Below are 56,585 nucleotides of genomic sequence, written 5' to 3'. Positions count from 1 at the left end.
ACGACCTGATCAAGGCCCGACAGGGCATCGCGCCCGGCACCCCGGACGAGGAGATCACCTCGGACGTCTGGGGCCTGCCCGAGCATGAACGCCCTTCTCCCATCGTGCTGTTCGTCGACGAGGTGGCGGAACTCTTCCTCATCGCCACCCGCAAGGACGAGGAACGGCGGGATGAGATGGTCACCCACCTCATCCGCCTCGCCCAGCTCGGCCGCGCGGCCGGCATCTACCTCGAAGTGTGCGGGCAGCGCTTCGGCGCCGAACTGGGCAAGGGCGCGACCATGCTCCGGGCCCAGCTCACTGGGCGGGTCTGTCACCGCGTGAACGATGAAGCCTCCGCCAAGATGGCGCTCGGTGACATCGCGCCCGAAGCGGTCGACGCGGCCTGCTCCATCGCCCCCGAACTGCCCGGCCTCGCCGTCGTCGGTGACACTTCCGGCGGCTGGTCCCGCATCCGCACCCCGTACCTGTCCCTCGCCGACGCTGCGGCCACCTGCCGGGAATCGGCGCACCTCGCCCCGGACGTACCGGCGCTCACGCCCTTCCGGCCGTACGTCCCGCCAGTGCCCTCAGAGGCGTCCGGGACGGTGACCGTACCCCGCCCGTGACCGAGTAGCCGTACGCGACCCATCGGCCGGCGCGGCCGTACCGCGCCAAGTCCCTACCCCGCCAAGTCCGCCGGGGAGACTGGCGGGACCCCGAAGCGGGCGCGGTGGGCTTCCGGGCCTACGCGGACAAGTGGGTGGAGGAACGCGAACTGGCTCCGCTCACGCGCGACCTGTACCGGTACCTCCTCGACAAGCACCTGACCGCCTTCGCGGACCTGGACCTGGACGAGATCACCGCCCCGCGCGTCCGCGAGTGGCGTGCCGAACGGCTGCGGGCCACGGGCGCCAAGACGATCACCGCCAAGGCGTACCAGCTCCTCAAGGCCGTCATGGAGACGGCCGTGGACGACGAGCTGATCCAGCGCAACCCGTGCCGGATCAAGGGCGCAGGCAAGGAGAAGGCGGCTGAGCGGCGCATCGCCACCGTCGCCCAGGTCGACGCGCTCGCCGAAGCGGTGGGAATGCGGTGGCGGCTGATGGTCTACCTCGGCGCCTACGGTCCGATGCGGCCGGAGGAACTGGCCGGCCTCCGCCGCCGGGACGTCGACCTCGACAACCTCCGCGTCCGCGTCCGCCTCGCCGAGCCGGAACGGATGAACGGGCGACGCGTCCAGGGCGACACCAAGTCGGAAGCCGGGACCCGGACTGTGATCCTTCTTGCATTCCTTCACCGGGAGCTCCGCTGGCACCTCGAGTCGTTCGCCGAGCCGGGGCCCGACGGGCTTCTGTTCGTGGGGGAGAAGGGTGCGCCCTTCCGGCGTAGCACCTTCGGGCGAAGGTGGCGGAAGGCTCGGGAAGTCGTCGGCATGCCCGAGGGCTTCCGCTTCTACGACCTCCGCCACACGGGGCACACGCTGTCCACCCGGTCCGGTGCCACGCTCAAGGACACGATGGTCCGCGCCGGGCAGTCCTCCGAGAAGGCCGCGCTGATCTACCAGCACTCCGACGACGACCGACAGAAGGAAGTCGCAGCCGGCCTCGACGCCACCGTACGGAAGGCGCGGACCGCCGCAGCCAAGGAAGCACGGGGCGAGCCTTCTGGCACGAATCTGGCACGCGGCGAATGAGCACCGAGGAAAGCAAAAAGGCCCGGGTCATTGACCTGGGCCTTCTTCGTGGAGCGGGTGACGAGAATCGAACTCGCGCTCTCAGCTTGGGAAGCTGATGTTCTACCATTAAACTACACCCGCGTAAGACGCCGGTCAGGACCGGTATCTGATCGCGCGGTTACTCTACCTCATCCCTGGCCCCCGGCGCTGAAGCCCTGGGGGCCGAGCGCGTTTCGGGGGAGGGGATCCGGGTGCCTGGGGCTGGAGTTGGGGCGTACGGTGGAGGGGTGGGAGAGGGTCCTGGTGTGGACGGAGTGCCGCCTGGAGGGTCGTCTTGTTCGTCCCGTAATGTGGCTTTCGTCGTCCGGCGAGCAGCAGTCGGACGCGGCTCTTGGGGAAGGGACTCTAGGACTTGATGGAGCGCACCGTCGTCCGTTGTGCCGATGGGCACGTGTTCAGCACCACTTCGTTCCCGATGCAGAAGGCCGAGCGGCTCGGTCCCGGACGGCTCGTCCGGTGTCCTCGGTGTGCCCGGCTCCGCAGTGCGGTGCCGGTGGCCTTCGTGAAGCGGTAGCGAGCAGCGAGCAGCGAGCAGCGAGCAGCGAGCGGCACCGAAAGCAACAACAGCAACAGCAGCAGTCTGGCGCGCGGAACCGTCCTGATGGTGGCGGGTCCGCGCGCCTTGCGTATCCTCGGGGCGTGCTTCTCTCAGACAAGGACATCCGGGCCGAGATCGACTCCGGGCGGGTACGGATCGATCCCTACGACGAATCCATGGTGCAGCCGTCCAGCGTCGACGTGCGCCTCGACCGCTACTTCCGGGTGTTCGAGAACCACCGGTACCCCCACATCGACCCCTCGGTCGAGCAGGCGGACCTCACGCGGCTCGTGGAACCGGAGGGTGACGAGCCGTTCATCCTGCACCCCGGGGAGTTCGTCCTCGCCTCCACCTACGAGGTCATCAGCCTCCCCGATGATCTCGCTTCGCGGCTCGAGGGGAAGAGTTCCCTCGGCCGGCTCGGGCTGGTCACGCACTCCACCGCCGGTTTCATCGACCCCGGCTTCTCCGGACACGTCACGCTCGAACTGTCCAACCTCGCCACCCTGCCCATCAAGCTCTGGCCGGGAATGAAGATCGGGCAGTTGTGCCTGTTCCGGCTCAGCTCCCCCGCCGAGCACCCCTACGGCAGCGAGCGGTACGGGTCCCGGTACCAGGGGCAGCGGGGGCCGACCGCCTCGCGTTCCTTCCTCAACTTCCACCGGACCCAGGTGTGAGCGGCGTATGAGCGACGTACGGGAGAACCTCACCTACGAACGGTTCGGTGTCGCCGTCCGTGAACTCGCCCAGACCATCGCCGACGACGGCTACGAGCCCGACATCGTGCTCAGCATCGCGCGCGGCGGGGTCTTCGTCGCCGGCGGGCTCGCGTACGCCCTGGACTGCAAGAACCTCCACCTCGTGAACGTCGAGTTCTACACGGGCGTGGGCACCACCCTCGAGATGCCCGTCATGCTCGCGCCCGTCCCCAACGCGATCGACTTCTCCGACAAGAAGGTCCTGATCACCGACGACGTCGCCGACACCGGCAAGACGCTCAAGCTGGTGCGGGACTTCTGCCTCGACGCCGTCGCCGAGGTCCGCAGCGCCGTGATCTACGAGAAGTCCCACTCCCTCGTGAAGTGCGAATACGTCTGGAAGCGCACCGACGACTGGATCAACTTCCCGTGGAGTGTCCTGCCCGTAGTACGTAAGTCGGGGGAGCCGGTCACGCCGTCCAAGGAAGCGCTCTGACCTGCGGGATGCCCGCGCACGCTGGATCACGGGGAGGGGCAGGGCCTCTCGGCTGCTCGCCGAGGGCCCTTGATGCCATGACGAGCGACGCGTCAGCTACTCGGGTGCGCTAACCGGCACCGGGGCCCCGAAGTTCTTGAACGTCACGACGTTGCGCGCCGACTTGCCGGACATCTCCAGCCACTGCTCGAAGCGCACGACTCGGCCGGATTCGTTGACCCACACGTCGCAGGCGAAAGTCTTGGTGCCCGTGGCACGCATCCTGTCGTACAGGCGACGGTCCACCGTCCGGAGCTGGTCCTGGGTGACGTTCCCGGAAAGCCGGTACGCCGGGGCGCCGCCCACCTCCTCCGTACCCTTCCGAGCCTCCGGGCCGAGGTCCAGGAGTAGTTGCGCGTAGGCACCGTAGTCGGCCAGGCCCGCGGCTGAGGAGTCGCGTCCCATGCGCTGCCACTGCCCAGCTGCTCCGTCGTCATCGAGGGTCCGCGTGTAGGTGGCGTCCTCCAGCAGGATCGTCTCCGCGTTGAATGCCTGGTCCTCAGGGACACTGTCGGAGGTTTTCAAGGTGAGTTTGCCCGTAAGGGCGGGTCCGTTGAAATTCATCCGGCCGGACATGACGACGCCCGGAACGGGGCCCGTATAGGTCTTTGTCGTGATCTCGGCCGAGTAGGGTGCTGGATCGGCGTTCTTGAGCGCCGCCTCGACTTCGAACACACTCTCGGACCTCGGGGTGGCCGAAGCTTCGTTCTTCGCCGTCGGTGCGGGTGCTTTGCCGGTCTCCCCCGCGCTACAGCCACTGAGCAGGGCGGCGGCCGCGATACCGGCCGCCATGGTGGCCAGGCGGCGCATGGCAGGGGCCCTTCTCAAGTGTGGCTTCGAGTGTGGCTGACAGGCCGCCGAGTGTGTCATGGGCACAGCCAATTGATCCACTCGTTTCACGAGCCAACCGCCATCGGCCTCTCGGCCTCTGAGTGTGTAGGAGTGAGGGCGGGTGCGTGCGGCTGGGGACTTAACCCATTCGTACCGCGCAGCTAACATGTTCGAACTCGCGATGAACGCCCCTATCGACCCTCCTGTGTCAGAAAACCACGCCATTTGGCGTGATAAGTGACTTACTTCTCAAAACTACTAAATCGGTCATCTAATTGATATCTATAGCGTCGCGGGTGTTTTCGCGAATAAAAGGCAGAAACGAGTACTCCTCGTGGCGTCAGCCCCGAGCGATCGTGTGGGCCGTGGGAATGGTCGTGGCCCTCGGATTCCTCATCACGCTGGAACTCGTGGCGCGTCATCTCGGCCTGCCGGGGCCGATGACCACGCAGGCACGGGAAGTGATCTTCCCGCCCAAGTCGGGTGGCCTGCTGTACGCCTCCATGGCGTTGATGATGGTGGTGCTCACCTGGCGACAACGGTTGATCGCCGTCGGCGCCGCGATCGGTATCGACATCGGCTTCCTTGCGGTCCGATGGGTGGCCGGTGTCGAGGTGACCGAAGGCCATCCCTTCGGCAACGGCGCCCTGTGGGTGGTCCTCGGCTGCGCGGTCATCGCCGTCACGCGCCGCACCGGCCGGGAACGCCTGCTGTTGCTGAAGGGGGCAGGGCTGGCCCTGCTGCTGATGGCCGGCCGCAAGACCGGTGACACCTGGCTGCTCATCACCTCGGAGACCCGCCCCCTCGTGCTCGACCAGTACGTGGCGACCGCCGACCACGCGCTGGGCAATCCCTCGTGGCTGGTCGGCCGGGTCGTGACGGCCAGCGGCCCGATCGGCTTCAACTTCCTCGACTTCGTCTACGGCCAGCTCCCGGTTGCCGCGGTCATCGCCGCGCTGTACCAACTGCGCCACGTGGCGGTCGAGCGCCGCTTCCCGCGCCACCACCTGGTACGCACCTTTCTGGTGATCGGCCTCATCGGTCCGGCCTTCTACATGATCTACCCGGTGGTCGGACCGATCTTCGCCTACGGCACGGGCGCCGAGCACTGGGCGGCGGTCAGCCTGTGGGCGCCGGACATGCCGCCCAGCACGCCCTGGGCCGTGGCCGACCTGTGGCCGCAGACACCGCCGCCGCTCCAGACCCCGCACCACATGTCCTTCGACGAGATCACCCCGCGCAACTGCATGCCCAGCCTGCACACGGCGTGGGCCACCGCGATCTTCATCCATACCCGGAAGGGCCCGCGCGTGCTGCGGTTCGCGGGCGCTTTCTGGCTGATCGCCACGCTCTGCGCGACGCTGGGATTCGGGTACCACTACGGCGTGGACCTCATCGCCGGAGTCGTCTTCACGCTCACCATCGAGGCGGCTCTGCGCACCTACGACCACGGCTGGGACCGGTCGGGGCTCCGGTTGACCGCTTACGGCGCGACGGCCTTCACCGCGCTCCTGGTGTCGTATCGCTATCTGCCGTCGGAGATGGCCGAGCACCCGTGGCTGTTCGGGCCCCTTCTCCTGCTGGCGATGGGCTCGGTGGTCTACGGCTATGTACGGACGACCGCACGGTGGGAAGCGAGTCCCGCACCGGTGCGGAAACCGGTACCCGCGCCCGCGCCGGCGCTGGCACCCGCGCCGGCACCTGCACCGGAACCGGCACCGGAACGGGCACCGGCACCGGAATCCGAACTGATCTGAACCGGGGTGCCCCCCCGGACGAGGAAGGCCCCCGGCATTCGCGCCGGGGGCCTTCCTCCTGTCGGTGCCGAGTGTCAGAACGTGCCCAGCTTCACGATCGACAGGATGGCGATCAGCTGGATCGCCGACGCGCCCAGGGCCTTCGGCCAGGGCAGGTCGTGGGAGCGGCTGACCATGAGGGTGAGGAGGGCGCCGGCGGCGACCCAGGTCGCCCAGCCCAGCAGTTGCACGAACGACGCGTCGCCGCCCACGAACATCGCGACGACCAGGCGCGGGGTGTCCGTGAGGGACATGATCAGCATCGAGAGGCCGACCGTGGGCTGCCAGGCGCCGTCGCCGCCGAGCTGACGGGCCAGGCTGTGGGTGACGACGCCCAGGACGAAGGTGCTGAGCACCATCGCCACGGCTGTCGTCAGAACGATCGGGATCGCGTTGGACAGCGTCGCGTTGATCGTGTCCTGGCGCGTGTCGTCGAAGCCGAACACCGCGAGCAGGCCGTAGAGGAAGGTGACGACGAGGGCGGGGCCCCACATCGTGTAGTCCCGCATCCGGAGGAACGTCTGGTTGGGGGACAGTACGACGCCCCGCAGCAGCTCCTTCCAGTGCAGGCGCGGGCCGGTCGGGCTCGCCGGGGCCGCGGCGCCCGCGTGGTACGTCTCACCCTGGTTGTACTGCTGGTGGTCGTCGATCGAGAACGCCTGGGTGTGACCCGGGCTGTTCGCGGCGTACGGGTCGTGCGGGGGCGGCGCGCCGTAGGGGTCGTCGCCGCCGAAGTACTCCGGCTCGCCGCCGCCCTGGCCACCGCCGTTCGTCGGGGGCCACTGCTGGCCTCCGACGCCGCCCCCGCCGTACTGCGGCCGCTGCTGCGGCGGGTACGGCTGCTGCGCCGGCGGGTAGCCGTGCGGCGGCGGCCCCTGGGGCGTCTGCTGCCCGTGGGGAGGGTTATGGGGTCGCGCTTGCGGGGCGCGGCCGTCCCGGCCGCCACGTCCGATCCTGAATCCAGCCACGTCATCGAACGTACCTGGTCCCGGAGAGTGACGTGCGCGGCCCGGCCCTCCGGAAGCGGCTTTGCGGCCGACCTGTGACATCCCCTAAGGGGAGACCCGTACGACCGTCCGGGGGACCCGCGGGGGTGCGGGCCCCGGCACGACGACGCCCCCCGTCCACGCAGGACAGGGGGCGTCGCAACGTACCGTCGTCGGCGGTCACTTCACCGGCTGGGGCTCCGGCTCGTTCTCCGACTCGGCCGCGCCCGCGGGGGGTTCGTCGTCGACCGGGGTCTTGACGGAGTCGAGGAGGAGCTGGGCGACATCCACGACCTGGACGGACTCCTTGGCCTGGCCGTCGTTCTTCTTGCCGTTCACGGAGTCCGTGAGCATGACGAGGCAGAACGGGCAGGCGGTGGAGACGATGTCGGGGTTCAGGGAAAGGGCCTCGTCGACGCGCTCGTTGTTGATGCGCTTGCCGATCCGCTCCTCCATCCACATCCGCGCGCCGCCGGCGCCGCAGCAGAAGCCGCGCTCCTTGTGGCGGTGCATCTCCTGCTGGCGCAGGCCGGGCACCGCGGACATGATCTCTCGCGGCGGCGAGTAGATCTTGTTGTGGCGGCCCAGGTAGCAGGGGTCGTGGTAGGTGATGAGGCCGTCGACCGGGGTCACCGGGATCAGCTTGCCCTCGTCGATGAGGTGCTGGAGCAGCTGGGTGTGGTGGATGACCTCGTAGTCGCCGCCGAGCTGGGGATACTCGTTGCCGATGGTGTTGAGGCAGTGCGGGCAGGTGGCGACGATCTTCTTCGCCGAGCGCGGCTTGCGGGACTCGTCGGTGACCTTGCCGTCGTCGTCGGTCTCCTCGCCGAACGCCATGTTCAGCGCCATGACGTTCTCCATGCCGAGTTCCTGGAACAGGGGCTCGTTGCCGAGGCGGCGGGCGGAGTCACCGGTGCACTTCTCGTCGCCGCCCATGATGGCGAACGTGACGCCCGCGATGTGGAGGAGTTCGGCGAAGGCCTTGGTGGTCTTCTTGGCGCGGTCCTCGAGGGCGCCGGCGCAGCCGACCCAGTACAGGTACTCGACCTCGGAGAGGTCCTCGATGTCCTTGCCGACGACCGGCACCTCGAAGTCGACTTCCTTCGTCCACTCCAGGCGCTGCTTCTTGGCCAGGCCCCAGGGGTTACCCTTCTTCTCCAGGTTCTTGAGCATCGTGCCCGCCTCGGACGGGAACGACGACTCGATCATCACCTGGTAGCGGCGCATGTCGACGATGTGGTCGACGTGCTCGATGTCGACCGGGCACTGCTCGACGCAGGCGCCACAGGTGGTGCAGGACCACAGGACGTCCGGGTCGATGACGCCGTTCTCCTCGGCCGTCCCGATCAGCGGGCGTTCGGCCTCCGCCAGAGCCGCCGCCGGCACTCCGGCGAGCTGCTCCTCGGACGCCTTCTCCTCGCCCTCCATGGTCTTGCCGCCGCCGGCCAGCAGGTACGGGGCCTTGGCGTGCGCGTGGTCGCGCAGGGACATGATCAGGAGCTTGGGGGAGAGCGGCTTCCCGGTGTTCCAGGCGGGGCACTGGGACTGGCAGCGCCCGCACTCGGTGCAGGTGGAGAAGTCCAGCAGGCCCTTCCAGGAGAACTGCTCGACCTGGGAGACGCCGAAGACGTCGTCGTCGCCGGGGTCGGTGAAGTCGATCGGCTTGCCGCCGGACGTCATCGGCTGGAGGGCACCGAGGGCCGTACCGCCGCCGGCCTCGCGCTTGAACCAGATGTTCGGGAAGGCGAGGAAGCGGTGCCAGGCGACACCCATGTTGGTGTTCAGCGAGACGACGATCATCCAGACGAAGGACGTCCCGATCTTGATCATCGCGGTGAGGTAGACGAGGTTCTGCAGCACGCCGACCGACAGGCCCTTGAAGGCGAGGACCAGGGGGTACGAGGCGAAGTAGCCGGCCTCGTAGTGCTCGACGTGGTGGAGCGCGCCCTCCAGGCCGCGCAGCACGTAGATGGCGAGGCCGATGGTGAGGATGACGTACTCGACGAAGTACGCCTGACCGGCCTTCGAGCCCGCGAAGCGGGACTTGCGGCCGGGCCGCGAGGGCAGGCTCAGCAGGCGGATCACGATGAGGACGGCGATGCCGAGGATCGTCATCACGCCGATGAACTCGATGTACAGCTCGAACGGCAGGAACTCACCGATGACCGGCAGCGTCCAGTCGGCCTGGAAGAGCTGGCCGAACGCCTGCGCCAGGGTGGGCGGCAGCGTCAGGAAGCCGACGGCCACGAACCAGTGGGCGAAGCCGACGATGCCCCAGCGGTTCATGCGCGTGTGGCCGAGGAACTCGCGTACGAGTGTCACGCTGCGCTGATAGGGGTTGTCGGTCCGGGTGCCGGCCGGGACCGGCTGGCCCAGCTTGAAATACCGGACGAACTGGCCGATGGCGCGGGCGAGCAGGGCGACGCCGACCACGGTCAGGGCCAGCGACACGATGATCGCGGCGAGTTGCATGGGGGCTCCTCGGGCCTGCGAGGTTTGCGGGGTTCCGTCGGCGGTGCCGACATTACTAAGCGGTAACTTATGCAGTCCGTCTGAGACTACCCCTATCTTCTGCCGCACTGTAGCCGGGTGCGGAGTGATCTGGATCGCTGAGGGTCACCTCAGGAACGGTGCCGGAACGAGGGAAAATCCGACCGTGTTATTCGTACCAAATGGATACATTTATGACTAATTTATATCCGTGCTCTACGGGATCGTCGCCGCCACCACCGCCCTGCTCCTCGCCGCCGTTCTCGCCGCGCTGCTGCGCGCCCCCGCCCTGCGCCTCGGACTGCTCGACCGGCGGCAGCGGCAGCGACGCGTGCCGCTGTCCGGCGGAGTCGCCGTCGTGCTCGCCACCTGCCTCGTGGTCGTCGCCGGCGACCGGACCGGCTTGGCGCCGCTCGGCGAGGGGATGGGCACGCTGCTCGCCGCCGGCGCAACCGTCGCCGCCCTCGGCCTGGTCGCGGACGCCTGGCGGCTGAAGACCCGGTTCCTCCTGGTCGGTACGGCCGTGGCGGCGGCCTTCGTCGTCCCGTACGGCGACACCGGTGTGCCCGCCGGAGTCGCCGCCGTCGGCTGGATCGCCTGCGTCGCCCTCGCCTTCCGGGCGCTCGACCACGCCGACGGGGTGGCCGGCACCGTCGGGGTCGTCACCGCGTTCGGGGTGGCCGCCTGCGCCGCGGCCGAGGTGATGGACGGTCTCGCGGTGCTGCTGAGCGTGCTCGCAGCCGCGCTGACCGGCTTCCTCATGCACAACTGGCCCCCCGCGCGCGTGGCGCTCGGCGGCTGCGGCGCGATGTTCACCGGCTTCCTGCTCGCCGTGGCGGCCGTCACCACGCGGGCGGGGCAGGACGCGGCGACCGGGGCGGGGGTGCTGTTCGCGCTCACCGCGGTCGCCGTCGCCGACGCCGCACTCGTCGTGCTGGCCCGGCGCACGGCCGGGCGCCCGCTGCTGCGCCGCGGGCCCGACCATCTCGCCCACCGGCTGCGACGGCTCGGCCTCACGCCCGCGGGGGTGACGGTGACCCTCGGTGTGGCCTCCTTCGCGGGGGTCCTCGTGGGGGCGCTGGTGCACACCGGAGTGCTGGGCGCGCGGGCCGTGCTGTGGGTGGCGGGGGGTGTGGTGGTCGTCGTCCTCGTGTTGTGGCGCGTACGCGCGCGCGTACCCGGGCAGGGGCGTGGGGGTCCGGGCGCGCGCGTGGGCCAAGTCGCCCGGGTGGGCCGTGAGGTCTCCCCGCGCCACGGAGTCCGGCCGCGGCGTCAACCCGCGGCCCTCCTGCAGCCCCCTCGGGAGTCGGCGGAGTCCACGGAGCCGGTGGAATCACCCTTGCGGGCATCCCGGCGTATGGCATCCTCGCAGGTCAGCGGGTCCTTGCGTGTAAGGAACGGATAAGAGTTGAGTCCGCCCGACTCAGGTCTGTTGACCCAGGGGTGAGTCTCGTGCACACTTGAGTCTGTTCCACTCAAGTCAGCTGGAGGAAGATCACCATGGCACGTGCGGTCGGCATCGACCTGGGCACAACCAACTCCGTCGTCAGCGTTCTGGAGGGCGGCGAGCCCACCGTCATCACCAACGCCGAGGGTGCCAGGACCACGCCGTCCGTCGTCGCCTTCGCGAAGAACGGCGAGGTGCTGGTCGGCGAGGTGGCGAAGCGTCAGGCGGTCACGAACGTGGACCGGACCATCCGTTCGGTGAAGCGGCACATGGGCACCGACTGGAAGATCCAGCTCGACGGCAAGGACTTCAACCCGCAGCAGATCTCCGCGTTCATCCTGCAGAAGCTGAAGCGGGACGCCGAGGCCTACCTGGGCGAGAAGGTGACCGACGCGGTCATCACCGTCCCGGCGTACTTCAACGACTCCGAGCGCCAGGCGACGAAGGAAGCCGGCGAGATCGCCGGTCTCAACGTCCTTCGCATCGTCAACGAGCCCACAGCGGCCGCGCTCGCGTACGGCCTCGACAAGGACGACCAGACGATCCTCGTCTTCGACCTCGGTGGCGGCACCTTCGACGTGTCCCTCCTGGAGATCGGTGACGGCGTCGTCGAGGTGAAGGCGACCAACGGCGACAACCACCTCGGTGGTGACGACTGGGACCAGCGTGTCGTCGACTACCTGGTGCAGCAGTTCAAGTCCGGTCATGGCGTGGACCTCGCCAAGGACAAGATGGCCCTCCAGCGCCTCCGCGAGGCCGCCGAGAAGGCCAAGATCGAGCTGTCCTCGTCCACCGAGACCTCGATCAACCTGCCGTACATCACGGCGTCCGCCGAGGGCCCGCTGCACCTGGACGAGAAGCTCACGCGCGCTCAGTTCCAGCAGCTGACCGCGGACCTGCTGGAGCGCTGCAAGACGCCGTTCCACAACGTCATCAAGGACGCCGGCATCAACCTCTCCGAGATCGATCACGTCGTTCTCGTCGGTGGCTCCACCCGTATGCCCGCCGTCGCCGAGCTCGTCAAGGAGCTGACCGGCGGCAACGAGGCCAACAAGGGTGTCAACCCGGACGAGGTCGTCGCCATCGGCGCCGTGCTCCAGGCCGGTGTCCTCAAGGGTGAGGTCAAGGACGTCCTGCTCCTCGACGTCACCCCGCTGTCCCTCGGTATCGAGACCAAGGGCGGCATCATGACCAAGCTCATCGAGCGGAACACGACGATCCCGACCAAGCGGTCCGAGATCTTCACCACCGCCGAGGACAACCAGCCTTCGGTCCAGATCCAGGTCTACCAGGGCGAGCGCGAGATCGCGGCGTACAACAAGAAGCTCGGGATGTTCGAGCTGACCGGTCTGCCGCCGGCCCCGCGCGGCGTCCCGCAGATCGAGGTCGCCTTCGACATCGACGCCAACGGCATCATGCACGTCACGGCCAAGGACCTCGGCACCGGCAAGGAGCAGAAGATGACCGTCACCGGCGGCTCCTCGCTGCCGAAGGACGAGGTCGACCGCATGCGCCAGGAGGCCGAGAAGTACGCGGAGGAGGACCACGCCCGCCGCGAGGCCGCCGAGGCCCGCAACCAGGGCGAGCAACTCGTCTACCAGACCGAGAAATTCCTCAAGGACAACGAGGACAAGGTCCCGGGTGAGATCAAGACCGAGGTCGAGTCCGCGATCGGCGAGCTGAAGGAAGCCCTCAAGGGCGAGGACACCGCCGAGATCCGCACCGCCACCGAGAAGGTCGCGGCCGTCTCCCAGAAGCTGGGCCAGGCCATGTACGCCGACGCCCAGGCCGGTCAGGCCGCCGGTGGCGAGGCTCCGGGCGCCGGTGGCAAGGCCGCCGACGACGACGTGGTGGACGCCGAGATCGTGGACGACGAGCGCAAGGACGGTGCCGCGTGACGGAGGAGACCCCGGGCTTCGAGGAGAAGCCCGACGTCCCCTCCGGCGCCACCCCTGAAGACGCCGAGCCGAAGGCCGACTCCTCCGCCGCGGCGGAGGAGTCGGCCCCGGCCGGGGACGCGAACCAGACAGCGGCACTGGTGGCCCAGCTGGACCAGGCCCGCAAGGCGCTCGACGAGCGCACGGCGGACCTCCAGCGGCTCCAGGCCGAGTTCCAGAACTACCGCCGCCGGGTCGAGCGGGACCGGGTCGCGGTCAAGGAGATCGCCGTCGCGAACCTCCTGACCGAACTCCTGCCCGTGCTCGACGACATCGGCCGCGCGCGGGAACACGGCGAACTCGTCGGCGGGTTCAAGTCCGTCGCCGAGTCGCTGGAGACCGTCGCGGCGAAGATGGGCCTCCAGCAGTTCGGCAAGGAGGGCGAGCCCTTCGACCCGACGATCCACGAGGCGCTGATGCACAGCTACGCCCCGGACGTCACCGAGACGACGTGCGTGGCGATCCTCCAGCCCGGGTACCGGATCGGCGAGCGCACCATTCGCCCCGCGCGCGTGGCCGTCGCCGAGCCCCAGCCCGGCGCGCAGGCCGTCAAGGCCGACGAGGCGGAGGCCGGCGACGACAAGGAGAGCGGTGGCCCGGACGAGGGCTGAGCTTGAACGGATGAGTCCGATGGGGAAGGAGGGACGTCGAGGATGAGCACCAAGGACTTCATCGAGAAGGACTACTACAAGGTCCTCGGCGTCCCCAAGGACGCCACCGAGGCCGAGATCAAGAAGGCGTACCGGAAGCTCGCCCGCGAGTTCCACCCGGACGCCAACACCGGCAACGCCAAGGCCGAGGAGCGCTTCAAGGAGATCTCCGAGGCGAACGACATCCTCGGCGACCCCAAGAAGCGCAAGGAGTACGACGAGGCACGCGCCCTCTTCGGCAACGGCGGCTTCCGCCCGGGGCCCGGCGCGGGCGGCGGCTCCTTCAACTTCGACCTGGGCGACCTCTTCGGGGGTGCCCAGGGCGGCGGTGGCGGACAGGCCGGCGGCTTCGGCGGCGGACTCGGCGACGTCTTCGGCGGGCTGTTCAACCGCGGCGGCACGGGCACGGGCACCCGTACCCAGCCCCGGCGCGGCCAGGACATCGACACCGAGGTCACCCTGACCTTCACGGAAGCCATCGAGGGCGCCACGGTTCCGCTGCGCATGTCCTCGCAGTCCCCGTGCAAGGCCTGCTCCGGCACCGGCGACAAGAACGGCACGCCGCGCGTGTGCCCGACCTGCGTCGGCACCGGCCAGGTGGCACGGGGCACGGGCGGCGGGTTCTCGCTGACCGACCCCTGCCCGGACTGCAAGGGCCGCGGTCTGATCGCCGAGCACCCGTGCATGGAGTGCAAGGGCAGCGGCCGCGCCAAGTCCTCCCGCACCATGCAGGTCCGCATCCCGGCGGGCGTCACCGACGGGCAGCGCATCCGGCTGCGCGGCAAGGGAGCGCCCGGTGAGCGCGGGGGGCCGGCCGGCGATCTGTATGTGCTCGTCCATGTCGACGCGCACCCGGTCTTCGGCCGCAAGGACGACAACCTCACGGTGACCGTGCCGGTGACGTTCACGGAGGCCGCCCTCGGCGGAGAGATCAGGGTGCCCACGCTGGGCGGCCCGTCCCTGACGCTGAAGCTCCCGCCCGGCACGCCCAACGGGCGCACCATGAGGGCGCGCGGCAAGGGCGCGGTCCGCAAGGACGGCACCCGCGGCGATCTGCTGGTCACCGTCGAGGTAAGTGTTCCCAAGGACCTGTCGGGGAAGGCTCGTGACGCACTGGAGGCGTATCGCGAGGCGACCGCGGACGAGGATCCGCGGGCGGAGCTGTTCGAGGCAGCGAAGGGAGCTTGAGAGTGATGGACGGCCGTCGGCGCAATCCGTATGAACTGACCCAGGAGACCCCGGTCTACGTCATCTCGGTGGCGGCCCAGCTCTCCGGCCTGCACCCGCAGACCCTGCGTCAGTACGACCGTCTGGGCCTGGTGTCCCCGGACCGCACCGCCGGCCGGGGCCGCCGCTACTCGGCCCGCGACATCGAACTGCTGCGCACCGTCCAGCAGTTGTCGCAGGACGAGGGCATCAACCTGGCGGGCATCAAGCGGATCATCGAGCTGGAGAACCAGGTCCTGGCCCTCCAGTCCCGCATCGCGGAACTGGAGTCGGCGCTGGACGGCGCGGCGACGGCCATGCAGCAGCGCGAGGCCGCGGTGCACGCGTCCTACCGACGCGACCTGGTGCCGTACCAGGAGGTCCAGCAGACCAGCGCCCTGGTGGTGTGGCGGCCGAAGCGGCAGCAGTCCTCGGACTGACGACGCGACAGCAGGTGTGACAGGTGAAGGGGCCCGGAGGTTGATCCTCCGGGCCCCTTCACGTACCCGCCTCGGCCCGCGCCGGGGTCGCCGTCGGCCGGGGAACCCTGCCAGGAGGGGGACGTGAACTCCTGTTGCGTGGAGGGCCTGTAAAGAGTGTTCGGAGAGGTTTCCGTCTCGTCTCCATGTGTCTTCACGTGCTAAGCGGAGGGTGATGTTGTCACTTCGTTAAGTAGTACGGCTTGACGCCGGTGGGCGCCGCCGCGTTGGCTTTTGAGCCACCTGGGTCAACATGTCGCACCCATGTCCGGAACGCACCTGAAGTGAGCCCTCGAATGCGTCGTATCGCCATAGCCGTGGCTGCCTCCACGATGTCCCTCTCGCTCGCCGGATGCGGGATGCTGAGCGCGACGGAGGACAGCGGCGAAGCGACGCCGACGAAGAGCAACGACATCACCGTCGGCGTGCTGATGCCGGAGAGGACGAACACCCGTTACGAGGAGTTCGACTACCCCATCATCAAGGCGAAGGTCGCCTCCCTCACCAGCAACAAGGGCAAGACCGAGTACGCCAACGCGGACGCCAAGAGCTCGACGCAGGTGACCCAGATGGAGCGGATGATCGACGAGAGGGTCGACATCATCCTGCTCGACGCCGTCGACTCGCACGCCATCGCGGACACCGTGAAGAAGGCCAAGGACGCCGGTATCCCGGTCATCGCCTACGACCGGCTGGCCGAGGGCCCGATCGACGCGTACGTCTCCTTCGACAACGAGCTGGTCGGCGAGGTGCAGGGCCGCACGCTGGTGGAGGCCCTGGACGGCGCCAGCACCGCCGACAAGATCGTCATGATGAACGGCTCGCCCACCGACCCGAACGCCAAGCAGTTCAAGGACGGCGCGATGTCGGAGCTGAGCGGCCGGGTGACGATCTCCGAGTCCTTCGACACCAAGGACTGGAGCCCGGAGGTCGCCCAGTCCAACATGGCCGGGGCGATCGAGAAGATCGGCAAGGGCAACATCGCGGCCGTCTACTCCGCCAACGACGCCATGGCCGGCGGCATCATCAAGGCCCTGCGCGCGGCGGGCGTCGAGGAACTGCCGCCGATCACCGGCCAGGACGCGGAACTGCCCGCGGTGCAGCGGATCATCAGCGGCGAGCAGTACATGAGTGTGTACAAGCCCTACCCGCAGATGGCCGAGGCGGCCGCGGAGATGGCCGTCGCGAAGGTCCAGGGGCGCGGTATCGAGTTCGACTCCCTGACCCGCGACAAGGTCGACAGCCCCACCGACAAGGAGATCCCGGCCCAGCTGGTGACCGTGGTGGCGCTGACGAAGAAGAACATCAAGGAGACCGTCATCGCGGACGGCATCTACAAGGCGTCCGACATCTGCACCGCCAAGTACGCCGCCGCCTGCCAGGCCCTCAAGCTGAACTGAGCGGGGCGCGCCGGTACCGGTCGGCAGGAGGCCCGTACGTCGAGCCGGTCGGTCACGGTCGCGTGGGCGAAGCCGGCCCACGCGCCGTCGGGTTCGACGAGGGAGCGGGCGTACGCCTGCGCCACAGTCGGAGCAGGGGGCGGTACTCGGCGGCGGCGAGCCAGGTCCGGACCCGCTCGGCCTGTCGCGGCCGGTCCGGGATCGCGAGTTCGTCGGTGCGGGCGCGGGTGCGGGCGCGGGCCGGCCGGGCTTCTACGAGCCTGTCCCTGGCGCCGGACAGGAACATCGGGACGCGGAGGCCGGAGCCGACGGCGGCGGTCGGCGGGGGCGGCGCCAGCCCGGCGCCACTCGAACGAGAGCCCTAGCCTGGAGCCACTGAAACTGTCGTGTCAGTGGCGGGCCGACGGTGTCGCCGCCGAGCCGGGGAGCGTGCCCATGCCGCAGCGAGCCGAGCGGCGAGACCGACCGCGGGACCAGCGGCCGGACCGGCCGTCCCGCGTTCTCGTGCGCCGGGCCGACCGGCCGGGTGACCTCGGCTGGGTAGTGATGATCCACGGCGAGGTCTACGACCGGCAGTTCGGCTGGAACGCCGAGTTCGAGGCGCTGGTGGCCAGGATCGTCGCCGACTACGCCGGCGGGCACGATCCGGCCCGGGAGGCGGCCTGGATCGCGGAGGTCGACGGGGAGCGCGCGGGCTGTGTCTTCCTGGTCGCCGACGACGAGCCGGGCGTGGCGCGGCTGCGCATCCTGCTCGTCACGGAGGCCGCCCGGGGGCTCGGCCTCGGCACCCGCCTGGTCGAGGAGTGCCTGGCCTTCGCCCGCGCGGCCGGCTACCGGAGCGTGACGCTGTGGACCAACGACGTTCTGGTGTCCGCGCGCAGGATCTACCGGAACGTCGGCTTCACCCTCGTCGACGAGGAACCCCACCACAGCTTCGGCCACGACCTCGTGGGCCAGAACTGGGTCCTGGACCTCGGAGCCGGCCGAGAGGACCCCGCGCGAGGCGCCTGAGCGGCTCCTGCGCCGCGTTCACACCACCCGGGTGAACTCCACCGTCACCTCCGGCGGGCCGCCCGCCACGCCCCGGTGGATGCCCTTGTGCGGGGTGTCGTGGTCGCGGCTCCGGCCGACCACCACGTGGGACTCGTCGGCGCGGGTGCGGTCGGTGGGGCCGTAGCCGTACCAGTCGTCCGCCCAGTACTCGCGACCCGGGCGGTGGAGTTCGGCTCGCGCTCGTGCTGGAGGCGGCCGGAGAGGTACCGGGTGGGCGGGCCCAGGGCCGCGCAGGAGGGCGATGGTGCGGTGGGTCAGGTCCTGGCGGACGCCCGCGCCCTGCTCCCAGGCCTCGGCGGCCGAGGTGTCCACGCTCGTGACGCCGGCAGATCGGCCACCGGTCGGCGACCAGGGCCGACACGGCGGTCGCCGTCCCGTGCGGGTCGAGGCCCGCCGTGGCCTTCCGGGCCTTCTGCAGCAGCTCGGCGGGGCCGTCGTACGGGGCGTCGGGTGCGCGGACTCCAGCAGGCGGGAGTTGGCGCTCCGCGCGGTCGCGTCCGGCGGGGTGGCCTCCACCAGGCTCGACGCGGTGACGGTGAGGTCCGCGTGAGGCTCCGTCAGCTCGAAGCCGTCGTCTGGCCGGGCAGGGTGAGCGGGGTCATGCGGACCTCGTCGTCGCCCGGCCGCTCGAACATCTCGTCCCACACATCGGCCGACGCGTCGAACACGTCCGCCATGAGGGGACGTCAGATGCGGGACGGGGTGCGGCGGTCACTCGGGGGTTTCCGGAGCGTACGGGCGTGCGAGCACGCGGACGGGTTGCCGCCGGGCGCACGCGGGGAGCATCAGCTTGTTGCAGGCGTGCGGGGCGGAGGCCGGGAGGAACCCGCGGAAATGGGCGGAACTCCAGGGGGTCGCGGGGAGGAGCCGTGTTGCGGAGCCGGTCCGGGGCCGCGCATAGTTGCGCTGCGGAAAACGCGGACGACGCGCGACACGCGGACAGCGGGGGTGGGATGGGCGATGGCCGGGCACGGGGCGGAGGAGCATCCTCACGGTGCTGACCGACTGTGCGAGGCCGGGGACCGCGTGTACTCCCGGGCCGTGCGGCGGGGCCGGGTGTCGCGCCTGGACGCCGAGCCGGTGCCCTGCCTGCTGGACCTCGCCCTGCTCCACCCCGACCCCGACGACATGGACTGGCTGGTCCCGACCTCCCCGCAGGAGGTCATGACCCGGCTGCTGCACGGGCTCTACGACGAGGTGACCGCCAGCCGGCAGCGGATGGGCTCGGCCGTCGCCGCCTTCGAGTGGTACGCCGGACTGGGCGGGCCCGCGCCGGGCACGGCGGCCGGGGAAGGCGTGGCGATCCGGGTCCTGGACGGCGCCTCCCGTATCCAGGCCGCCCTCGACGAGGCCACCGAGGCGTGCACCACCGAGGTGCTGACGGTGCAGCCCGGCGGCATCCGGCGCGAGCACGAACTGTCCGAGGGACTGCACCGGGCGCTCGCCCTGCGCGGGCGGGGCGTACGGATGCGGGACCTCTACAACCATGTGGCCCGGCACGGCCAGGGCCTGCTCAACTACCTGGAGCTGTTGGGCGACGCGGTCGAGGCCCGCACCCTCGACGAGGTCATCGACCGGCTGATCCTCTTCGACCGCACGGTCGCCTTCATCCCCGCCAACGCCGACCGCACGATGGCGCTGGAGCTGCGCCACCCGGCCCTGGTCGGCTACCTGGGCACGGTGTTCGAACGGCTGTGGCGGCTGGCGGTCCCGCTGACCGCCCCGCTGCCCGACACCCGCATCGAGGGCGTCTCCCACCGCGAGCAGTCCATCGCGGCGCTGCTGGCGGAGGGACACCAGGACGCGGTCATCGCCGAACGCCTCGGCATCAGCGTGCGGACCTGCCGCGCGCACATCGCCCGCCTCTCGGAGACGCTCGGCGCGGCCAGCCGTACCCAGCTCGGCGTGCGGATCGCGCAGGTCGGCCTGGACGTGCCGCTCGGCGCGGACGCCGCTCAGCCCTCCGGGTCGAGGATCCCCGAGCGCCCGATGAGGTAGCCGAGCTGTGCGCGGCTCTCGCTGCCGAGGATGGCGGCGAGTTTGGCGATGTGCACCCGCGCCGTACGGACGTTCATGCCGAGGCGGTCGGCGATGACGGCGTCGGTGTGGCCCTCGACGAGGAGCGCGGCGATGGCGCGCTGGCGTGGGGTGACGCCGTTCAGGGTGGGCTGGGTGACCGTCTCCGGGAACATGGGCGTGGCCAGCCGCCACAGGCGGTCGAAGGTGGTGCCCAGGTAGTCCACCAGCGCGGGGAGCCGGATCTCCAGGGCGAGGGTGCGGTCCTTGACGGCCGGGATGAAGGCCACACTGCGGTCGATGACCAGCAGACGCTCCGTCACCTCGTCGAGGGACCGGGCCTCCACGTCCCCGTGCAGCCGGTCGTAGCGGGCGAGCACGGTGGGGGCGTGGCGGGTGGTGTGCTGGTAGAGGGTGCGGATACGGCCGCCGCGGTCCAGGAATGCCTGGTCGCGGTCCAGGGCCTGGCCGTGGATGTCGCGGGGCGGTCCCGCGTGGCTGGCGTGCGGCTGGATGGCGAGCACCTCCCGCGAGGCCTCCGCCATGGTCCTGGTGATGACCGAGTTGATCCGGTCGAGCCCGCTCAGCATGTGGATCTCACCGGTGCCGGTGGCGTCGCCGTCCGGTGCGGCGAGGGCGAGCAGCGGTTCGAACGCCTCGGCCAGCCGGGTCTCCCGCCGGCGGTGGGCGGCGATGTCCTCGGCGACGGTGCGCAGCAGCCGGGGCAGGGCGACGGCCGGCGGCACCGGGAGCAGCCGGTCCGGGTCCCGGTGGTCCGGGCGGAGCAGCCCGGCGTGGACGGCACACGGCGGCGAGGCGGCCTCCGGCGCGGGGGCGTGGCCGGACCGCAGGGCGCGCGCGTACAGGTCCAGGGCCGCCTCGCAGGGCTCGTCCGGGCCGTGGCTGTGGACGGGCGCCGTCATCCGTCGGTGTCCTGCTCGAGGAGTCCCGACTGGGCGATGAGGAAGCCGAGCTGGGCCCGGCTGCCGCTGCCGAGGATCGCCGCGAGCTTGGCGATGTGGGCGCGGCAGGTGCGTACGTTCATGCCGAGGCGGCGGGCGATGGCCTCGTCGACATGGCCCTCGACCAGCAGCTTGGCGATGGAGTGCTGGATCTCGGTGATGCCGTCGGGGGCCGTCTCGTAGGGGGCGCCGGTGGTGAGCGGGACGGCGCGGTCCCAGAGGAACTCGAAGACCTTGATCAGGTAGCGCACCAGGCCCGGGTGGCGCAGCTCCAGGGCGACCTGCTGGTCCTCGCGGGCGGGGACGAAGGCGACCGTCTCGTCGCAGATGATCAGGCGGTCGACCACCTCGTCGATGGTGCGGTACTCGGCCTTCCCGTCGGAGAGCCGGGCGGTGTAGGCGAGCTTCTCGGGGCTGTAGCGGGCGGTGTGCTGGTAGAGCGTGCGGATGCGGACCCCGCGGTCGAGCAGCGGCCGGTCGCGTTCCAGGCCCTGGGTGAGGCTGCGCTCCGGGCGGTTGCCGCTGGGCTGGATGGCGAGCACTTCCGACTGGCACTGTGAGGTGGCGAGGTTGAGCGCCGCGTTGATCCGGGCGCCGCCCTCCAGCACGGTGATGGAGTCCGCGTGTGCGGCCGTCTGGACGCTGAGCGCCATGAACGGTTCGAACACCTCGGACAGCTGGACGGACACGCGCCTGCGCTCGGCGATCTCGTGTTCGATCGGGTTGAGCCGTTGGGCGAGCGCGAGGGCCGGTGGGATGGGGCGCAGCCACTCGGGGTCGTCGGGGTCGGGGTGCAGGAGGGCGAATTCCACCAGGCAGGGAGCCGATTCCACGGCGGATCGGGCGACGCGTCCGGTCCGCAATGCGCTTGCGTAGAGTCGGCTGCCCTCCTCGCACAGTTCGGCCATCGCATGGGGATGTGCCCTATTAGCCCGATTCGTTGTCAAATCTCCACCCCCCAGGGTCCTGAACATGCAGGAACATGATGCATTGATTGTGTGGCCATGACGTGTCCGAATGAGCCATCGTCTTATCCGACGGGGGAAGAGGGACTTCACGTGAGGACGAAGCCGACTATGCGTAAGAGATTGCTTCGCAGGGCGCTTGTCGCCGCCTTCTCCGCCGTTGCGGCTGTCGGAGTACTGGGTGGCCTCTCGAGCGAGAAGAGCGAGGTCCGGGCGGACACCGCCTGGCCCGCAGTGGCCGTCTCCGGTCCTACCGCCTCCGGCGACATCCTGCCGGCGGCCGGGACGGGCACGGAGAGGAGTTGACGTGACCACCCCGCCCGACGACCGCTCCTTCCGCCGCGAGATGGCCACGGCCTACCGCTCGGGCTGGCACTTCATCGACCTGGTCACCGCCATCCCCCACAGTGGTGACTCGTTGATGGTGACGGTGTTCGGGGAGCCGGTCGTCGTGACGCGGGACGAGGAGGACGACGTGCGCGCGTACCGGTGTCTGCGCAAACCCCGAGGAGCCCCCCAGCCCGTGCGGTGTGCCATCCGGTACGGAATGATCTTCGTCAACCTCGATCAGCGGGACCACCAACTGGCGGAGTCGGCGAGTCCGGCCGCCCCCAGGACCATCTCAGCCACCCCCCGCAGTGCCTGACGCGATTCCCCCGTCGTAACAGATCGCTCAGGTGCTTCCCCCCGGCAGCGGCGTCACCGTGACCTGAACACGGTGACGCCGCTGTCGTTTGTGGTGACATTTCCTGTTATGGGGCCTCTGCGAGGTGGCCGGAAACCGCCGGTGTCGGTCAGGTCACCCGGCCTGCCGTCGACCCGTCGACCCGTCGTCCGCGGACGCGGTCACCCCCGGCCCATCGCCCGCGTCAGCTCGATCTCGATCACCACGCGCGTGGGATTGGGGCGCGGTGCCCGGCCGTAGCGCTCCACGTAGCGGCGTTCCGCCTCCGCCACCCGGTCCGGCTCCGCGTGGACGAAGGCCCGGCCCTCCAGCGTGGCCCAGCGCCGTCCGTCCACCTGGCAGACCGCGACCCGGGCGCCCTCCGTGCCCGCCGCCAGCACGTTCCCCACCTTGGTGCTCGCCTTGTCCGCGATCACCCGGGCGAGCCGGCCCTCGGGGTCGTACGTCACTCCGACGGGAACCACGTGCGGCGAGCCGTCGGGGCGTGGTGTGGTCAGGGTGCACAGGTGTCTTTCGCGCCAGAAATCGCGGTACGGCGCGTCGGGAGCGCCCGGGTCCTGGGGGTATGCGGCCATGGTCGGAACCTAGTACCCGTGGGACTCCCGGACCCAACCTTGAGTGGAATAGACTCAAGTTTGTGTACGCTGACAGAGTCAGTGATGACGGCTGACGCAAGGAGGAGACAGCGAACGTGGACGCAGAGCTGACCAACCGGAGCCGGGAAGCCATCCAGACCGCCGGCAACCGCGCCCTGTCCGAAGGGCACCCCGACCTCACCCCGGCACACCTGCTCCTCGCACTGCTCCAGGGGCAGGACAACGAGAACATCGTCGATCTGCTCGCCGCCGTCGACGCCGACCAGGCCGCCGTGCGCGCGGGCGCCGAGAAGGTGCTCGGCTCGCTGCCCAGCGTGGCCGGGTCCACCGTGGCGCCCCCGCAGCCCAACCGCGAGCTGCTCGCCGTGATCGCGCACGCCCAGGGCGTCGCCCAGGACCTCGGCGACGAGTACCTCTCCACCGAACACCTGCTCATCGGGACCGCCGCGAAGGGCGGCCGGGCCGGCGAGGTGCTCGACCGGCAGGGGGCCACCGCGAAGAAGCTGCTGGACGCCTTCCGCAAGGCCCGCGGCGGACGCCGGGTGACCAGCGCCGACCCCGAGGGGCAGTACAAGGCCCTGGAGAAGTTCGGCACCGACTTCACCGCCGCCGCCCGCGAGGGCAAGCTCGACCCGGTCATCGGCCGGGACACCGAGATCCGGCGGGTCGTCCAGGTGCTGTCCCGTCGTACGAAGAACAACCCGGTCCTCATCGGTGAGCCCGGCGTCGGCAAGACCGCCGTCGTCGAGGGGCTCGCCCAGCGGATCGTGAAGGGGGACGTGCCCGAGTCCCTCAAGAACAAGCGGCTCGTCTCGCTCGACCTCGGGGCCATGGTCGCCGGGGCCAAGTACCGCGGCGAGTTCGAGGAGCGGCTGAAGACCGTCCTCGCCGAGATCAAGGCGTCCGACGGGCAGATCATCACCTTCATCGACGAGCTGCACACCGTCGTGGGCGCCGGCGCGGGCGGCGACTCCTCGATGGACGCGGGCAACATGCTGAAGCCGATGCTCGCCCGCGGTGAGCTGCGCATGGTCGGCGCGACGACCCTGGACGAGTACCGCGAGCGGATCGAGAAGGACGCGGCACTGGAGCGGCGCTTCCAGCAGGTGCTGGTCGCCGAACCGTCCGTCGAGGACACCATCGCGATCCTGCGCGGCCTCAAGGGGCGGTACGAGGCCCACCACAAGGTCCAGATCGCCGACAGCGCGCTGGTCGCCGCGGCCACCCTGTCCGACCGGTACATCACCTCCCGCTTCCTGCCCGACAAGGCCATCGACCTCGTCGACGAGGCGGCCTCCCGGCTGCGCATGGAGATCGACTCGTCCCCCGTCGAGATCGACGAACTCCAGCGCGCCGTCGACCGGTTGAAGATGGAGGAGCTGGCCCTCGACAAGGAGACCGACCCCGCCTCCCGCGAGCGCCTGGAGAAGCTGCGCCGCGACCTCGCCGACAAGGAGGAGGAGCTGCGCGGCCTCAACGCCCGCTGGGAGAAGGAGAAGCAGTCCCTCAACCGGGTCGGTGAGCTGAAGGAGAGGCTCGACGACCTGCGTGGCCAGGCCGAACGGGCGCAGCGCGACGGCGACTTCGACACCGCCAGCAAGCTGCTGTACGGCGAGATCCCGGCCCTGGAGCGCGACCTCGAGGCCGCGTCCGAGGCCGAGGAGGAGGCCGCCAGGGACACCATGGTCAAGGACGAGGTCGGCTCCGACGACATCGCCGACGTCGTCGCCTCCTGGACCGGCATCCCGGCCGGCCGCCTCCTGGAGGGCGAGACGCAGAAGCTGCTGCGCATGGAGGACGAGCTGGGCAAGCGGCTCATCGGCCAGGGCGAGGCCGTCCGGGCCGTCTCCGACGCCGTACGCCGCTCGCGGGCCGGCATCGCCGACCCCGACCGTCCGACCGGCTCCTTCCTCTTCCTCGGCCCGACCGGTGTCGGCAAGACCGAGCTGGCCAAGGCGCTCGCCGACTTCCTCTTCGACGACGAGCGGGCCATGATCCGCATCGACATGTCGGAGTACGGCGAGAAGCACAGCGTCGCCCGGCTCGTCGGAGCCCCGCCCGGCTACATCGGCTACGAGGAGGGCGGCCAGCTCACCGAGGCCGTCCGGCGCAGGCCGTACAGCGTGGTGCTGCTCGACGAGGTCGAGAAGGCGCACCCGGAGGTCTTCGACATCCTGCTCCAGGTGCTCGACGACGGACGGCTCACCGACGGACAGGGCCGCACGGTCGACTTCCGCAACACCATCCTGGTGCTGACCTCCAACCTGGGCAGCCAGTACCTGGTCGACCCGCTCTCCACCGAGGCGGAGAAGAAGGAACAGGTCCTGGAGGTGGTCCGGGCCTCCTTCAAGCCGGAGTTCCTCAACCGGCTCGACGACCTGGTGGTCTTCTCCGCGCTGAACAAGGAGGAGCTGGCCCGGATCGCGCGGCTCCAGGTCGACCGGCTCGCCAAGCGGCTGGCCGAGCGGCGGCTCACCCTGGAGGTCACCGAGGCGGCCCTCACCTGGCTCGCCGACGAGGGCAACGACCCGGCGTACGGCGCCCGGCCGCTGCGCCGCCTCGTCCAGACCGCGATCGGCGACCGCCTCGCCAAGGAGATCCTCGCGGGCGAGGTCAAGGACGGCGACACGGTCCGGGTGGACGCCTTCGGAGATGGCCTGATCGTGGGCCCCGCGGCGTCCGGAAAGACCCTCTGACCGGGGCGTCCGGCCCTCCGGCCGCACGCCCTGAGCGGAATTCCGCCAACCCGAGGTGAACCCTGAGGGGCGGGGGTTGCCACCACCCGCCCCGCATGGGGGAGGATGGCGGGATCCGTACGAAGGGAAAATCACGGTGACCATCGACCCGTCCTCGATTCCGAACTTCGGGGGCCAGCCCGAGCCGCAGCCCCAGGGACCGGCGGGCCCCGTCGTTCCGGATCAGGACCTCGTGAAGCAGCTCCTCGACCAGATGGAGCTGAAGTACGTCGTCGACGACGAGGGTGACCTCGCGGCGCCGTGGGAGGAATTCCGTACGTACTTCATGTTCCGCGGCGAGGGCGACCAGGCGGTCTACTCGGTGCGGACGTTCTTCGACCGGCCCCACCAGATCGACGAGAAGCCCCAGCTGCTGGAGGCCATCGACGACTGGAACCGCCGCACCCTGTGGCCCAAGGTCTACACGCACACCCACGACGACGGCACCGTCCGCCTCATCGGCGAGACGCAGATGCTGATCGGCGCCGGCGTCAACCTCGAGTTCTTCGTCTCCTCGACGGTGAGCTGGGTGCGCGCCGCGATCGAGTTCGACAAGTGGCTCGTGGAGCAGCTGGGCCTGGAGCCGGCCTCCTCCGAGGAGGCGGACAAGCCCGCGGACGACGAGTAGCACGCCCCAGGCGAAGGAGAGCCCGGCCAGGGCCGCGACCCCAGAGGTCACGAGCCACGGCCGGGCTCTCGCCGTGGGGGCCGGTGCGACGGAGTTACCCACAGCCTGTGGACACGCGAAGCGCTTCGGGAAACCCTCGCCGCTCCGGAAAGTACGTGCCGGGCGCGGGCGGCCCCGAGGGCGCGGCCCGGCCTGGACAGGGTGCCTACGCCGCCAGCGCCTTCAGGCGCTTCGTCGCCTCCTCCAGCACCGTCCTCCGCTTGCAGAAGGCGAAGCGGACGAAGGGAGTGCCGGCTTCTCGGTGGTCGTAGAAGACCGCGTTGGGGATGGCCACGACGCCCGCGCGTTCCGGGAGGGACCGGCAGAAGGCGAAGCCGTCGCCCTTTTCGGAGAGCACAGGGCCGAGGGGGCGGATGTCGGTGGTGATGAAGTAGGTGCCCGCCGGGCGGTAGACCGCGAAGCCCGCCTCCGTGAGGCCCGCCGCCAGCAGGTCCCGCTTGGTCAGCATGTCCGCGCGGAACTCGTCGAAGTAGGTGTCGGGGAGGGCCAGCGCCTCGGCGACGGCGTACTGGAACGGGCCGGACGACACGTACGTCAGGTACTGCTTCGCCGAGCGCACCGCCGAGACCAGGCCGGGCGCCGCCGTCACCCAGCCGACCTTCCAGCCCGTGAACGAGAACGTCTTGCCGGCGCTGCCGATCGTGACCGTCCGGTCCCGCATCCCCGGCAGCGTGGCCAGCGGTACGTGCTCGGCCTCGTCGAAGACCAGGTGCTCGTAGACCTCGTCGGTGACGACGAGCAGGTCCCGCTCCACCGCCAGCTCGGCGACCGCGGTCAGCTCCTCGCGGGTCAGGACCGTGCCGGTCGGGTTGTGCGGGGTGTTGATCAGGAGGAGACGCGTGCGGTCGGTCACCGCGTCGCGCAGCTCGTCGAGGTCGAGGCGGAACCGGGCCTGCTCGGGGTCCGGCCGCAGCGTCACCGGCACCCGTGCCGCGCCCGCCATGGCGATGCAGGCGGCGTAGGAGTCGTAGTACGGCTCCAGGGCGACGACCTCGTCCCCCGGCTCCAGCAGGGCCAGCAGGGTGGCCGCGATGGCCTCCGTGGCGCCCGCGGTGACCAGGACCTCCGTATCCGGGTCGAACGCCAGGCCGTACCGGCGGCGCTGATGCGCGGCGATCGCCGTCCGCAGCTCCGGAACGCCGGGACCCGGCGGGTACTGGTTCCCGCGCCCGTCCCGCAACGCCCGTACGGCCGCCTCGCGGACCTCCTCGGGCCCGTCCGTGTCCGGGAACCCCTGACCGAGATTGATGGACCCGGTCCGCAGGGCCAGCGCGGACATCTCGGCGAAGATCGTCGTCCCGAACTCGGCGAGACGGCGGTTGAGGAAGGGGCGTGCGGTGGAGGTCATGCCCGTCATCCTGCGCCGAAGCTCTGGACTTCCTCAAGTGTGCTTTGGCAGGTGAGACAGGCGGGCATCCCCTGTTCACGCACCGGTCACACCGGTACGCGAGGCGCCCACGGGGGGCCGCTTCGGGGGATTCGGAAGGAGGGTGACGTCATGGTTGTCGGCATCATCCTGGCGGTACTCGCAGTCTTCGCGGCGGTGGCGATCGTGCTCACCGCCGTCCACAGGAGCAGCACCTCCTACCGGGGATCGTCCCGGTCGGGCTCACGGTCGGGTGCCCGCTCGCGCAGAGCCGGCAGCAGCGGCGGCAGCAGCGGGGACAGCACCGGCGGCAGCTGGTGGGTCGCCGGGGGCGGGGCCGCCGTGGCGTGCAGCTCCTCCAGCGACTCGGGCAGCGGTTCGGGCGGCGACTCCGGCGGAGGTCACTCGGGCGGCGGTCACTCCTGCGGCGGCGGCTCGTCCTGCGGGGGAGGAGGCGGCGGATGCGGCGGAGGCAGCTGACACGGGGCAGCTGAGCTCCCTCGGGGAGCCGCATCCGGGCCGCGGGTCGCCCCCTGACCGAGGGCGCCCCGCGGTCGCACCATGTCCGGCGGTGGGGCGCACGGGAGTGTGTCGGAACCACACGGCGCACGCCGAGGTTGAACAGTTGAGCTGTGCAGCCCTCTGAGGGATGGAAACCCCACGAAGTTGGGTAAAAACGCTGTGGCGTCGCCACAGTCCATGATTCCCTCTACATCACCAACGCAGCCCCTCGGACCCCTCGGACGTCCCGCGCGGACGCCCTCCCCACGCCGGGCCGGCCGGGGCCGACCCCTCGGAATCACCGGGGTGCGCCGGACCTTCCCTCTTCTTTGCGTCCTTGCGGAGCCGAGTCATGCTCACGACCCTGAACACCTCCTACACCGACACGTGTGCGGCCGACCTGGCCTGGGCCCTGGGGCGTGAGCCCCTGCCCGCCCTGGCCACGCTGGGCCTCGAAATGTCGGGCGCCAAGCTCGAGTTGAGACTGCTCGGCGCCTCGCACCAGGTACTGCTGGAGGAGGAGCAGGACTCCTGTTCCGAGACGGTCGCGTGCCTCCCGGGCAGCAGCACCCCCCTCCCGCTCGGCGTGGCCAAGCGGGTGGGCGACTGGGAGTACGAGTTCGCGGCCCGCGTCGAGGTCCTGACACCGGGCCAGTTCGCGGGCCGGGCCCAGGAACTGCTGGCCCTGGTCTCCGACCATCCGCACGGCCTCGCGGGCGTCTTCCCGGGCAGCCCGCACGCCTTCACGGCCCTGCTCGCACAGCGCCACGAGGGCTATGTGCACTGGCGGACCTGGCACGCCTACCCACAGGACGGACAACTGGTGGCGACGAGGACGCGGGTGGGCGCCCGAGTGCCGACGAGCTGAACCGCCCTCAGCCGAGCCGCCCTCAGCCGAACCGCGCTCACTCGAGCCGCCCTCGGCCGGACGACTCTCAAACGCACGGCACCTGGCGGACGCCGATTTCCACACGTGTGGGTGACGAAGCGTTCCGTACTCGTGACGTAACGTCGCAGTCGTGATCGAACCGCACGCACCGGCCGAGCCCGGCGCGACGCCCGGTGCCCCGCCCGCCGCCCCGCCCGGCGTTGCGCACCGGCAGGGTCCCGCGCGGCTGCCCGTCCGGCCGGACACCGGGCGGTTCCTGGTCCTCGCGTGCGTGTTCGTCTGCGCGGCCTGCGGTCTCGTGTACGAACTCGAACTGGTCGCCCTCGCCTCGTACTTGATGGGCGATTCGGTCACCCAGGCCTCCGTCGTGCTGTCCGTCATGGTCTTCGCGATGGGCATCGGCTCGCTCGCCGCCAAACGGCTGCGCCGCCTCGCGGCCGCCGGCTTCGCCGCCGTCGAGGTGACCCTCGCCCTGATCGGCGGGTGCAGCGCGATGGCCCTGTACGCCGTGTTCGCCTGGACGGGCGACTGGGGCGGCCTGTGGGCGAACGGCCCGCGCGTCCTGCTCGTCGTCTTCTGCCTCGCCATCGGCCTGCTCATCGGCGCCGAGGTCCCCCTGCTGATGGAGCTGATCCAGCGGGTCCGCCGCCAGGACGCGGGCGGCGCGGTCGCCGACCTCTTCGCCGCGGACTACGTGGGCGCGCTGGTCGGCGGCCTGGCGTTCCCGTTCCTGCTGCTGCCCTTCGTGGGCCAGCTGACCAGCTCCCTGCTGATCGGCGCGGTCAATGTGATCGCCGGGGGCGCCCTCGTCCTCGGCCTGTTCCGCGGCGACCTCACCCGCCGCACCCGCTGCCTCGTCCTCGTCGCGAACGTCACCGTCCTGGCCGTACTGGCCTCCACCGCCGTCCTCGTCGACGACTTCGAACGAGCGGCGCGCAACGCGGTCTACGGCGACGACGTCCGGGTCGCCCTGCACACCGGCGTCCAGGAGGTCGTCCTCACCGGCGGCACCCACGGCCGCCCCCTCGCCCTCTACCTCGACGGCCGGCTCCGCGGCGGCGGCCACGACCAGATCCGCTACCGCCAGGCCCTGGTCCGCCCCGCGATGAACGGCGCCCACGCGCGCGTGCTCGTCCTCGGCGGCGGTGACGGACTGGCCGCCCGCGAGGTCCTCGCCCGCCCCGGCACCCACCGCGTCGACATCGTCGACCTCGACCCCGCCCTGGTCCGGCTGGCCCGCACCGACCCCGGGCTCTCCCGCCTCAACGGCCACGCCATCGACGACCCGCGCGTCCGTGTCACCGTCGCCGACGCCTTCCGCCGCCTGCGCGAGACCCCGCCGGGCACCTACGACGTGGTGATCGCCGACCTCCCCGACCCCGGCATCACCGCCAGCACGAAGCTGTACTCCCAGGAGTTCTACGGCCTCGCCCGCCGCGCCCTGCGCCCCGGCGGCCGGCTCGCGGTCCACGCCGGCCCCGTCGACACCCGGCCGCACGCCTTCTGGACCGTCGAGACGACGATGCGCGCTGCGGGCCTGCGCACCGCCCCCTACCGGGCCCGGGGCGACTGGGGCTTCGTCCTGGCCGCGACCGCGGCCCGCCCCGACCTCCGCCTCGGAGCCGGCGAGCGGCCGCTGCCGGCGGGGCCGACGGGGATGCGGGCCTCCACCCTGGTGCACCCGCGCTACTGAGCGCGCAGGGTACGCCTGGCCGGTGCGCGGGCGACGGCAATCCAGGTTTCGGCGGGTGCTTTCGCGGACGCGCTGGGTAGGCTCCGCCCTTATGGAGCATGAGGTGTTCGTTCCGGTTCCGGCAGAGCGGCTGCGGGCGGCCCTCGCCGACCCCGCGCAGGTGGCCCGAGCGCTCCCCGGTTTCCAGCAGGACGCCGGCACCGAGCCCGTCGCGGGCCGGCTGAAGCTGCGCGTCGGCGGCCACACCATCACCTACCGCGGCACCCTGCGCGTCACCGCCCGCGAGGACGGCGGGTACGCCGTCGAGGGCGACGCCACCGAGGCCCGCGGCTCCGGCACGGTCAAACTCTCGCTCACGCTGGGGCTGCGGGAGACCGACGGGGCCAGCACGCTCCGCATCGGGGGTACGGCGACGGCGGACGGCCGCATCGCGGAGCTGCCGGCGGACGCCGTGGACGCCGCGGCCGTACGCCTCCTGGACCGGTGGGCGGCGAACCTCGGGGCGGAGACCGCGGCCGACGAACCTCCTGCCGCCGCCACCGTGTTCGAGACCGAGATCCCCCCGCCGGGGCCCGACGGACTCGATTCCGTGAACGGTTCGGTGGACGCGGACGACCTGGATGACATCGACGAGCTGGACCCTGTCGACGCCGTCGAGGCCGTCGCGGGGTTCCCGGACCCCGGTGTGCCCCCGGCCGAGGCCGCGCACGCGCGTCGCACGATGATCGGGCGCAGCGCGGAGGAGGTGGACCACGCCCCGCCGCGCGGCCGGTACGCCCCGGTCCCGGCCCCGCAGACCGTCGCCCGGGACAACGCCCTGCGCTGGGCCGCCCCCGCGGCCGCGCTGGCCGTGGCGTCGGCGATCGTGGTCGGACGGGCGCTGCGGCGACGCCGGTGACCTGAACGCACCGGTGACACCCGGCGCCCCCTTGATCGCCTCGGTAGGGTCGTCCCGTGAGTGACGAAGACTTCACGCTGACCGCGGGAGACGCGGAGGTGACCGTCCGGCCCGGCAACGGCGGGCGGATCGGAGGGCTGCGCGTCGGCGGAGCGGAACTGCTGCGGCAGGGCGAACGGTTCGGGTGCTTCCCGATGGTGCCCTGGTGCGGGCGGATCAGGGACGGCCGCTTCCGGGACGGGGCGGACATCCGCCAGATGCCGCTCAACTCCCCGCCGCACGCCATCCACGGCACGGTCCGCGACGGCGCCTGGAAGGTGGCCCGCAGGTCGGCCGACGAGGCGGTCCTGACGTACGACCTGGTCGACCCCTGGCCCTATCCCGGCCGGGTCACGCAGATCGTGGCGCTGACCGGGGACGCGCTGACGCTGTCCATGGCGGTGGAGACGCACGGCTCGTCGTTCCCGGCACAGATCGGCTGGCACCCCTGGTTCAACCGGAACCTGGGCGGCGAGGACGTGCGGGTCGCCTTCGATCCCGCCTGGCAGGAGGAGCGCGGCGAGGACCATCTGCCGACCGGCAACCGCGTCGAGCCGAAGCCCGGCCCCTGGGACGACTGCTTCGGCATGCCCGACGGCGTCTCCGTCGCCCTCACCTGGCCGGGCCGGCTCCGGCTGGACGTGACGAGCCCGGAGAAGTGGGTCGTCGTCTACGACGAGCAGGAGACCGCCGTGTGCGTGGAACCGCAGACCGGCCCGCCCAACGGCCTGAACACCCTCCCGCGCCTGGTCACACCGCTGGAGCCGCTGGAGGCCACGACCACCTGGCGCTGGACCCGCCTCTAAGCTGAGGGCATGACGACGGACGTACGCGGCGCACTGCTGCAGCAGATCAAGGACAAGGCCGTGGTGCACGGCAAGGTGACCCTTTCCTCGGGTCTGGAGGCCGACTACTACGTCGACCTGCGCCGCGTCACCCTCGACGGCGAGGCCGCCCCGCTGGTCGGTCAGGTGCTGCTCGACCTGACCGCCGAGTTGGACTTCGACGCCGTGGGCGGGCTGACCATGGGCGCCGACCCGGTCGCCGGGGCCATGCTGCACGCCGCCGCCGCACGGGGCCGCACGCTGGACGCCTTCGTCGTCCGCAAGGCGGCGAAGGCGCACGGGATGCAGCGGCGCGTCGAGGGTCCTGACATCAAGGGCCGCCGGGTCCTGGTCGTCGAGGACACCTCGACCACCGGCGGGTCGCCGCTGACCGCCGTGGAGGCCGTGCGGGAGGCGGGCGCCGAGGTGGTGGGCGTCGCGACGATCGTGGACCGGGCGACCGGTGCCGCGGAGAAGATCCAGGAGGGTGCGGGCGTGCCGTACCTGTTCGCCTTCTCGAAGGATGAACTGGGTCTGGACTGACGAGCCGGTACGACCTGGACCTGACCGGCGCATGGACCGATCGCGCATGTCTGGAAAGATGGGCACGACGATGACGTCGCACCCAAGGTCTAGGTCAGGGCCGTAAGTACGCAGAACGCCAACCCGCACACCCAAGGAGCGGACGAATGCCCATCGCAACCCCCGAGGTCTACAACGAGATGCTCGACCGGGCGAAGGCAGGCAAGTTCGCCTACCCGGCCATCAACGTCACCTCGACCCAGACCCTGCACGCGGCACTGCGCGGCTTCGCGGAGGCGGAGAGCGACGGCATCATCCAGATCTCCACGGGTGGCGCCGAGTTCCTGGGCGGCCAGTACAGCAAGGACATGGTGACGGGCGCCGTCGCCCTCGCCGAGTTCGCGCACATCGTCGCCGAGAAGTACCCGGTCACGGTCGCCCTGCACACCGACCACTGCCCGAAGGACAAGCTCGACGGGTACGTACGTCCGCTGCTGGAGATCTCCCGCAAGCGCGTCGAGGCCGGTCTGGGCCCGCTGTTCCAGTCCCACATGTGGGACGGCTCCGCCGAGACCCTCGCCGACAACCTCTCCATCGCGCAGGAGCTGCTGGAGAAGGCGCGCGCCGCGAACATCATCCTCGAGGTCGAGATCACCCCGACCGGCGGCGAGGAGGACGGCGTCTCGCACGAGATCAACGACTCGCTGTACACGACGGTCGACGACGCGCTCCGCACCGCCGAGGCCCTCGGCCTGGGCGAGAAGGGCCGCTACCTGCTCGCCGCGTCGTTCGGCAACGTGCACGGCGTGTACAAGCCGGGCAACGTCGTGCTCCGCCCCGACCTGCTGAAGGAGCTGAACGACGGCGTCGCGGCCAAGTACGGCCAGGCGGCCGGCTCGCAGCCGTTCGACTTCGTCTTCCACGGCGGCTCCGGCTCCTCCGCGGAGGAGATCGCGACCGCGCTGGAGAACGGCGTCGTCAAGATGAACCTCGACACGGACACGCAGTACGCCTTCACGCGTCCCGTCGTCGACCACATGTTCAGGAACTACGACGGCGTCCTGAAGGTCGACGGCGAGGTCGGCTCCAAGAAGACCTACGACCCGCGGACCTGGGGCAAGCTGGCCGAGGCGGGCATGGCGGCGCGGGTCGTCGAGGCCACGCAGAACCTGCGCTCGGCGGGTACGAGGATCAAGTAGCGGACGCCGGCCGGTCGGGGGTCTCCCCGGCAGGCGGTTCCGTTCACGGTGAGCCCGGTGCTTCGGCGCCGGGCTCGCTGTATACCTGGGACCATGTCCGACGTCCGGCTGGCCTCGCCGCAGGGCAGGTGGGTCCTGTTCACCACGGTTCTCGGTTCCAGCATGGCCATGCTGGACTCGACCGTCGTCAACATCGCCCTGCCCCGCATCGGCCGCGACCTGGACGCCGACCTCGCCGCCCTCCAGTGGACCGCCAACGCCTACCTGGTCACGCTGGCCGGGCTGATCCTGCTGGGCGGCTCGCTCGGCGACCGCTACGGCCGGCGCAAGGTCTTCGTGGTGGGCGTGGTCTGGTTCGCCGTGGCCTCCCTGCTGTGCGGGCTCGCTCCGAACGCGGGCGTGCTGATCGCCGCCCGCGCCCTCCAGGGCATCGGCGGTGCCCTCCTCACCCCCGGCTCGCTGGCCATCATCCAGGCCTCCTTCCACCGCGACGACCGGGGCCGGGCCGTGGGCCTGTGGTCGGGCTTCGGGGGCGTCGGCGCGGCCGTGGGGCCCTTCCTGGGCGGCTGGCTGGTGGACGGCCCCGGCTGGCGCTGGGTGTACCTGCTCAACGTGCCCCTCGCCCTGCTGTGCGTCCCGGTCGCGCTGCGGCACGTCCCCGAGTCGGGCGACGGGAAGACCCACGGCCGCTTCGACGTCCTGGGCGCGGTGCTCGGCGCCGTCGCCCTCGCCCTCGTGACGTACGCGCTGATCGAGGCGGGCGAGGGGTCCGTGGTCGTGGCGGTGACGGCGGTGGCCGGCCTCGCACTCGCCGTGGCCTTCGTGTACGTCGAGCGGCGTCGCCCCGACCCGATGATGCCGCCCGGCATCTTCGCGTCCCGCCAGTTCACGGCCGTCAACCTGGTCACCCTGTGCGTGTACGCGGCCCTCGGCGGCTTCTTCTTCCTGTCCGCCGTCCAGCTGCAGGTCGTGTCCGGCTACTCCGCCCTCGGCGCCGGTACGGCCCTCCTGCCGACGACCGTCCTCATGCTGCTGCTCTCCGCCCGCTCGGGCCGGCTGGCCGAGCAGATCGGCCCCCGCGTCCCGCTCACCGTCGGCCCCCTGCTGGCCGCGGCGGGGATGCTGCTGATGCTCCGGGTCGGCCCCGACGCCTCCTACGCCGCCGACGTCCTGCCCGCCGTCCTGGCCCTCGGCCTCGGCCTGGTCACCCTGGTCGCCCCGCTGACGGCGACCGTCCTGGCCTCGGTCGACGTCTCCCGGGCGGGCCTGGCCAGCGGTATCAACAACGCGGCGGCACGGGCGGCGGGCCTCGTCGCGGTGGCCGCGCTGCCCCTGCTGACCGGGATGGGCGCGGAGGCGTACCGCTCGGCCGCCGCCTTCGACGACGCGTTCGGGCGGGCGATGTGGCTGTGCGCGGGCATGCTGGTCGTCGGCTCGGTGATCGCGTTCGCGACCGTACGCCGCCCGGCACCGGGCTGCCGCCGCCCCGAGTGCAGGACGCACGGGGCTGTGCTGGCGCCGCCGCTGGAGGGTGAGCGGGCGGGCGGCCGGCTCTCGGTGGGGCCTGGTGACTCGGGGGCGCCGGGGGGCTGAGGGCGGGGCGCGCGGGCCTTAGGGGGTGCGCGCGGGTCTGAGGGGCGTGCGGGGGTCTGGAGGGGGCGCGGGTCCGGGGGGCGCGGGGGTGCGCGCGGGTCTGAGGGCGTGCGGGGGTGGGGGGCTGAGGGGGTGCGCGGGCGGGCGCTGGGGTGGTGGTACGGCGCGAGGGCCTGGGGATGAGGGTGCTCGGGCCTGCGGGATCCCGTCCTGAGCGGCTCCCGTCGGGGATGTCGGCGGGACTGCTCGGCGGAGGTGGATCTGGGGCGCGTCTGTGTCCGTCCGGGTGGGGTGCATGCGGGGCGGCGCGTCTGTGTCTGTCCGGGGGGTGCGGGGCGGCGCGTGCCTGCCTGGATGGGGTGCGGGGTGGTCCCGACCTGGGACGGCGCGCGGGGGTGCCGTCGGGAACGTGGGTGGGGCTTGTTCGAGCCGGGCTGATCCGGGTGGATCTAGGCAGGTCCGGATGTATCCGGGCGGGTTCGCGCCCTCGAGCGGGTGTGGGGCACCGGTGCCGGGCGGCGTACGGTTGCTCCGGCCGTGACGGGGTCCGGGCGGTCGTACCAGGGGCGGTCGCGGCGACCCCGTCGGCGCAAATCCCGGAGGGTCCCCCAGACTGGACCCATGTCCATTCACGAAAACCTTCTCGGGGGACCGCCCCCGACCCACCTCCCCGACGACCCCGAGCCCCGCGAGCTGCTCGCGGCCGGAACGGCACCCGCCGACGTCGCCGCGAAGTACCCCACGTCCTCCCTGGCCTGGGCCCAGCTCGCCGACGACGCGTTCGAACGCGGCAGCGTCGTGGAGTCGTACGCCTACGCCCGTACGGGCTACCACCGAGGCCTGGACAGCCTGCGCCGCAGCGGCTGGAAGGGCCACGGCCCGGTGCCGTGGGAGCACGAGCCGAACCGCGGCTTCCTGCGCGCCCTGCACGCCCTCGCCCGCGCCGCGGGATCGATCGGCGAGCAGGAGGAGTACGAGCGCTGCACGCAGTTCCTGAAGGACTCCTCGCCGACGGCGGCCCAGACGCTGGGCTAGACGCGGGTGGGTCCCCGGCCGGTACCCGGCTAGTACTTTCGAGGTACGGGCCCGCCCGATGTGATCGGGCGGGCCTTGCACTTTCGGGTGACGATTGCGGAGGATGCCCCTAGGGGACCGGGGCCCCCGTGTCGGTAACGGCAGGGGCGGACCGCTACCCGGAGTACATATCAGGAGACAGCGATGTCCCATGAGGCTCACGAGCCCGAGACCCCGCATCTCGACTTCGCAGGCACGACGCCGTACGAGGACTACGTCAAGGCGGACGTGCTCACCCACCTCCAGCACACCCTCTCCGACGATCCCGGAGAGATGGTCTTCCTGGTCACGACCCAGGTCATGGAGCTGTGGTTCACGGTCATCGTCCACGAGTGGGAGACCGCGGCCGGTGCCCTGCGCCGGGACGACGTGCCGACGGCCGTCGCCGCGCTGAAGCGTTCCGTGCGCGAGCTGGAGGCGCTGAACGCCTCCTGGAAGCCGCTCGGACAGCTCACGCCGGCCCAGTTCAACTCGTACCGCAGCGCGCTGGGCGAGGGCTCCGGCTTCCAGTCCGCGATGTACCGCCGCATGGAGTTCCTGCTCGGCGACAAGTCCGCGTCGATGCTGGTCCCGCACCGCGGCGCCCCGCGCGTCCACGCCGAGCTGGAGAAGGCGCTGCACGAGCCGAGTCTCTACGACGAGGTCCTGCGGCTGCTCGCCCGGCGCGGGCATGCCGTCCCGGAGGCCGTGCTGACGCGTGACGTCGCGCGGCGCTACGAGCCGTCGCCGGAGGTGGAGGCGGTGTGGACCGCCCTCTACGCGGGCGACGAGTCCGACGAACTCGCCCGGCTCGGCGAGGCGTTGACCGACGTCGCCGAGCTGGTGTGGCGATGGCGCAACGACCACCTCGTCGCCACCCGCCGCGCGATGGGCGCGAAGACCGGCACGGGCGGTTCGGCCGGGGTGGCCTGGCTGGAGAAGCGCGCGCAGAAGAACGTCTTCCCCGAGCTGTGGACGGCGCGCTCCCATGTCTGACCTCTCCCTCGTAGCCCGGGAACTGGACTCCGCCGACGAACTGGCCGACAAGCGCAAGGAGTTCGTCCTCGACGAGGTCGTCTACCTCGACGGCAACTCGCTCGGCGCACTGCCCGTGTCCGTCCCCGGACGGCTGGACGACGTCGTCCGCCGCCAGTGGGGCGAGCTGCGCATCCGCTCCTGGGACGAGAGCGGCTGGTGGACCGCGCCCGAGCGGATCGGCGACCGGATCGCCCCGCTGGTGGGCGCGGGTCCCGGCCAGATCGTCGTGGGCGACTCCACAAGCGTCAACGTCCTCAAGGCGGTCGTGGGCGCGGTACGGCTGACCGGGGAGGAGCGGGACGAGATCCTCGTCGACGCGACCACCTTCCCCACGGACGGCTACATCGCCGAGTCGGCGGCCCGGCTGACCGGCCGTACGCTGCGGCCGGTGACCCCGGCGGAGGTGCCGGCGGCGCTGTCGGACCGTACGGCCGCGGTGCTGCTCAACCACGTCGACTACCGCACCGGGCGGCTGCACGACCTGCCCGGCCTCACCGCCGCCGTCCACGCGGCGGGCGCGATCGCCGTCTGGGACCTGTGCCACAGCGCGGGCGCGCTGCCGGTGGGCCTCGACGAGCACGGCGTGGACCTGGCGGTCGGCTGCACCTACAAGTACCTGAACGGCGGCCCGGGTTCACCGGCGTACCTGTACGTACGACGGGACCACCAGGACCGCTTCGACTCCCCGTTGCCCGGCTGGAACTCGCACGCCGAGCCGTTCGGCATGCGGCCCTCCTACGAGCCCGCCCCGGGCGCCCTGCGCGGGCGCGTCGGCACCCCGGACATCCTGTCGATGTCCGCCCTGGAGGCGGCGCTGGAGGTCTGGGAGGGCGTCTCGATCGACACCGTCCGCGCCAAGTCCCTCGCCCTGACGGACTTCTTCCTCGAGTGCGTCGCCGCTTACGTCCCGGACGGCAAGGTGGAGTCCCTCACCCCGCTCCCCCACGACGAGCGCGGCAGTCAGATCGCCCTGCGCTGCGAGGCCGCGGGCGAGGTCATGTGCCGCCTGATCGAACGGGGCGTCGTGGGCGACTTCCGCCGCCCGGACGTACTCCGCTTCGGCTTCACCCCGCTGTACGTCGGATTCGGGGACGTGGAACGGGCGGGGAGGGTGCTGGGGGAGGTGCTCGCCGCCTAGCTGCGGAGCCTGGCTGCGGAGAGTCGTGCCGCACGCAGGTCACGCAGTACGGACGTAGACCCCCGCCACGGCAGCGGCATGCGCGGCCCGCGCGGCCCGCTCCGCGGCGGGGCCGTCCGGCACCACCCCGGCTGTCAGCCACTCGTAATACAGCGGTGCCGACACCGCCCGCACCACCGCCCTCGCATCGGTACCCCTCGGCAACTCGCCCCGAGCCACTCCCTGTTCCACACAGGGCGCCCACTCGGCGACCCGCACCTCGTAGAACCGCCGCAACGCCTCCGCCGTACGCGCGTCACAGGCCGCCGCCGCGATCACCGCACGGAACAACGCGCCCTGCCGCACATCGGCCAGCGTCCGCTGCACAAGCCCCGCGTTGGCGAGCAGGTCGCTCAGCACGGCCCCCGTCTCCTCGCGGGGCGACGAGGTCTCCGCCATGTCGGCGAGGAGATCGGCGACCAGCCCCGTCACGGAGCCCCACCGCCGGTACACGGTCGTCTTGCCGACCTCCGCCCGCCGCGCGACATCCGCGAGGTCGAGCCGGTCGAACCCCTCCTCGACCAGGACGTCCCCGGCCGCCCGCAGCACGGCGGCACGCACACGTGCGGTACGTCCCCCGGGACGCACAGTGCCGGGCTCTGCGGACATAACGGCCTCCTTGGTGCACGTACGGGCGACATCCCGTCCCGGACGTCAGCGTAACGAAACAGCAGAACCGTTTAACCCTTACCGAGCGTGACATCCGCGTGTCCGCGCACGTCACGGGCCTGATACCGTCCCCGCCAGCGGCCGAGTCCCCACCGGGTCCGCCAGAACCGTTCCGTCCAATTCCGTTTTGTCGCTGAGAGGTTGGAGCATGCCGGACGACGTCGTCGCAGCCCGGGCCGCCGCTGAAGAAGAGTCCGCCTTCTCGCATCCGGCGGTCGAGCCCGACGCCACCGCCGCCTACGGCGACCATCCCGACCAGCTGATCGACTTCTACGCCCCGCGCGGCGCGACCGGCCCCGTGCCGCTGGTGGTGGTGCTGCACGGAGGGGCCTGGCGGGCACCGTACGACCGCCGGCACGTCACGCCGTTCGCGGGCTTCCTGGCCCGGCGGGGCTTCGCCGTGGCCAACGTGGAGTACCGGCGGGGCGCGACTGTCGGGGATGGGAATGGGTCCGGGGATGGGTCGGCGCCGGTCGCGGGCCGTTGGCCCGACACCTTCGACGACATCGCCGCCGCGCTGGACGCACTGCCCGCCCTCGTACGGGAGACCCTGCCGCAGGCGGACGCGCGCCGCACGGTGCTCACCGGACACTCGGCGGGCGGCCACCTCGCGCTGTGGGCCGCGTCCCGGCACGTCCTGCCGGCCGGCGCGCCCTGGCGCGTCGACGGGCCGCCCCCGCTGCGCGGCGTGGTCGCCCTGGCGCCGATCGCCGACTTCGAGGTGGCGGAGAAGCTGGCCGTGTGCGGCGGTGCCGCTCGTCAACTCCTGGGAGGTGACGCCTACTTCGGCGAACGTCGGCCGTACGCCGACCCTGCGCTGCTGCTGCCGACGGGCATCGCGACGACTCTGGTCCAGGGCCGCACCGACCTCGTCGTCCCTGAGGCTGTCGCCGAGTCGTACGCGGACGCGGCGGCGAAGGCGGGCGAGGTGGTGGGCCTGACGCTGCTGGAGGATGTCGGCCATTTCCCGCTGATCGACCCGGTGGCGGACGCGTGCGCGGTGGTGGTGGAGGAGATCGCGCAGCTGGCGTGGTGAGGGGTGGGGCCGGCGGCCCGGTGGTGGGCGGCCCGGTGGTGAGGCGTCCCCGTCATACCCCTAGTACCTGAGAGCTACCCCCGAGGACAGCTCCCCGGCGGGACGCGAGTGACGACCACTGATCCGTAACTTCCCTACCAGTGACGCCCGATGGCCGGGCGGACCGGTGGGGGAGGGCGGGGCGATGGGGGTCGGAGCGGGGCGGTCGGCTGAACGGCGGATGGCTGAACGGCGGATGGCTGAACGGTCGTCCGGTGTACGGCGGTTCGGCGTACGCCGGTTCAGTGTGCGCGGATCGGACAGTGAGGCACGGGGAGGGCCGGGCCCTGAGCCTGCGTCGGCCTGTGACGGCTCTACGGCCTGTGACGGCTCTACGGTCCGTGACGGCTCTACGGTCCGTGACGGCTCAACGGTCCGTGTCCGGCGTTGGTTCCGTGCCCTTCTCGCCGTTCTCGTCACCGCGGCCGTCGTCGTTCCTCTGACGGCCGCGGTCGGGCCGCGCATCCCCGCCCCGGCCCCCGCCGGTCTCCCGCCGGTGACGGCGTCGACGCTGGAGGGGGCGTACGCGGCCAACCGGGCCAACGCCGAGCTGGCGGCCCGTATGGCGGCCGGTCACGGGGACCGGCATCGTGCCGCCGCCGACCGGGCGCTCGCGGCGCCGTCCCGCAGACTCCTCTCCTTCGACGGCCGCGGTTCCGGCCGGGCGACCGAGGTCTTCGGCGACCTGGCCCACGCCGACCACGTCGCCGTCGTGGTGCCGGGCTCGGACACCTCGCTGGACACCTACGAGCGCTTCCGTACGGCCGCGGCGGCCCTGTACCGCGGACTCGCCCGGCAGGCCCCGACCGGCACCGGCACCGCGGTGGTCGCGTGGCTCGGCTACACCACTCCGGCGACCGTCAGCACCACCGCGATCACCCCTGAGCGGGCCGACGAAGCCGCCCCGGACCTGCGGGATTTCGTGCGCGGGCTGCGTGGTGTCACCGGCCCGGACTCCCGGATCACCCTCCTGTGCCATTCGTACGGCTCGGTGGTGTGCGGGCGTGCCGCCGACGGTCTGGACGTGGACGACCTGGTCCTGCTCGGCAGTCCGGGCACGGGCGCGGACTCGGCGGCGGACCTGCGCACCCGCGCACGGGTGTGGGCGGCCCGTGGCGGGGGCGACTGGGTGGCGGAGGTCCCGCACACCGACGTCGACCTGCTCGGGACGACGGTCGGCTTCGGCACGGACCCGGTGTCGTCGGCGTTCGGCGCCCGGGTGTTCTCCGCCGGGGACGGCGGCCACAGCGACTACTTCCGACAGGGCTCGGCCTGCCTGGCCAACCTCGTCCGGATCGTCCTCGGCGAGACCTCGGAGGTCACTCATGTCTGACACGACCGCGGTCCGCCCGCTGTGGCGGCGCGTCCTCCCGGCCCGTCCCGGCATACGGCGGGCGGCCGGCCGGCTCGACGCGGCCACCCCGCCCGAGCGGGACCGGGCCGTCGACGCCCTGCGCGCCCTGGCGATTCTCGGCGTCGTCCTCGGCCACTGGCTGGTGACCGCGCTGGTCGCCGACGGCGGCACCCTGCGCGCCGCGAGCCCGCTGGGCTCCATGCCGTGGCTGGCCCCGGTGTCCTGGGCGTTCCAGTCGCTTGCCGTGTTCTTCATGGTGGGCGGCCATGTGGCGACGAGGAGCCATGCCTCGGCCCGCGCGCGGGGTTCGACCTACGGCGGGTGGCTGCGGGTCCGGCTGGCCCGGCTGTTCGCGCCGGTGGCCGCCATGACCGGCCTGTGGACGGTGGCCGCGGTGTGTCTGCTGCTCGGCGGCGCCTCCTTCACCACCGTGCACACGGTGGTGAAGCTGGCGCTGTCCCCGCTGTGGTTCCTGCTGGTGTTCGCGGCGCTCACTGCGGCGACCCCGCTGGTGGCCCGGCTCAACCCCCTGTGGCCGCTGGCCGTCGTCCTCCACGTCGACCTGGTCCGCTTCGGCATGGGCGGCCCGTCCTGGCTCGGCTGGGTGAACCTGGCGGCGGGCTGGCTCGTGCCCTACACGCTGGGCGCGGCCTGGACGCGCGGTGAGCTGGAGCATCGGCGCGCGGGCCGGCTCCTGTGCGGGGGAGGGGCGGTGGCGACGGCGGTCCTGGTCGCCTGGGCGGGCTATCCGGCGTCGATGGTCGGCGTGCCCGGCGCGGCGGTCTCCAACCTCAACCCGCCGACCCTCGCGGCCGTCACCTTCGGCCTGGCCCAGTGCGGCGCGGCCCTGCTGCTGCGCGACCGGCTGCGGCGGGCCATGCGCGGACCGGTGCTCTGGGCGGCGGTGGCCCTGGTGAACCTGTCCGCGATGACGGTGTTCCTGTGGCATCAGACGGCGTTGATGGCGACCACGGCCACCGGTCTCATGGCCGGCCGCCTGCCCGGCCTGCACACCGTGCCCGACGGCCTGGGCTGGGTCGCGGCCCGGCTGCTCTGGCTGCCGGTCTTCGCCGCGGTGCTGGCCGTGTGCTGGGCGGCCTTCCACGGGTTCGAGAGCCGGGGCGGGCGGCGCCCGCGGAAGGGTCCGGCCGGGTCGCGGGTGGTACGGGTCGGGCGGCTGCCGGAGACCTCGGAACTCCGGGAGGCTCGTCGTGCATAAGGTGAGCCGGATGAACGGGGCCGAGGAGCGGGTGCAGCGCGTCCTTCGGGTGCAGCGCGTCCTTCGGGTGCTCCGCGACGACCTGTGGACGATGCGCGCGGCTCCACTGCCGCCCTCGGTGTGGCTGCGCTGGCTGCCGCACGGCCTGGTCTGTCTGGTCGCCGTCGGCACGGCGCTCGCCAGCGCCGACCAACTGGTGGACAACTACCGCTTGGGCGTGCAGTACGGCCTGCTCTGCTCGGTGGCGCAGGGCGTCGGCGTGGTCCTGGCTCTGTGGCGGCCGGTGCCGGCCTGGTGGCTGTCGACCGTGGTGACCGTGGTGGCGGCGCTGGGTGCTCGGCAGGAGATGCTCTCGGACCGGCCGATGGGCACCGAACCGTGGCCGTGGACCGTGTCGGGGATGGTCGCCCAGAGCATGGTGCTCCTCCTGCTGGCGCTCCGGGTGCCCACCCGGGTGTCCGCCGCGGTGCTGGCCGTGACGGTGTTCGTCACCTGGCTCGTCCAAGGAGCCGTCGGCAGCACGGAGTATCAGGCGACCGGTGTGCTCGCGGTGAGCCTCTTCGCCGCGGTCCTCCTCCTCGGCACCGCCCTGCGCGGTCGCCGCGAGGCCCGGCACCAGCTCGTCGAGCAGGCCGGTATCACCGCCGAGGAGCGGGCCCGCCGCACCCTGCTGGAGGAGCGCAACCGCATCGCGCGCGAGCTGCACGACGTGGTCGCCCATCACATGTCGGTGATCTCGATCCAGGCGCAGGTGGCCCCGCACCTGGTGGAGAACCCGTCCGACGAACTGCGGGAGAACCTCGAAGGCATCCGGAAGAACGCCCTGGAGGCGCTCACCGAACTGCGCAGGGTCCTCGGCGTGCTCCGCTCCGAGAACCCCGAGGACCCCTACGGCCTCGGTGCGGCCGGCGGCGAAGGCACCCCGGACGCTCCGCAGCCCACGCTCGACCGGCTCGACGCCCTCATCGACAACACCCGTGCCGCCGGGCTGGACGTCGTGACCCTGGTGCGGGGCAAGGCACCGGCGTATCCGCCGGGCATGCAGCTGTCGGCGTACCGGATCGTGCAGGAGGCGCTGAGCAACGCGCTGCGGCACGCGCCCGGTTCGCAGGTGCGGGTCGAGGTGACCCACGATCGGCGGGGCCTGTCCCTGGAGGTCACCAACTCCCGCCCGCGCGGGCCGGTCCGGTCCTCGCCGGGCGCGGGGCACGGGCTGCTCGGCATGCGGGAGCGAGCCGTGATGCTGGGCGGTCACGTCGCCGCCTACCCGACGCTGCACGGCGGGTTCACCGTCCTGGCGTTCCTCCCGAAGGACGGCGCCGCCCTCCCGCTCACCGAGGACACCGCCCCGCCCGCCGACCTCGAACTGATCTTCCCCGCGCCCCTCCCGAAGCCGCCGACGGCCGAACCCCCGACAGGAGACGAGACCAGATGACGAGCGGCACGATCCGTGTACTGATCGCCGATGACCAGCAGATGGTCCGGCAGGGCTTCACCGTGCTGCTCAACGCCCGGCCGGACATCGAGGTGATCGGACAGGCGGTCGACGGGCTCGACGCCGTCGCGCAGGTCGCGGAGCTGTCCCCGGACGTCGTCCTGATGGACATCCGCATGCCCGAGCTGGGCGGCATCGAGGCCACCCGCCGCATCACCGTCGCCACCCCCGAGATCAAGGTGCTGGTGCTCACCACCTTCGACCTCGACGAGTACGTGTACGAGGCGCTGCGCGCCGGGGCGTCCGGGTTCCTGCTCAAGGACGCCTCCGCCGACCAGCTCGCGGAGGCGGTGCGGGTCGTGGCGGCCGGCGACGCCCTCCTCGCGCCCGGCATCACCCGCAAGCTGATCGCCGAGTTCTCCCGGCTGAACGGCACGCCGCGCGCCCCGCAGAAGGAACGCGTCGGCGACCTCACCGAGCGCGAGACGGAGGTCCTGACCCTCATCGCGCAGGGCCTGTCCAACGCGGAGATCGCCCGCCACCTCGTCGTCGCCGAGCAGACCGTGAAGACGCACGTGGGCCGCATCCTGGTCAAGCTGGGCCTGCGGGACCGCACCCAGGCGGCGGTGTTCGCTTACGAGTCGGGACTGGTGCGGCCCTCCGGGTACTGACCTCCCGGCGAGACCGGCGAGACCGGCGAGACCGGCGAGACCGGTGAGACTGGTGAGACTGGTGAGACCGGTGAGACTGACTGGGACCGGTGAGACCGGCGTCGGGGCCCTGACTCGTGGCCCCGGCCCGCGGTACCGACCCGCAGTCCTGACCCGTAGTACTTCAGACGGACCCGGCGGAACCCCTCTCACTGGTGACGACCGCTACCCGGGTCTCGGCCTACCGTTCTGATGTGACCGAGACGACCCAGACGACCCAGACGCACACCACACCGTCGGACGACCCGTACGCCACCTACCGGCCGCGCAGCCCGGAGATCCGGGCGGCCATGGGCGCCCTGCGGGGGCTGCGGCAGGACCTGTTCGAGGATGCCTTCGCCTACCGCCCGCTACCCCGCCGTGAGCCGAACGGCCGCTTCACCCGTCGGCTGACGGGCCGCAAGCGGGAGTACGCGACCTGGTCGCGGCACGCGCTGGTCGGGGCGGGCGGCGCGCTGGCCGTGCTGGTCTCCCTGGCGGACGGCAGCGGCAGCCTCACGGGCCTGGTGTGCGGCGTGCTGGCCCTGGCCCCGATCCTGCTGACACTGGTCCGCCCGGCGGGTGCGTTCTGGCTGTCGCTGGTGTCGACCACACTCGTCGCCGCCGTCGGCACGGCATGGAGCGACTGGCCGTGGCTGCCGGGCAGCTTCGTCTCCCACCTCGTGGTGCTGACGGTCGTGGCGATACGTACCCGGCCGCGCACGGCGGCCTGGATGTGGCTGCTGACCGCCGCCTATGGCTTCGTCGCCGAGACGGCCTTCAGCTGGGGTCACTACAGCACCAACGTCTCGCCGATGCTGGTCTTCTCCGCGCTCATCCTGCTCGCCGTCACCGTCTGGCACATCCGCCGACAGGCCGAGGAGGAGGTGACCGCCCAGCAGACGGTGACCGCGCACGAGCGTTCCCGGCGCACGCTGCTGGAGGAGCGCACCACGATCGCCCGCGAGCTGCACGACGTGGTGGCCCACCACATGTCGGTCGTCGCCATCCAGGCGGAAGCCGCCCCCTACAGGGTGGAGAACCCGCCGCCGGAGCTGGAGAAGGCGTTCGCGACGATCCGGGAGAACGCGGTCGCGGCCCTGACCGAGCTGCGCCGGGTCCTGGGCGTGGTCCGCGCCGAGGACTACGAGGCCCCGGACACCCCGCAGCCCACGCTCGCCGAGCTGGACGGGCTGCTGGCCAATGTGCGGGAGGCCGGCCTCCCGGCCGAGAAGGTGGTGACCGGCGCGGTGCGGGAACTGCCGCAGGGAGTGGAGCTGTCGGCGTACCGGATCGTGCAGGAGGCCCTGAGCAACACCCTGCGGCACGCGCCCGGTGCGAGCGCCCGCGTGGAGATCGGCTACGTGCTCGGCGGGCTGGGCCTGCGCGTGGTCAACGGCCCGCCGCCGAATCCCGCCCTGGTGAAGCCCTCGCCGGGAGCAGGGCACGGCATCACGGGCATGCGGGAGCGGGTGACCATGCTGAACGGCGAGATGACGGCGGACCCGACGCAGGACGGCGGTTACGAGGTGGCGGTGTTCCTTCCGGTGCCGATGGCCGCCGTGGACGAAGGTGAGGCATGACGATCCGGGTACTGATCGCGGACGACCAGATGATGGTCCGCGAGGGCTTCTCCGTCCTGCTGAACGCGATGCCGGACATCGAGGTCGTCGGCGAGGCGGTCAACGGCCGCGAGGCGGTGGACCGCGTCCGTGAACTGGCTCCCGATGTCGTCCTGATGGACATCCGGATGCCCGAGATGAACGGTATCGAGGCGACGCGGGAGATCGTGGCCGCGGACGGCACGGCGAAGGTGCTGGTCCTCACCACCTTCGACCTCGACGAGTACGTCTACCAGGCACTGCGGGCCGGAGCCTCCGGCTTCCTGCTGAAGGACGCCTCCGCCCGCCAACTCGCCGACGGCGTCCGGATCGTTGCCGCCGGGGAGGCGCTCCTCGCCCCGTCCGTCACCAGACGCCTGATCACCGAGTTCTCCAAACTGAGCGACGGTCCGCGGCTGCCCCGTGGCGCCCAGGCGTCCTACGGCGACCTGACCGAGCGGGAGACGGAGGTCCTGGTCCTCATCGCGCAGGGCCTGTCCAACGCGGAGATAGCCGGGCGTCTGGTGGTGGCGGAGTCCACGATCAAGACGCACGTGAGCAGGATCCTGGTGAAGCTGGGCCTGCGGGACCGCACCCAGGCGGCGGTGTTCGCGTACGAGGCACGGTTGGTGAGGCCGGGGTGAGAAGCCGGACGGCGGCGGCGTAGATCCCCTGGTCACTTGGCCACCCTGGCCACCCTGTCACCCTGGTCAGAGGTGGGGTGGACGGGCTAGCGTCCGGTCATGGCAGCAGTCGACGACCTTCGCTTCGATCCCTGGGACCCGGCGTTCGTGGCCGACCCGTACCCGGCCTACGCCGAGCTGCGGGAGCGGGGCCGGGTGATCCGGTACGAGCCCACCGACCAGTGGCTGGTGCCGCACCACGCGGACGTCTCGGCGCTGCTGCGGGACCGGCGGCTGGGGCGGACCTACCAGCACCGTTTCACCCACGAGGACTTCGGGCGGACGGCGCCCCCGGAGGAGCACGAGCCGTTCCACACGCTCAACGACCACGGGATGCTCGATCTGGAGCCGCCGGACCACACCAGGATCCGGCGTCTGGTGTCGAAGGCGTTCACCCCGCGCACGGTCGAGCGGCTGAAGCCGTATGTGGAGCGGCTGGCCGGTGAGCTGGTGGACGGGATGGTGGCGGCCGGCGGGGGCGATCTGCTGACGGACGTCGCGGAACCGCTGCCGGTGGCGGTGATCGCCGAGATGCTGGGGATCCCGGCGTCGGAGCGGGCCCCGCTCAGGCCCTGGTCGGCGGACATCTGCGGGATGTACGAGCTGAGCCCGTCGGAGGAGACGGCCCGCAGGGCGGTGCGCGCTTCGGTGGAGTTCTCCGAGTATCTGCTGGAGCTGATCGCGGCCCGCCGCAAGGAGCCCGGCGACGACCTGATCTCCGGGCTGATCGCGGCCCACGACGAGGGCGACCGGCTCACCGAGCAGGAGATGATCTCGACGGCCGTGCTCCTGCTCAACGCGGGCCACGAGGCGACGGTGAACGCCACGGTCAACGGCTGGTGGGCGCTGTTCCGCAACCCGGACCAGCTGGCGGCCCTGCGCGCCGACCACTCCCTGGTCCCCTCCGCCGTGGAGGAGCTGATGCGCTACGACACCCCGCTCCAGCTCTTCGAGCGCTGGGTCCTCGACGAGATCGAGATCGACGGCACGGTGATCCCGCGGGGCGCGGAGATCGCGATGCTGTTCGGCTCCGCCAACCACGACCCCGCCGTCTTCACCGCCCCGGACCGGCTGGACCTCACCCGCGGTGAGAACCCGCACATCTCGTTCAGCGCGGGCATCCACTACTGCATCGGCGCCCCTCTCGCCCGCATCGAGCTGGCCGCGTCGATGAGGGCCCTCCTGGAGAAGGCCCCCACTCTGCGCCTGGCGGCGGAGCCCGAGCGCAAGCCGAACTTCGTGATCAGAGGGCTGGAAGGGCTCAGCGTCGAGGTCGGGTAGAAAACCGAGCCTGCCCCCACTCCCCTCACGTCGTCAGGTCCCGCCTGTGCACCCCCGCGACCCCGGCCGCCACCAGCCCCGCCGCCAGCGTGACGAGGGTCAGCACCGGCGCCCACTCCATCCCGCCGCCCGGCAGCTTCGGCAGGTGGCCGAAGGGGGACAGGTCCAGCACCACCTGCGGGAGGTCGAGGGCGGGGCCGATCCAGCCGATCAGCAGGACCGCGCCCGCCACGCCCCACGCGGCCGGGGCCAGCCGCGGGGCGAGGCCGTACAGGAGGACCGTGAGGCCGCCGACGACCCACACCGCCGGGAGCTGGACCAGACAGCCGGCCAGGACCGGGCCGACCTCCTTGCCGTGGCCCACGGCGAAGCCGAGGCCCGCCAGCAGCATGATCAGGGCTGCGCCGCCGAACGCGATCACCAGATGACCGGCGGCCCAGCGCAGTCGGCCGACGGCGTGGGCGAGGACCGGTTCCGCCCGCCCGGAGGTCTCCTCGCCGTGCAGCCGCAGGACCGAGGCGACGATGTAGAGGGCCGCGACGAGGCCGAGCATGCCGATCATCGCGGCGAGGAAGGCGTCGGTGATCGCCGACTGACCGCCCATCCGCTGGAAGATCTCGCGGGCCCGCTCGTTGTCGCCGACCAGGTCGGCCGCGCCCTCCGTCATGCCGCCGTAGACGACCCCGGCGAGGAAGAAGCCGATGCTCCAGCCGAGGACGCTGCCGCGTTGCAGCCGCCAGGCCAGCGCCCCGGCCGTGCGCAGCCGGCCCGTGGCCGGTCCCGGCCGGGTCGGCAGGAAGCTCATGCCGACGTCCCTGCGGCCCGCCAGCGCGTACGCCACCACACCCTGCGTGGCGATCGCCGCCGCGAACAGGGCCAGCACCCACCAGCGTTCGTCCGCGAAGGGCCGTAGGTTCTCCAGCCAGCCGAGCGGGGACAGCCAGGTCAGTGCCGAGGAGCCGTCGTCCGTCGCGGAGTCGCCCGCCGCGCGCAGCACGAACGCGGCGCCCAGCACCCCCGAGGTCAGCCCGCGGGCCAGCCGCGCGCTCTCGGTGAGCTGAGCGACGATCGCCGCCATGGTCGCGAAGAGCATCCCCACGGCCGCGAGCCCCAGCCCGAGGGCCAGCGCCCCGGCCACCCCCTGCCCGGCCAGTCCGGCGGTGACCAGCAGGGCCAGGACCGCGTCGGCGACCGCCGCCGTCAGCAGCGCCGAGGTCAGCGAGGCGCGCCGCCCCACCATGCCGGACGCGATCAGCTCCTGACGGCCGCTCTCCTCCTCGTCACGGGTGTGCCGTACGACGATCAGGATGCTGGTCACGGCCGCGAGGGCACCGGCGTAGACGCCGACCCGCCAGGCGGTGAGGGCGCCCAGGGAGTCGTCGAAGACGGGGCCGACGAGGGCGCGCAGCGAGGAGTTGGTGGCCATCTGCTCCATCAGGCCGGCGCGTTCGCCGGCCGTGCCGTACAGGCCCTTCAGGGTGTTCGGCATGGAGAGGACCATCAGGGCGTTGACGCCCACCCAGAGCGGGATCATGGCCCGGTCGCGGCGCAGCGCGAACCGCAACAGCGTGCCGGTGCCCGCGAGTTGGGGTGCCAGGGTGCTCATCGGACCGCCGTCTCCGCCGCATCGACGGGCTCGGCCCGGTAGTGACGCAGGAACAGCTCCTCCAGCGTGGGCGGCGTCGACGTCAGCGAGCGCACGCCCGTCTCGCTCAGCGACCGCAGGACGGCGTCGAGCCCGTCGGCGTCGACCTGGAGCCGGACCCGGCGGCCCTGTACGTCGAGGTCGTGGACGCCGGGCAGACGGGCCAGCCCGTCGGGCTCGCCGGCGAGTTCGGCGGTGACGCTGGTGCGGGTGAGGTGGCGCAGGTCGGCCAGCGAGCCGGTCTCGACCGTGCGGCCCTGGCGGATGATGCTGACCCGGTCGCAGAGTTCCTCGACCTCGCTGAGGATGTGCGAGGACAGCAGGACCGTACGGCCCCGGTCACGCTCCTCCTCCACGCACCGCCGGAAGACGGCCTCCATCAGCGGGTCCAGGCCCGAGGTCGGCTCGTCCAGGATGAGCAGGTCCACGTCCGAGGCGAACGCGGCGACCAGGGCGACCTTCTGCCGGTTGCCCTTGGAGTAGGTGCGGCCCTTCTTGGTGGGGTCCAGCTCGAAGCGTTCGACCAGTTCCGCGCGGCGCCGGGCGTCCAGACCGCCCGCCCGTCGCCCACCACCACCCTGCCTGACGCGTTTCGCGCGGCCCCCGTCATGCAGCCGGCCGAAGAGGTCGATGACCTCGCCGCCGGACAGGTTCCGCCACAGGGTCACGTCGCCGGGGACGTACGCGATGCGGCGGTGCACCTCCACCGCGTCCCGCCAGGGGTCGCGGCCGAGGATCTGCGCGGCGCCGGAGTCGGCGCGCAGCAGGCCGAGGAGGATGCGGATGGTGGTGGACTTGCCGGAGCCGTTGGGGCCGAGGAAGCCGTGCACCTCGCCCGTCCCGACCTCCAGGTCGAGACCGTCGAGCGCGTGGGTGCGGCCGAAGGACTTGTGCAGTCCGGACACCGTGATGGCCTTCGTCATGCTTCAGAACGTACGCTTACTTCAGAAATTTGTGAAGTTAAGGAAGTGCAGAAAGGCTCGTTAGGATGTGACCATGAGCGAAGCAGCCGGGGCCCGCGTCGAGGGCGGGCGGGACGCGGAGTCCGTGTCGAGGTTCGTCGAGTCCTTCGCCGCGCAGCTGGTCGAGGCGGGCATGCAGCGCATGGCCGCGCGGGTCTTCGCCGCGCTCCTGTCCTCCGACTCGGGCGCGATGACCTCGGCCGAGCTGGGCGAACAGCTGCGGATCAGTCCGGCGGCCGTCTCCGGCGCCGTCCGGTATCTGTCGCAGCAGCACATGGTGGCCCGCGAGCGGGAACCCGGCTCCCGGCGGGAGCGTTACCGGGTGCACAGCGACCAGTGGTACGAGGCCCTCACCAACCGCGAGACGGTCCTCAAGCGGTGGGAGGGCGCCCTGCGCGAAGGTGTCACCAGCCTCGGCGCCGACACCCCCGCGGGCAGCCGGATGGCCGAGACGCTCGCCTTCTTCGAGTTCGTCGAGGGTGAGATCGCGGCCATGATGGAGCGGTGGCGGGTGCACCGCGAGCAGGTCTTCGGCAAGGACTAGGCGGAGACTTTCAGCGTTCCCTGGTCTCCTCCAGCACGGTCCGGCCCAGCAGCGCGTACCGCTCCGGCGAGCGCCGCTTGAGGTACTGGGCGTAGCCGAAGCCCGCCACCGAGATCAGGCCCACGATCCACGGGGTCGCCCGCAGCACCATCGAGTCGGACTCGGGTCCGGCCGCCACGCCCATGTTGGACACCAGCAGCGCGACCACCGCGAGCATCGCGACGCCGCCGAGGAGCGGCGCGGTGAACGTCTTGAACCAGTGCCGGCTCTCGGGGTGGTGCGAGCGGAAGTACGCCAGCACCGCGAACGAGCAGACCGCCTGGACGACGAGGATCGCCATGGTCCCGAGGATGGCGAGGAGGACGTACGTCCCCGTGTACGGGTCCTTGCCGGCGAGCCAGAACGCGCCGAGCAGGACGCCGCTGATCAACGACTGGACCAGGCCGGCGATGTGCGGGGAGCCGTGCCGGGCGTGGGTGCGGCCGACGGTGTCCTTCAGGGAGGGCAGGACGCCCTCCCGGCCGAGGGCGTACATGTAGCGGGCGGCGCAGTTGTGGAAGGCCATGCCGCAGGCCAGCGAGCCGGTGATCATCAGCCACTGCATGACGACGACCGCCCAGTGGCCGACGTACTGCTCGGTCGGGTCGAAGAACAGGGCGAGGGGGTTCGAGGAGGACGCGGCCGCGACGGCCTCCTTCTCGCCGTTGCCGGTGATGGCCATCCAGGAGACCAGGACGTAGAAGACGCCGACGCCGAGGACCGAGACCATCGTCGCCTTGGGGATGATCTTCTTGGGGTCGCGGGACTCCTCGCCGTACATCGCCGTCGACTCGAAGCCGACCCACGACCAGAAGGCGAAGAAGAGGCCGAGGCCGGCGCTCGTGCCCTGGAAGGCGTTGACCGGGTTGACCGGGCCGAAGGTGAAGCCGTCCGGGCCGCCGCCGTGCAGGGCGACCGAGATCGCCATCGCCGCGAGGATCGTCACCTCGGTCGCCAGCAGCACGACGAGCAGTTTCTCGGCGACCGAGACGCCGAACCAGGTGCCCATGGTGTTGACCGCGAGCATCAGCACCGCGAACGCCCACCACGGCACGTCGAGGCCGCTCTGGTCCTTCAGGGTCGTCGTGGCGAACGTCGAGAAGATGCCGATCAGCGCCGGCTCGAACACGACGTAGGCGAAGGTCGCGAGAAGTCCGGAGGCGAGGCCGGCGCTGCGGCCGAGGCCGTGGGAGATGAAGCCGTAGAAGGCGCCGGTGGCGGTGATGTGCTTCGCCATCGAGGTGAAACCGACGGAAAAGATTGCCAGGACGACCATTGCGACGAGGTAGCTCGCCGGGGCGCCGATGCCGTTGCCCGACGACACCATGAAGGGCACGTTGCCCGTCATCGCGGTGATCGGCGCGGCCGTCGCCACCGCCATGAAGACCACGCCCAGCAGGCCCACGGCGTTGGGTTTCAGCCGGTGAACGGTTCCCGGTTCGCTCGTTCTCGCTGCCGGGGCGACGCCCTCGTCCACTGCCATCGGGTGGCCCCTTCCTGACCTCTGCGGATGTCCTGCTGAAGGAGCATGCTGGAGCGCGGATGAGTCGACAAGGGGGCCGCACCGGTTAAATGTTTGTCAACCAGACCTTTGGGAGTCGGGCCGGTCGAACGCTCTTGTTAACTCTGCGCGGAGGCGTGGACCCCTGGCCGGGGCCCTCGTACGGTCGCCCTCATGAGCGTTCACACCGCCACCCTCGGCGGCGAGCGGTACCGCTTCGCCTCCCTCGCCCGCCTCCTCGCCGCCGCGAGCCCCGAACGCTCCGGCGACCGCCTCGCCGGCCTCGCGGCGGACGACGCCCGCCAGCGCGTCGCCGCCCGCTGGGCCCTGGCCGAGGTTCCGCTGGCCGCCTTCCTCACCGAACCCCTGATCCCGTACGAGAGCGACGACGTCACCCGGCTGATCCTGGACACGCACGACCCGGCCGCGTTCGCGCCGGTCGCCGCCCTGACCGTCGGCGAGTTCCGGGAGTGGCTGCTGTCCGAGGCCGCCGACGCGCCGACGCTGGCCGCGCTCGCACCCGGTCTCACGCCCGAGATGGCCGCCGCCGTCTCCAAGCTGATGGGCAACGCCGACCTGGTCGCGGTCGCCCGCAAGGTCCGGGTGGTGACGGCGTTCCGCTCCACGATCGGCCTGCCCGGCCGCCTCGCGACCCGCCTCCAGCCCAACCACCCGACGGACGACCCCGCGGGCGTCGCCGCCGCCCTCCTCGACGGCCTGCTCCTCGGCTCCGGCGACGCGGTGATCGGCATCAACCCGGCCACCGACAGCCCCAAGGCGGTCCGGGACCTGCTCGACCTCCTCGACGGGGTGATCCGGCGCCACGCCATCCCCACCCAGTCCTGCGTGCTCTGCCACGTCACGACGAGCATCGACCTGATGGCGTCCGGCGCCCCCGTCGACCTCGTCTTCCAGTCCGTCGCGGGCACCCAGGCCGCCAACGCCTCCTTCGGCGTGACCCTCGGCCTCCTCGACGAGGCGCACGAGGCCGCGCGGGCGCTCGGCAGGGGCACGGTCGGCCACAACGTCATGTACTTCGAGACCGGCCAGGGCAGCGCCCTCTCCGCCGGTGCCCACCACGGCGTCGACCAGCAGACGGTCGAGGCACGGGCGTACGCCGTGGCCCGCAGGTACCACCCGCTGCTGGTGAACACCGTGGTCGGCTTCATCGGCCCGGAGTACCTCTACGACGGCCGGCAGATCCTGCGGGCCGCCCTGGAGGACCACTTCTGCGGCAAGCTGCTCGGCCTGCCGATGGGCCTGGACATCTGCTACACCAACCACGCGGACGCGGACGACGACGACATCGCCACGATGCTGACGATGCTCGGCGTGGCCGGCGCCTCCTTCGTGATCTGCACGCCCGGCGGGGACGACATCATGCTCAACTACCAGTCGGCCTCGTACCACGACGCGTTGTACCTGCGCGAGGTGCTCGGACTGCGCCCGGCACCGGAGTTCGAAACGTGGCTGGAGTCGATCGGGCTGCTGGACGAGCGGGGCGGCATCCGCGAGGTCACGGGCCATCCGCTGACGGCGATCGGGCGGGGGGCAGCCGCATGACGACCAGTCAGGAAGTCGGTGGGACAGGCGAGTTGTGGTCCGCGTTGCGGCACCGCACCCAGGCCCGGATCGGCCTGGGCCGGGCGGGCTCGGCGCTGCCCACCCGGCACCGCCTGGAACTCCAGGCCGCGCACGCCGCCGCCCGCGACGCGGTCCACTCGCCCTTCGACCCCGACACGGTCGCCGCCCGGCTGCCGGGCCTGCCGGTGATCCGCGTCCGAAGCGCCGCCCCCGACCGCCTCACCTACCTCCAGCGCCCCGACCTCGGCCGCCGCCTCCACCCCACCGACCGCGCGCACCTGCCCGTGGGCGACTGGGACGTGGTGTTCGTGGTCGCCGACGGGCTGTCCAGCCGGGCCGTGCACGAGCACGCGGCGGAGATGGTGCGGGCTACGGCCGCCCGCCTGCCGGACCTGCGGATCGGCCCCGTCGTCCTCGCCGAACAGGCCCGGGTGGCCCTCGGCGACGACATCGCGGCGGCGATGGGCGCGACCGCGGTCGTCGTCCTCGTCGGCGAACGCCCCGGCATGTCGGCGGCCGACTCCCTCGGCGCGTACCTGACCCACCGCCCCCGCCCCGGCACCACCACGGACGCGGACCGCAACTGCCTGTCCAACATCCGCCCTCCGCTGGGCCTCACCTACGAGACGGCGTCCCGAAAACTGGCGTGCCTGCTGACGAGGGCACGGGAGCTGGGGGCGACGGGGGTCGCGCTCAAGGACGTGGAGGGCGGGGAAGTGCGGGGGCCGGGGGAGCTACAGGGGTAGCGAGGGCCGTCAGCGCGCCGTCGAGCCGCGAAAAGCGGCGGAGAGCGCCGGCGCGCGGGCAGCCCACCCTTGCCCCTCGGGCGGGCGTACCTCGATGCCGATCCGGTGGGTGACGGCCGGCAGTGTGGCGATGTACCCCTCGGTGAGCGCGGCGAGTACCGGGTGGGAGGTGCGGTCGTACCGGTCCACCAGGGTCTGGAGGCACGCCTCGAAGACGGCCGGGCCGATCACGCACTCGTCGTTGCGCATCTGGCTCACCCCGCCCTCCCCCGCTCGGACGGTCCGGCAGAGTGACCGGGAGGCTCCTGGTCTCACCGCCCCGGCAGCACCAGCCCGAGCGCCCCCTCCCGCACCAC

The 56,585-nt window shown here is 71.5% G+C and carries 47 protein-coding genes, 1 tRNA gene and 4 pseudogenes (1 of these 52 cut by a window edge); 38 read left to right on the top strand and 14 right to left on the bottom strand.

Features of this window, described 5'->3' with window-relative positions:
- Both ACFWJX_RS24645 and ACFWJX_RS24640 read left to right on the top strand, forming a co-directional pair.
- A pseudogene (locus tag ACFWJX_RS24645) lies at positions 1 to 608 on the top strand (FtsK/SpoIIIE domain-containing protein) (it extends 500 nt beyond the left edge of the window).
- Between the two features lie 62 nt (positions 609 to 670).
- Positions 671 to 1,675, top strand: a pseudogene (locus ACFWJX_RS24640) (tyrosine-type recombinase/integrase); the annotation flags it as partial.
- Between the two features lie 49 nt (positions 1,676 to 1,724).
- Here ACFWJX_RS24640 and ACFWJX_RS24635 read toward each other — a convergent pair.
- Positions 1,725 to 1,798 (bottom strand) — tRNA-Gly (locus tag ACFWJX_RS24635).
- A gap of 558 nt (positions 1,799 to 2,356) precedes the next feature.
- On the opposite strand from ACFWJX_RS24635, the gene dcd reads away from it, so the two are divergent.
- Both dcd and ACFWJX_RS24625 read left to right on the top strand, forming a co-directional pair.
- Positions 2,357 to 2,932, top strand: a complete 576-nt coding sequence (gene dcd / locus ACFWJX_RS24630; protein ID WP_073493851.1) for a dCTP deaminase — start codon at positions 2,357 to 2,359, stop codon at positions 2,930 to 2,932.
- Between the two features lie 7 nt (positions 2,933 to 2,939).
- Positions 2,940 to 3,449 (top strand): phosphoribosyltransferase, encoded by a 510-nt coding sequence (locus ACFWJX_RS24625; RefSeq protein ID WP_383246969.1) that lies wholly within the window; start codon positions 2,940 to 2,942, stop codon positions 3,447 to 3,449.
- Positions 3,450 to 3,545: 96 nt separating this feature from the next.
- On the opposite strand, the gene ACFWJX_RS24620 is transcribed toward ACFWJX_RS24625, so the two are convergent.
- Positions 3,546 to 4,298: an LppX_LprAFG lipoprotein gene (locus ACFWJX_RS24620; RefSeq protein ID WP_383246966.1), complete on the bottom strand. Its 753-nt coding sequence runs from the start codon at positions 4,296 to 4,298 to the stop codon at positions 3,546 to 3,548.
- 392 nt (positions 4,299 to 4,690) lie between these two features.
- On the opposite strand from ACFWJX_RS24620, the gene ACFWJX_RS24615 reads away from it, so the two are divergent.
- On the top strand, positions 4,691 to 6,076 hold the full coding sequence (locus tag ACFWJX_RS24615; protein WP_383247116.1) for a phosphatase PAP2 family protein: 1,386 nt from the start codon (positions 4,691 to 4,693) through the stop codon (positions 6,074 to 6,076).
- Between the two features lie 74 nt (positions 6,077 to 6,150).
- On the opposite strand, the gene ACFWJX_RS24610 is transcribed toward ACFWJX_RS24615, so the two are convergent.
- On the bottom strand, positions 6,151 to 7,164 hold the full coding sequence (locus ACFWJX_RS24610; RefSeq protein ID WP_383246964.1) for a Yip1 family protein: 1,014 nt from the start codon (positions 7,162 to 7,164) through the stop codon (positions 6,151 to 6,153).
- A 117-nt stretch (positions 7,165 to 7,281) separates the two neighbouring features.
- On the bottom strand, positions 7,282 to 9,573 hold the full coding sequence (locus ACFWJX_RS24605) for a (Fe-S)-binding protein (RefSeq protein ID WP_383246962.1): 2,292 nt from the start codon (positions 9,571 to 9,573) through the stop codon (positions 7,282 to 7,284).
- 229 nt (positions 9,574 to 9,802) lie between these two features.
- Between ACFWJX_RS24605 and ACFWJX_RS24600 the strand changes: the two genes are divergently transcribed.
- The 7 genes from ACFWJX_RS24600 (at position 9,803) to ACFWJX_RS24570 (ending at position 17,721) form a co-directional block, all read left to right on the top strand.
- On the top strand, positions 9,803 to 10,996 hold the full coding sequence (locus ACFWJX_RS24600) for an MraY family glycosyltransferase (RefSeq protein WP_383246959.1): 1,194 nt from the start codon (positions 9,803 to 9,805) through the stop codon (positions 10,994 to 10,996).
- 95 nt (positions 10,997 to 11,091) lie between these two features.
- Entirely contained in the window at positions 11,092 to 12,936 is a 1,845-nt protein-coding gene (dnaK, locus tag ACFWJX_RS24595; RefSeq protein ID WP_383246956.1) for a molecular chaperone DnaK, read from the top strand.
- Complete coding sequence (gene grpE / locus ACFWJX_RS24590; RefSeq protein ID WP_383246953.1) at positions 12,933 to 13,586, top strand: nucleotide exchange factor GrpE; 654 nt, start codon at positions 12,933 to 12,935, stop codon at positions 13,584 to 13,586. Before dnaK ends, grpE begins: the two co-directional genes overlap by 4 nt.
- A gap of 42 nt (positions 13,587 to 13,628) precedes the next feature.
- Complete coding sequence (gene dnaJ / locus ACFWJX_RS24585) at positions 13,629 to 14,813, top strand: molecular chaperone DnaJ (RefSeq protein WP_383246950.1); 1,185 nt, start codon at positions 13,629 to 13,631, stop codon at positions 14,811 to 14,813.
- Between the two features lie 5 nt (positions 14,814 to 14,818).
- The gene (locus ACFWJX_RS24580; protein ID WP_383246947.1) at positions 14,819 to 15,271 is read left to right on the top strand and encodes a heat shock protein transcriptional repressor HspR; all 453 of its coding nucleotides are present in this window, start codon (positions 14,819 to 14,821) and stop codon (positions 15,269 to 15,271) included.
- A gap of 335 nt (positions 15,272 to 15,606) precedes the next feature.
- Positions 15,607 to 16,710, top strand: a complete 1,104-nt coding sequence (locus ACFWJX_RS24575) for a sugar ABC transporter substrate-binding protein (RefSeq protein WP_383246944.1) — start codon at positions 15,607 to 15,609, stop codon at positions 16,708 to 16,710.
- A gap of 435 nt (positions 16,711 to 17,145) precedes the next feature.
- The gene (locus ACFWJX_RS24570; protein ID WP_383246940.1) at positions 17,146 to 17,721 is read left to right on the top strand and encodes a GNAT family N-acetyltransferase; all 576 of its coding nucleotides are present in this window, start codon (positions 17,146 to 17,148) and stop codon (positions 17,719 to 17,721) included.
- An 18-nt stretch (positions 17,722 to 17,739) separates the two neighbouring features.
- Here the strand turns inward: ACFWJX_RS24570 and ACFWJX_RS24565 are convergent.
- A pseudogene (locus ACFWJX_RS24565) lies at positions 17,740 to 18,377 on the bottom strand (transglutaminase family protein); the annotation flags it as partial.
- 346 nt (positions 18,378 to 18,723) lie between these two features.
- Here ACFWJX_RS24565 and ACFWJX_RS24560 point away from each other — a divergent pair.
- Positions 18,724 to 19,756: pseudogene (locus ACFWJX_RS24560) on the top strand (LuxR C-terminal-related transcriptional regulator).
- Here ACFWJX_RS24560 and ACFWJX_RS24555 read toward each other — a convergent pair.
- Complete coding sequence (locus ACFWJX_RS24555; RefSeq protein WP_383246937.1) at positions 19,719 to 20,702, bottom strand: LuxR C-terminal-related transcriptional regulator; 984 nt, start codon at positions 20,700 to 20,702, stop codon at positions 19,719 to 19,721. The pseudogene ACFWJX_RS24560 and the gene ACFWJX_RS24555 overlap by 38 nt on opposite strands.
- Positions 20,699 to 21,715 carry a helix-turn-helix transcriptional regulator gene (locus tag ACFWJX_RS24550; protein ID WP_383246934.1) on the bottom strand — a complete coding sequence of 339 codons (1,017 nt, stop codon included), beginning with the start codon at positions 21,713 to 21,715 and terminating at the stop codon, positions 20,699 to 20,701. Before ACFWJX_RS24550 ends, ACFWJX_RS24555 begins: the two co-directional genes overlap by 4 nt.
- Positions 21,716 to 22,013: 298 nt before the next feature.
- Between ACFWJX_RS24550 and ACFWJX_RS24545 the strand changes: the two genes are divergently transcribed.
- Positions 22,014 to 22,352: a hypothetical protein gene (locus ACFWJX_RS24545; RefSeq protein WP_383246931.1), complete on the top strand. Its 339-nt coding sequence runs from the start codon at positions 22,014 to 22,016 to the stop codon at positions 22,350 to 22,352.
- Between the two features lie 200 nt (positions 22,353 to 22,552).
- Here the strand turns inward: ACFWJX_RS24545 and ACFWJX_RS24540 are convergent, their stop codons facing one another.
- Complete coding sequence (locus ACFWJX_RS24540; protein WP_383246928.1) at positions 22,553 to 22,966, bottom strand: pyridoxamine 5'-phosphate oxidase family protein; 414 nt, start codon at positions 22,964 to 22,966, stop codon at positions 22,553 to 22,555.
- 116 nt (positions 22,967 to 23,082) lie between these two features.
- Between ACFWJX_RS24540 and clpB the strand changes: the two genes are divergently transcribed.
- Together clpB and ACFWJX_RS24530 are read left to right on the top strand one after the other, a co-directional pair.
- Positions 23,083 to 25,683 carry an ATP-dependent chaperone ClpB gene (clpB, locus tag ACFWJX_RS24535; protein WP_383246926.1) on the top strand — a complete coding sequence of 867 codons (2,601 nt, stop codon included), beginning with the start codon at positions 23,083 to 23,085 and terminating at the stop codon, positions 25,681 to 25,683.
- Positions 25,684 to 25,819: 136 nt separating this feature from the next.
- On the top strand, positions 25,820 to 26,350 hold the full coding sequence (locus ACFWJX_RS24530; protein ID WP_383246923.1) for a YbjN domain-containing protein: 531 nt from the start codon (positions 25,820 to 25,822) through the stop codon (positions 26,348 to 26,350).
- A gap of 205 nt (positions 26,351 to 26,555) precedes the next feature.
- On the opposite strand, the gene ACFWJX_RS24525 is transcribed toward ACFWJX_RS24530, so the two are convergent.
- Positions 26,556 to 27,767 (bottom strand): pyridoxal phosphate-dependent aminotransferase, encoded by a 1,212-nt coding sequence (locus ACFWJX_RS24525; RefSeq protein WP_383246920.1) that lies wholly within the window; start codon positions 27,765 to 27,767, stop codon positions 26,556 to 26,558.
- A gap of 141 nt (positions 27,768 to 27,908) precedes the next feature.
- On the opposite strand from ACFWJX_RS24525, the gene ACFWJX_RS24520 reads away from it, so the two are divergent.
- From ACFWJX_RS24520 to kynU, 11 genes are all read left to right on the top strand, one after another.
- On the top strand, positions 27,909 to 28,256 hold the full coding sequence (locus ACFWJX_RS24520; protein WP_383246917.1) for a hypothetical protein: 348 nt from the start codon (positions 27,909 to 27,911) through the stop codon (positions 28,254 to 28,256).
- 373 nt (positions 28,257 to 28,629) lie between these two features.
- Entirely contained in the window at positions 28,630 to 29,145 is a 516-nt protein-coding gene (locus ACFWJX_RS24515) for a DUF2617 family protein (protein WP_383246915.1), read from the top strand.
- 151 nt (positions 29,146 to 29,296) lie between these two features.
- A complete protein-coding gene (locus ACFWJX_RS24510) occupies positions 29,297 to 30,859 on the top strand; it encodes a polyamine aminopropyltransferase (RefSeq protein WP_383246913.1) in 1,563 nt (520 codons plus the stop codon).
- Between the two features lie 91 nt (positions 30,860 to 30,950).
- Positions 30,951 to 31,757 carry an SRPBCC domain-containing protein gene (locus ACFWJX_RS24505; protein WP_383246910.1) on the top strand — a complete coding sequence of 269 codons (807 nt, stop codon included), beginning with the start codon at positions 30,951 to 30,953 and terminating at the stop codon, positions 31,755 to 31,757.
- 56 nt (positions 31,758 to 31,813) lie between these two features.
- On the top strand, positions 31,814 to 32,602 hold the full coding sequence (locus tag ACFWJX_RS24500) for an aldose 1-epimerase (RefSeq protein ID WP_383246908.1): 789 nt from the start codon (positions 31,814 to 31,816) through the stop codon (positions 32,600 to 32,602).
- A gap of 9 nt (positions 32,603 to 32,611) precedes the next feature.
- Positions 32,612 to 33,163, top strand: a complete 552-nt coding sequence (pyrE, locus tag ACFWJX_RS24495; RefSeq protein WP_383246905.1) for an orotate phosphoribosyltransferase — start codon at positions 32,612 to 32,614, stop codon at positions 33,161 to 33,163.
- Between the two features lie 146 nt (positions 33,164 to 33,309).
- A complete protein-coding gene (fbaA, locus tag ACFWJX_RS24490; protein ID WP_383246902.1) occupies positions 33,310 to 34,341 on the top strand; it encodes a class II fructose-bisphosphate aldolase in 1,032 nt (343 codons plus the stop codon).
- Positions 34,342 to 34,434: 93 nt separating this feature from the next.
- Entirely contained in the window at positions 34,435 to 35,934 is a 1,500-nt protein-coding gene (locus tag ACFWJX_RS24485; protein WP_383246900.1) for an MFS transporter, read from the top strand.
- 621 nt (positions 35,935 to 36,555) lie between these two features.
- Positions 36,556 to 36,969: a DUF3151 domain-containing protein gene (locus tag ACFWJX_RS24480; protein ID WP_383246897.1), complete on the top strand. Its 414-nt coding sequence runs from the start codon at positions 36,556 to 36,558 to the stop codon at positions 36,967 to 36,969.
- Between the two features lie 183 nt (positions 36,970 to 37,152).
- On the top strand, positions 37,153 to 37,983 hold the full coding sequence (locus tag ACFWJX_RS24475; RefSeq protein WP_383246894.1) for a tryptophan 2,3-dioxygenase family protein: 831 nt from the start codon (positions 37,153 to 37,155) through the stop codon (positions 37,981 to 37,983).
- On the top strand, positions 37,976 to 39,163 hold the full coding sequence (gene kynU, locus ACFWJX_RS24470) for a kynureninase (protein WP_383246891.1): 1,188 nt from the start codon (positions 37,976 to 37,978) through the stop codon (positions 39,161 to 39,163). Before ACFWJX_RS24475 ends, kynU begins: the two co-directional genes overlap by 8 nt.
- Before the next feature lie 39 nt (positions 39,164 to 39,202).
- Here kynU and ACFWJX_RS24465 read toward each other — a convergent pair whose 3' ends face one another.
- On the bottom strand, positions 39,203 to 39,811 hold the full coding sequence (locus ACFWJX_RS24465; RefSeq protein ID WP_383246888.1) for a TetR/AcrR family transcriptional regulator: 609 nt from the start codon (positions 39,809 to 39,811) through the stop codon (positions 39,203 to 39,205).
- A 208-nt stretch (positions 39,812 to 40,019) separates the two neighbouring features.
- Between ACFWJX_RS24465 and ACFWJX_RS24460 the strand changes: the two genes are divergently transcribed.
- The 8 genes from ACFWJX_RS24460 to ACFWJX_RS24425 all read left to right on the top strand — a co-directional run bounded on the left by ACFWJX_RS24460 (position 40,020) and on the right by ACFWJX_RS24425 (position 49,208).
- Positions 40,020 to 40,907 carry an alpha/beta hydrolase gene (locus ACFWJX_RS24460; RefSeq protein WP_383246885.1) on the top strand — a complete coding sequence of 296 codons (888 nt, stop codon included), beginning with the start codon at positions 40,020 to 40,022 and terminating at the stop codon, positions 40,905 to 40,907.
- A gap of 535 nt (positions 40,908 to 41,442) precedes the next feature.
- Positions 41,443 to 42,279, top strand: coding sequence for an alpha/beta hydrolase (locus tag ACFWJX_RS24455; RefSeq protein ID WP_383246883.1), 837 nt, complete (start codon positions 41,443 to 41,445; stop codon positions 42,277 to 42,279).
- Positions 42,272 to 43,519, top strand: coding sequence for an acyltransferase (locus ACFWJX_RS24450; RefSeq protein ID WP_383246880.1), 1,248 nt, complete (start codon positions 42,272 to 42,274; stop codon positions 43,517 to 43,519). Before ACFWJX_RS24455 ends, ACFWJX_RS24450 begins: the two co-directional genes overlap by 8 nt.
- 10 nt (positions 43,520 to 43,529) lie before the next feature.
- On the top strand, positions 43,530 to 44,954 hold the full coding sequence (locus ACFWJX_RS24445; protein ID WP_383246877.1) for a sensor histidine kinase: 1,425 nt from the start codon (positions 43,530 to 43,532) through the stop codon (positions 44,952 to 44,954).
- Complete coding sequence (locus tag ACFWJX_RS24440) at positions 44,951 to 45,625, top strand: response regulator (protein ID WP_383246874.1); 675 nt, start codon at positions 44,951 to 44,953, stop codon at positions 45,623 to 45,625. The genes ACFWJX_RS24445 and ACFWJX_RS24440 overlap by 4 nt, the downstream gene beginning before the upstream one ends.
- Positions 45,626 to 45,858: 233 nt before the next feature.
- The gene (locus tag ACFWJX_RS24435) at positions 45,859 to 47,226 is read left to right on the top strand and encodes a histidine kinase (protein ID WP_383246871.1); all 1,368 of its coding nucleotides are present in this window, start codon (positions 45,859 to 45,861) and stop codon (positions 47,224 to 47,226) included.
- Complete coding sequence (locus ACFWJX_RS24430; protein WP_383246868.1) at positions 47,223 to 47,888, top strand: response regulator; 666 nt, start codon at positions 47,223 to 47,225, stop codon at positions 47,886 to 47,888. Before ACFWJX_RS24435 ends, ACFWJX_RS24430 begins: the two co-directional genes overlap by 4 nt.
- A 99-nt stretch (positions 47,889 to 47,987) precedes the next feature.
- Positions 47,988 to 49,208, top strand: a complete 1,221-nt coding sequence (locus tag ACFWJX_RS24425) for a cytochrome P450 (RefSeq protein ID WP_383246865.1) — start codon at positions 47,988 to 47,990, stop codon at positions 49,206 to 49,208.
- A 25-nt stretch (positions 49,209 to 49,233) separates the two neighbouring features.
- On the opposite strand, the gene ACFWJX_RS24420 is transcribed toward ACFWJX_RS24425, so the two are convergent.
- Positions 49,234 to 50,814 (bottom strand): ABC transporter permease, encoded by a 1,581-nt coding sequence (locus ACFWJX_RS24420; protein WP_383246862.1) that lies wholly within the window; start codon positions 50,812 to 50,814, stop codon positions 49,234 to 49,236.
- Positions 50,811 to 51,776, bottom strand: coding sequence for an ATP-binding cassette domain-containing protein (locus ACFWJX_RS24415; RefSeq protein ID WP_383246859.1), 966 nt, complete (start codon positions 51,774 to 51,776; stop codon positions 50,811 to 50,813). Before ACFWJX_RS24415 ends, ACFWJX_RS24420 begins: the two co-directional genes overlap by 4 nt.
- Before the next feature lie 73 nt (positions 51,777 to 51,849).
- Between ACFWJX_RS24415 and ACFWJX_RS24410 the strand changes: the two genes are divergently transcribed.
- On the top strand, positions 51,850 to 52,359 hold the full coding sequence (locus tag ACFWJX_RS24410) for a GbsR/MarR family transcriptional regulator (protein WP_383246857.1): 510 nt from the start codon (positions 51,850 to 51,852) through the stop codon (positions 52,357 to 52,359).
- A 10-nt stretch (positions 52,360 to 52,369) separates the two neighbouring features.
- Here the strand turns inward: ACFWJX_RS24410 and ACFWJX_RS24405 are convergent, their stop codons facing one another.
- A complete protein-coding gene (locus ACFWJX_RS24405) occupies positions 52,370 to 53,881 on the bottom strand; it encodes an APC family permease (RefSeq protein ID WP_383246854.1) in 1,512 nt (503 codons plus the stop codon).
- Between the two features lie 192 nt (positions 53,882 to 54,073).
- Here ACFWJX_RS24405 and ACFWJX_RS24400 point away from each other — a divergent pair, with 192 nt between their 5' ends.
- Complete coding sequence (locus ACFWJX_RS24400; protein ID WP_383246851.1) at positions 54,074 to 55,462, top strand: ethanolamine ammonia-lyase subunit EutB; 1,389 nt, start codon at positions 54,074 to 54,076, stop codon at positions 55,460 to 55,462.
- A complete protein-coding gene (gene eutC, locus ACFWJX_RS24395) occupies positions 55,459 to 56,229 on the top strand; it encodes an ethanolamine ammonia-lyase subunit EutC (RefSeq protein WP_383246848.1) in 771 nt (256 codons plus the stop codon). The genes ACFWJX_RS24400 and eutC overlap by 4 nt, the downstream gene beginning before the upstream one ends.
- A gap of 9 nt (positions 56,230 to 56,238) precedes the next feature.
- On the opposite strand, the gene ACFWJX_RS24390 is transcribed toward eutC, so the two are convergent.
- The gene (locus ACFWJX_RS24390; protein ID WP_383246846.1) at positions 56,239 to 56,487 is read right to left on the bottom strand and encodes a DUF6086 family protein; all 249 of its coding nucleotides are present in this window, start codon (positions 56,485 to 56,487) and stop codon (positions 56,239 to 56,241) included.
- Between the last annotated feature and the right edge of the window lie 98 nt (positions 56,488 to 56,585).

The sequence above is a fragment of the Streptomyces sp. NPDC058335 genome (genome assembly GCF_042723915.1).
Classification (GTDB): domain Bacteria; phylum Actinomycetota; class Actinomycetes; order Streptomycetales; family Streptomycetaceae; genus Streptomyces.
This window is presented reverse-complemented; position numbering and strand designations above follow the sequence as displayed.

What these genes read in the sequence shown, in the direction of transcription:
- ACFWJX_RS24625 (WP_383246969.1), top strand. Translation starts at nt 2,940, where the DNA reads ATGAGCGACGTACGGGAGAACCTCACCTACGAACGGTTCGGTGTCGCC.
- ACFWJX_RS24485 (WP_383246900.1), top strand. Translation starts at nt 34,435, where the DNA reads ATGTCCGACGTCCGGCTGGCCTCGCCGCAGGGCAGGTGGGTCCTGTTC.
- ACFWJX_RS24515 (WP_383246915.1), top strand. Translation starts at nt 28,630, where the DNA reads ATGCTCACGACCCTGAACACCTCCTACACCGACACGTGTGCGGCCGAC.
- ACFWJX_RS24620 (WP_383246966.1), bottom strand. Translation starts at nt 4,298, where the DNA reads ATGCGCCGCCTGGCCACCATGGCGGCCGGTATCGCGGCCGCCGCCCTG.
- ACFWJX_RS24610 (WP_383246964.1), bottom strand. Translation starts at nt 7,164, where the DNA reads ATGTCACAGGTCGGCCGCAAAGCCGCTTCCGGAGGGCCGGGCCGCGCA.
- ACFWJX_RS24465 (WP_383246888.1), bottom strand. Translation starts at nt 39,811, where the DNA reads ATGTCCGCAGAGCCCGGCACTGTGCGTCCCGGGGGACGTACCGCACGT.
- eutC (WP_383246848.1), top strand. Translation starts at nt 55,459, where the DNA reads ATGACGACCAGTCAGGAAGTCGGTGGGACAGGCGAGTTGTGGTCCGCG.
- ACFWJX_RS24580 (WP_383246947.1), top strand. Translation starts at nt 14,819, where the DNA reads ATGGACGGCCGTCGGCGCAATCCGTATGAACTGACCCAGGAGACCCCG.
- ACFWJX_RS24605 (WP_383246962.1), bottom strand. Translation starts at nt 9,573, where the DNA reads ATGCAACTCGCCGCGATCATCGTGTCGCTGGCCCTGACCGTGGTCGGC.
- ACFWJX_RS24550 (WP_383246934.1), bottom strand. Translation starts at nt 21,715, where the DNA reads ATGTTCAGGACCCTGGGGGGTGGAGATTTGACAACGAATCGGGCTAAT.
- fbaA (WP_383246902.1), top strand. Translation starts at nt 33,310, where the DNA reads ATGCCCATCGCAACCCCCGAGGTCTACAACGAGATGCTCGACCGGGCG.
- ACFWJX_RS24520 (WP_383246917.1), top strand. Translation starts at nt 27,909, where the DNA reads ATGGTTGTCGGCATCATCCTGGCGGTACTCGCAGTCTTCGCGGCGGTG.
- ACFWJX_RS24405 (WP_383246854.1), bottom strand. Translation starts at nt 53,881, where the DNA reads ATGGCAGTGGACGAGGGCGTCGCCCCGGCAGCGAGAACGAGCGAACCG.
- ACFWJX_RS24505 (WP_383246910.1), top strand. Translation starts at nt 30,951, where the DNA reads ATGGAGCATGAGGTGTTCGTTCCGGTTCCGGCAGAGCGGCTGCGGGCG.
- ACFWJX_RS24425 (WP_383246865.1), top strand. Translation starts at nt 47,988, where the DNA reads ATGGCAGCAGTCGACGACCTTCGCTTCGATCCCTGGGACCCGGCGTTC.
- dnaK (WP_383246956.1), top strand. Translation starts at nt 11,092, where the DNA reads ATGGCACGTGCGGTCGGCATCGACCTGGGCACAACCAACTCCGTCGTC.
- ACFWJX_RS24555 (WP_383246937.1), bottom strand. Translation starts at nt 20,702, where the DNA reads ATGACGGCGCCCGTCCACAGCCACGGCCCGGACGAGCCCTGCGAGGCG.
- ACFWJX_RS24480 (WP_383246897.1), top strand. Translation starts at nt 36,556, where the DNA reads ATGTCCATTCACGAAAACCTTCTCGGGGGACCGCCCCCGACCCACCTC.
- ACFWJX_RS24415 (WP_383246859.1), bottom strand. Translation starts at nt 51,776, where the DNA reads ATGACGAAGGCCATCACGGTGTCCGGACTGCACAAGTCCTTCGGCCGC.
- ACFWJX_RS24410 (WP_383246857.1), top strand. Translation starts at nt 51,850, where the DNA reads ATGAGCGAAGCAGCCGGGGCCCGCGTCGAGGGCGGGCGGGACGCGGAG.
- ACFWJX_RS24615 (WP_383247116.1), top strand. Translation starts at nt 4,691, where the DNA reads ATGGTCGTGGCCCTCGGATTCCTCATCACGCTGGAACTCGTGGCGCGT.
- ACFWJX_RS24575 (WP_383246944.1), top strand. Translation starts at nt 15,607, where the DNA reads ATGCGTCGTATCGCCATAGCCGTGGCTGCCTCCACGATGTCCCTCTCG.
- ACFWJX_RS24420 (WP_383246862.1), bottom strand. Translation starts at nt 50,814, where the DNA reads ATGAGCACCCTGGCACCCCAACTCGCGGGCACCGGCACGCTGTTGCGG.
- ACFWJX_RS24570 (WP_383246940.1), top strand. Translation starts at nt 17,146, where the DNA reads ATGCCGCAGCGAGCCGAGCGGCGAGACCGACCGCGGGACCAGCGGCCG.
- ACFWJX_RS24400 (WP_383246851.1), top strand. Translation starts at nt 54,074, where the DNA reads ATGAGCGTTCACACCGCCACCCTCGGCGGCGAGCGGTACCGCTTCGCC.
- ACFWJX_RS24525 (WP_383246920.1), bottom strand. Translation starts at nt 27,767, where the DNA reads ATGACGGGCATGACCTCCACCGCACGCCCCTTCCTCAACCGCCGTCTC.
- ACFWJX_RS24475 (WP_383246894.1), top strand. Translation starts at nt 37,153, where the DNA reads ATGTCCCATGAGGCTCACGAGCCCGAGACCCCGCATCTCGACTTCGCA.
- kynU (WP_383246891.1), top strand. Translation starts at nt 37,976, where the DNA reads ATGTCTGACCTCTCCCTCGTAGCCCGGGAACTGGACTCCGCCGACGAA.
- pyrE (WP_383246905.1), top strand. Translation starts at nt 32,612, where the DNA reads ATGACGACGGACGTACGCGGCGCACTGCTGCAGCAGATCAAGGACAAG.
- dnaJ (WP_383246950.1), top strand. Translation starts at nt 13,629, where the DNA reads ATGAGCACCAAGGACTTCATCGAGAAGGACTACTACAAGGTCCTCGGC.
- ACFWJX_RS24430 (WP_383246868.1), top strand. Translation starts at nt 47,223, where the DNA reads ATGACGATCCGGGTACTGATCGCGGACGACCAGATGATGGTCCGCGAG.
- ACFWJX_RS24460 (WP_383246885.1), top strand. Translation starts at nt 40,020, where the DNA reads ATGCCGGACGACGTCGTCGCAGCCCGGGCCGCCGCTGAAGAAGAGTCC.
- ACFWJX_RS24440 (WP_383246874.1), top strand. Translation starts at nt 44,951, where the DNA reads ATGACGAGCGGCACGATCCGTGTACTGATCGCCGATGACCAGCAGATG.
- ACFWJX_RS24540 (WP_383246928.1), bottom strand. Translation starts at nt 22,966, where the DNA reads ATGGCCGCATACCCCCAGGACCCGGGCGCTCCCGACGCGCCGTACCGC.
- ACFWJX_RS24450 (WP_383246880.1), top strand. Translation starts at nt 42,272, where the DNA reads ATGTCTGACACGACCGCGGTCCGCCCGCTGTGGCGGCGCGTCCTCCCG.
- ACFWJX_RS24445 (WP_383246877.1), top strand. Translation starts at nt 43,530, where the DNA reads ATGAACGGGGCCGAGGAGCGGGTGCAGCGCGTCCTTCGGGTGCAGCGC.